The 46,533-nt window shown below is 73.7% G+C and carries 33 protein-coding genes and 4 pseudogenes; 18 read left to right on the top strand and 19 right to left on the bottom strand.

Annotation, left to right across the window (positions count from 1 at the left end; genetic code table 11):
• Window positions 1–139 precede the first annotated feature (139 nt).
• A complete protein-coding gene (locus tag E6R18_RS30175) occupies window positions 140–427 on the top strand; it encodes an SHOCT domain-containing protein (RefSeq protein WP_136320055.1) in 288 nt (95 codons plus the stop codon).
• Window positions 428–487: 60 nt separating this feature from the next.
• Here E6R18_RS30175 and E6R18_RS30170 read toward each other — a convergent pair whose 3' ends face one another.
• Both E6R18_RS30170 and E6R18_RS30165 read right to left on the bottom strand, forming a co-directional pair.
• The gene (locus tag E6R18_RS30170; protein WP_206308465.1) at window positions 488–1,006 is read right to left on the bottom strand and encodes an ATP-binding protein; all 519 of its coding nucleotides are present in this window, start codon (window positions 1,004–1,006) and stop codon (window positions 488–490) included.
• Between the two features lie 187 nt (window positions 1,007–1,193).
• Entirely contained in the window at window positions 1,194–1,511 is a 318-nt protein-coding gene (locus tag E6R18_RS30165; RefSeq protein WP_136320054.1) for a hypothetical protein, read from the bottom strand.
• Between the two features lie 227 nt (window positions 1,512–1,738).
• Between E6R18_RS30165 and E6R18_RS30160 the strand changes: the two genes are divergently transcribed.
• Window positions 1,739–2,875 (top strand): PLP-dependent cysteine synthase family protein, encoded by a 1,137-nt coding sequence (locus E6R18_RS30160; RefSeq protein WP_136320053.1) that lies wholly within the window; start codon window positions 1,739–1,741, stop codon window positions 2,873–2,875.
• A 9-nt stretch (window positions 2,876–2,884) separates the two neighbouring features.
• Here E6R18_RS30160 and E6R18_RS30155 read toward each other — a convergent pair whose 3' ends face one another.
• From E6R18_RS30155 to E6R18_RS30145, 3 genes are all read right to left on the bottom strand, one after another.
• Window positions 2,885–3,364, bottom strand: a complete 480-nt coding sequence (locus E6R18_RS30155) for an SRPBCC family protein (RefSeq protein WP_136320052.1) — start codon at window positions 3,362–3,364, stop codon at window positions 2,885–2,887.
• Window positions 3,365–3,469: 105 nt separating this feature from the next.
• Entirely contained in the window at window positions 3,470–3,922 is a 453-nt protein-coding gene (locus E6R18_RS30150; RefSeq protein WP_136320051.1) for an SRPBCC family protein, read from the bottom strand.
• 54 nt (window positions 3,923–3,976) lie between these two features.
• Window positions 3,977–4,819: a DeoR/GlpR family DNA-binding transcription regulator gene (locus E6R18_RS30145; protein ID WP_136320050.1), complete on the bottom strand. Its 843-nt coding sequence runs from the start codon at window positions 4,817–4,819 to the stop codon at window positions 3,977–3,979.
• A gap of 269 nt (window positions 4,820–5,088) precedes the next feature.
• Here E6R18_RS30145 and E6R18_RS30140 point away from each other — a divergent pair.
• A pseudogene (locus E6R18_RS30140) lies at window positions 5,089–7,355 on the top strand (hypothetical protein); the annotation flags it as partial.
• Here E6R18_RS30140 and E6R18_RS30135 read toward each other — a convergent pair.
• The 5 genes and pseudogenes from E6R18_RS30135 to E6R18_RS30120 all read right to left on the bottom strand — a co-directional run bounded on the left by E6R18_RS30135 (window position 7,328) and on the right by E6R18_RS30120 (window position 11,832).
• The gene (locus tag E6R18_RS30135) at window positions 7,328–9,745 is read right to left on the bottom strand and encodes a right-handed parallel beta-helix repeat-containing protein (RefSeq protein WP_136320049.1); all 2,418 of its coding nucleotides are present in this window, start codon (window positions 9,743–9,745) and stop codon (window positions 7,328–7,330) included. The pseudogene E6R18_RS30140 and the gene E6R18_RS30135 overlap by 28 nt on opposite strands.
• A gap of 190 nt (window positions 9,746–9,935) precedes the next feature.
• Entirely contained in the window at window positions 9,936–10,532 is a 597-nt protein-coding gene (locus tag E6R18_RS30130; RefSeq protein ID WP_136320048.1) for a hypothetical protein, read from the bottom strand.
• 166 nt (window positions 10,533–10,698) lie between these two features.
• A pseudogene (locus tag E6R18_RS35320) lies at window positions 10,699–11,046 on the bottom strand (MOSC domain-containing protein); the annotation flags it as partial.
• Window positions 11,047–11,070: 24 nt separating this feature from the next.
• On the bottom strand, window positions 11,071–11,277 hold the full coding sequence (locus E6R18_RS35315; protein ID WP_276607275.1) for an MOSC N-terminal beta barrel domain-containing protein: 207 nt from the start codon (window positions 11,275–11,277) through the stop codon (window positions 11,071–11,073).
• A gap of 75 nt (window positions 11,278–11,352) precedes the next feature.
• Window positions 11,353–11,832 carry a DUF6643 family protein gene (locus tag E6R18_RS30120; protein WP_136320047.1) on the bottom strand — a complete coding sequence of 160 codons (480 nt, stop codon included), beginning with the start codon at window positions 11,830–11,832 and terminating at the stop codon, window positions 11,353–11,355.
• 303 nt (window positions 11,833–12,135) lie between these two features.
• Here E6R18_RS30120 and E6R18_RS30115 point away from each other — a divergent pair, with 303 nt between their 5' ends.
• Together E6R18_RS30115 and E6R18_RS30110 are read left to right on the top strand one after the other, a co-directional pair.
• On the top strand, window positions 12,136–12,789 hold the full coding sequence (locus E6R18_RS30115; RefSeq protein WP_136320046.1) for a hypothetical protein: 654 nt from the start codon (window positions 12,136–12,138) through the stop codon (window positions 12,787–12,789).
• Window positions 12,790–13,158: 369 nt separating this feature from the next.
• On the top strand, window positions 13,159–14,511 hold the full coding sequence (locus tag E6R18_RS30110) for a TerD family protein (protein WP_136320045.1): 1,353 nt from the start codon (window positions 13,159–13,161) through the stop codon (window positions 14,509–14,511).
• A gap of 21 nt (window positions 14,512–14,532) precedes the next feature.
• Here the strand turns inward: E6R18_RS30110 and E6R18_RS30105 are convergent, their stop codons facing one another.
• Window positions 14,533–15,705, bottom strand: coding sequence for a glycosyltransferase (locus E6R18_RS30105; protein ID WP_136320044.1), 1,173 nt, complete (start codon window positions 15,703–15,705; stop codon window positions 14,533–14,535).
• Window positions 15,706–15,763: 58 nt separating this feature from the next.
• Here E6R18_RS30105 and E6R18_RS30100 point away from each other — a divergent pair, with 58 nt between their 5' ends.
• Both E6R18_RS30100 and E6R18_RS30095 read left to right on the top strand, forming a co-directional pair.
• A complete protein-coding gene (locus E6R18_RS30100) occupies window positions 15,764–16,546 on the top strand; it encodes an aspartate/glutamate racemase family protein (protein WP_136320043.1) in 783 nt (260 codons plus the stop codon).
• Between the two features lie 69 nt (window positions 16,547–16,615).
• Window positions 16,616–17,179 (top strand): hypothetical protein, encoded by a 564-nt coding sequence (locus tag E6R18_RS30095; RefSeq protein ID WP_136320042.1) that lies wholly within the window; start codon window positions 16,616–16,618, stop codon window positions 17,177–17,179.
• Here E6R18_RS30095 and E6R18_RS30090 read toward each other — a convergent pair.
• A complete protein-coding gene (locus E6R18_RS30090; RefSeq protein WP_136320041.1) occupies window positions 17,127–18,227 on the bottom strand; it encodes an O-antigen ligase family protein in 1,101 nt (366 codons plus the stop codon). The genes E6R18_RS30095 and E6R18_RS30090 overlap by 53 nt on opposite strands.
• Window positions 18,228–18,421: 194 nt before the next feature.
• On the opposite strand from E6R18_RS30090, the gene lnt reads away from it, so the two are divergent.
• Together lnt and E6R18_RS30080 are read left to right on the top strand one after the other, a co-directional pair.
• Window positions 18,422–20,017 (top strand): apolipoprotein N-acyltransferase, encoded by a 1,596-nt coding sequence (gene lnt, locus E6R18_RS30085; RefSeq protein ID WP_136320040.1) that lies wholly within the window; start codon window positions 18,422–18,424, stop codon window positions 20,015–20,017.
• Between the two features lie 29 nt (window positions 20,018–20,046).
• The gene (locus E6R18_RS30080; protein WP_136320039.1) at window positions 20,047–20,526 is read left to right on the top strand and encodes an NUDIX domain-containing protein; all 480 of its coding nucleotides are present in this window, start codon (window positions 20,047–20,049) and stop codon (window positions 20,524–20,526) included.
• A 57-nt stretch (window positions 20,527–20,583) separates the two neighbouring features.
• Here E6R18_RS30080 and E6R18_RS30075 read toward each other — a convergent pair whose 3' ends face one another.
• The gene (locus E6R18_RS30075; protein WP_136320038.1) at window positions 20,584–21,975 is read right to left on the bottom strand and encodes an MFS transporter; all 1,392 of its coding nucleotides are present in this window, start codon (window positions 21,973–21,975) and stop codon (window positions 20,584–20,586) included.
• A gap of 259 nt (window positions 21,976–22,234) precedes the next feature.
• On the opposite strand from E6R18_RS30075, the gene E6R18_RS30070 reads away from it, so the two are divergent.
• Together E6R18_RS30070 and E6R18_RS30065 are read left to right on the top strand one after the other, a co-directional pair.
• Window positions 22,235–23,779 carry an NAD(P)-binding domain-containing protein gene (locus E6R18_RS30070; RefSeq protein WP_136320037.1) on the top strand — a complete coding sequence of 515 codons (1,545 nt, stop codon included), beginning with the start codon at window positions 22,235–22,237 and terminating at the stop codon, window positions 23,777–23,779.
• Window positions 23,772–25,220 carry a fatty acid--CoA ligase family protein gene (locus E6R18_RS30065; protein WP_136320036.1) on the top strand — a complete coding sequence of 483 codons (1,449 nt, stop codon included), beginning with the start codon at window positions 23,772–23,774 and terminating at the stop codon, window positions 25,218–25,220. Before E6R18_RS30070 ends, E6R18_RS30065 begins: the two co-directional genes overlap by 8 nt.
• A 125-nt stretch (window positions 25,221–25,345) precedes the next feature.
• On the opposite strand, the gene E6R18_RS30060 is transcribed toward E6R18_RS30065, so the two are convergent.
• Genes E6R18_RS30060 through E6R18_RS30045 form a run of 4 tightly spaced genes read right to left on the bottom strand, consistent with a single transcriptional unit; the run spans window position 25,346 to window position 30,934 of the window.
• A complete protein-coding gene (locus E6R18_RS30060) occupies window positions 25,346–26,932 on the bottom strand; it encodes an MFS transporter (RefSeq protein WP_136320035.1) in 1,587 nt (528 codons plus the stop codon).
• Complete coding sequence (locus E6R18_RS30055) at window positions 26,929–28,299, bottom strand: cytochrome P450 (RefSeq protein WP_136320034.1); 1,371 nt, start codon at window positions 28,297–28,299, stop codon at window positions 26,929–26,931. Before E6R18_RS30055 ends, E6R18_RS30060 begins: the two co-directional genes overlap by 4 nt.
• Window positions 28,293–29,363: an alpha-hydroxy acid oxidase gene (locus E6R18_RS30050; protein ID WP_136320033.1), complete on the bottom strand. Its 1,071-nt coding sequence runs from the start codon at window positions 29,361–29,363 to the stop codon at window positions 28,293–28,295. Before E6R18_RS30050 ends, E6R18_RS30055 begins: the two co-directional genes overlap by 7 nt.
• Window positions 29,360–30,934 carry an NAD(P)-binding domain-containing protein gene (locus E6R18_RS30045; RefSeq protein WP_136320032.1) on the bottom strand — a complete coding sequence of 525 codons (1,575 nt, stop codon included), beginning with the start codon at window positions 30,932–30,934 and terminating at the stop codon, window positions 29,360–29,362. Before E6R18_RS30045 ends, E6R18_RS30050 begins: the two co-directional genes overlap by 4 nt.
• 62 nt (window positions 30,935–30,996) lie before the next feature.
• Here E6R18_RS30045 and E6R18_RS30040 point away from each other — a divergent pair, with 62 nt between their 5' ends.
• On the top strand, window positions 30,997–32,514 hold the full coding sequence (locus E6R18_RS30040) for an aromatic amino acid ammonia-lyase (RefSeq protein WP_136320031.1): 1,518 nt from the start codon (window positions 30,997–30,999) through the stop codon (window positions 32,512–32,514).
• On the opposite strand, the gene E6R18_RS30035 is transcribed toward E6R18_RS30040, so the two are convergent.
• Both E6R18_RS30035 and E6R18_RS30030 read right to left on the bottom strand, forming a co-directional pair.
• On the bottom strand, window positions 32,420–33,757 hold the full coding sequence (locus E6R18_RS30035) for a HAMP domain-containing sensor histidine kinase (protein WP_136320030.1): 1,338 nt from the start codon (window positions 33,755–33,757) through the stop codon (window positions 32,420–32,422). The genes E6R18_RS30040 and E6R18_RS30035 overlap by 95 nt on opposite strands.
• A complete protein-coding gene (locus tag E6R18_RS30030; protein WP_206308464.1) occupies window positions 33,754–34,434 on the bottom strand; it encodes a response regulator transcription factor in 681 nt (226 codons plus the stop codon). The genes E6R18_RS30035 and E6R18_RS30030 overlap by 4 nt, the downstream gene beginning before the upstream one ends.
• Before the next feature lie 248 nt (window positions 34,435–34,682).
• On the opposite strand from E6R18_RS30030, the pseudogene E6R18_RS30020 reads away from it, so the two are divergent.
• From E6R18_RS30020 to E6R18_RS29990, 6 genes and pseudogenes are all read left to right on the top strand, one after another.
• Window positions 34,683–34,784, top strand: a pseudogene (locus tag E6R18_RS30020) (TetR/AcrR family transcriptional regulator); the annotation flags it as partial.
• 148 nt (window positions 34,785–34,932) lie between these two features.
• Window positions 34,933–35,793 carry a DUF4132 domain-containing protein gene (locus E6R18_RS30015; protein ID WP_136320029.1) on the top strand — a complete coding sequence of 287 codons (861 nt, stop codon included), beginning with the start codon at window positions 34,933–34,935 and terminating at the stop codon, window positions 35,791–35,793.
• Window positions 35,790–40,979: a hypothetical protein gene (locus E6R18_RS30010; protein ID WP_136320028.1), complete on the top strand. Its 5,190-nt coding sequence runs from the start codon at window positions 35,790–35,792 to the stop codon at window positions 40,977–40,979. Before E6R18_RS30015 ends, E6R18_RS30010 begins: the two co-directional genes overlap by 4 nt.
• A complete protein-coding gene (locus tag E6R18_RS30005) occupies window positions 40,976–42,196 on the top strand; it encodes an AAA family ATPase (protein ID WP_136320027.1) in 1,221 nt (406 codons plus the stop codon). The genes E6R18_RS30010 and E6R18_RS30005 overlap by 4 nt, the downstream gene beginning before the upstream one ends.
• Before the next feature lie 3 nt (window positions 42,197–42,199).
• Complete coding sequence (locus E6R18_RS29995; protein WP_240799899.1) at window positions 42,200–46,078, top strand: DUF5682 family protein; 3,879 nt, start codon at window positions 42,200–42,202, stop codon at window positions 46,076–46,078.
• Window positions 46,075–46,533, top strand: a pseudogene (locus E6R18_RS29990) (hypothetical protein); the annotation flags it as partial. The gene E6R18_RS29995 and the pseudogene E6R18_RS29990, both read left to right, overlap by 4 nt.

Genomic DNA, 46,533 nt, shown 5'->3' with positions numbered 1-46,533 from the left:
GTACGGCTGGATGAGTTCCCACTGGTCGTCACTGAGCTGTCGGCGCGTCACACCGGCGTTCTACCGTGATCCGTCCCGGCACGGCAGCGGAACGCAGATATTGATCACGACCTCACACAGGCCCTAGGAGCTGACCGAGATGAACACCCTGGCTTTCGACGGCGGACCCGGGCCCTGGATCCTGTTCGCCCCCCTGGTGTGGGCGGCCGTCGTCATCACCGTCGTCACGGTCCTGCGCCGGGTCCTCCCGCGCGGCCGGCGCGGCCCCTGGCGGACGCGGGTCGTGCCGGGAGGCCCCGCCGGTCACTCCCCGATCGCCGTGCTCGGGCGGCGCTTCGCCGCCGGGGAGATCGACGAGGACGAGTACTGGCGGCGGCTGTCCGTGCTCGACGAGCAGTTCGGCCCCCGCGCGGGCGGCGCCGGGTGACCGGACGGCGTGACGGACAGGAGCGGGGCGCCCCCTCGGGGATGCCCCGCTCCTGTCGCGTCAGCCCATCACGGCCGACCGCGCCGTCGAGGGTGGCGCCCCCTCGGGCATCGCGAGGCCGCTCAGGTCGAACGGCCCGTCGGTCGTGGCCCCGTACAGCGCGTGCGGCGGCTGTACGAGCCGGGACGGTGTGGGAAGGGTGAACCAGACGACCTTCCCCGCCCCGGCCCGGGGGCGGACGCCCCAGCTCTCGCTGACCGCGGCGATCAGTGCGAGTCCGCGCCCCGACGTACTGGAGTCGTCGGCCTCGCGCACGGTGGGCATCCGTGGGTCGTGGTCATGGACGGACACCGTCAGCCGTTCGAGGAGCAACTCGATCTCGACGGTGCATGATTTGTCCGGCTGCGCATGCCGGTGGACGTTGGTCAGGAGTTCGGTGACGCCCAGCGCTGTCTGGTCGATCAGAGAATCGAGATGCCAGTAGCGCAGCTGCGCCGAGATGATTCTGCGGACCTGACCGATCCGCGACGGCAGGGCTTGGAGCTCCACCGTGCAGTGCCTGCTTGGCTCGCTGATCACGGCTGCGACTCCCCGAAATAGGTCCGGAAGAAGACGAAGGGACGGATCCAGCACATGGCTCGCTGCTGAGTCCGGGCCGGCGGCCTGGATCACAGTGTCACCGCCGGTACACCATGAGTGACGTGACTCCAATGTCGCTCAGGGCATACCGCCGCGCAACTCGCGGTTCGCGCACCGCGCCGCTCCGTCAGCCCCGGCGGCCCCCCGCGCTGTACAGCGCCTCCAGGAACCGGTGCGCAGGAGGCTCGTCACCTGGCTTGCCGTCGGGCCGCCGCATCGTCAGCCGGTACCGCGTCCCGTTGACCCGCGCCACCGTCGCGTCCGCCCCTGCGAACCACGGTCTGCCCGCGCTCACCGTCCCCACCGGCGCACTGTCGATCTCCCGCCCGTAACTCGTCAGAAGGGCCACCCGGCCGTCCTTGACGGTCACCTGTCCGGCCCTGCTGACCGAGCGCGCCCATCGGTCGATGCGTACGCCCGTCGCACTGAACTCCGTTTCGGACATGGCCCCTTCGCCCCCTTCGACATGCCTCTGAGACGAAGTGTGCCCATCCCGGGCCGTGTGCACCAGAGCGGGACGGTACGTAAACGGCGCATTCGGGCCGAGTGGCGCCACCGGTGCCCGCGCACGACACCAAGGCAGGGCTATGGACCATCAAAGTGAACGTTTGCGCAGGTAGGGGGCATATCGTGGGCCCCGCCGAGACCGGTCGTACGAGGAGAAGCGCGCAGATGGACACCAGTGAGCACGGGCACGGCGGCGCAGCCGCGGCGACCGTCGACATCGACCGTTCCGACCCGGCCTACCGCGCCTGGCTGAAGGAGGCCGTCCGCAAGGTCCAGGCCGACGCCAACCGCTCCGCCGACACCCACCTGCTCCGCTTCCCGCTGCCGGAGACCTGGGGCATCGACCTCTACCTCAAGGACGAGTCCACGCACCCCACGGGCAGCCTCAAGCACCGGCTGGCGCGTTCGCTCTTCCTCTACGGGCTCTGCAACGGCTGGATCCGGCCCGGCAAACCGGTCATCGAGGCGTCGAGCGGGTCCACCGCCGTCTCGGAGGCGTACTTCGCCAAACTGATCGGGGTGCCGTTCATCGCCGTGATGCCCCGGACCACCAGCCCGGAGAAGTGCCGGCTCATCGAATTCCACGGCGGGCGCTGCCACTTCGTGGACGACTCGCGCCGGATCTACGAGGAGTCCGCCCGGCTCGCCGCGGAGTCCGGCGGCCACTACATGGACCAGTTCACCTACGCCGAGCGGGCCACCGACTGGCGGGGCAACAACAACATCGCGGAATCGATCTACCAGCAGCTGCGGCTCGAACGGTATCCGGAGCCCACCTGGATCGTCGCCACCGCCGGCACCGGAGGCACATCGGCGACCATCGCCCGCTACGTGCACTACATGCAGCACGACACCAGGATCTGTGTGCCCGATCCGGAGAACTCCTGCTTCTTCGACGGCTGGACCCACCACGACCCGTTCGCCACCAGCGACAGCGGCTCGCGCATCGAGGGCATCGGCCGGCCCCGCATGGAACCCAGCTTCGTGCCCGGCGCCATCGACCGGATGATGAAGGTCCCGGACGCGGCGACCGTCGCGGCCGTACGCGCCCTGGAGCGGGCCATCGGGCGCAAGGCGGGCGGCTCCACCGGCACCGGGCTGTGGAGCGCGTTCAAACTGGTGGCCGAGATGGTCGCCCGGGGCGAGAGGGGCAGCGTCGTCACGCTGATCTGCGACCCCGGCGACCGCTACCTCGACAAGTACTACTCCGACTCCTGGCTGGCCGCGCAGGGCCTGGACATCGCCCCCTGCACCCGGACCATCGACCACTTCCTGGTCACCGGCGCCTGGCCGGCGGTCTGAGCCCGGAAGTCAGGCGGGCGCCGCCGACAGCCGCCGGTCCAGACTGCGCACCGCGTCCCTGAACGAGCGGCCCACCAACCCGCGGGCCCGCCGCAGGGTGAACCGGAACAGCGGCGAACCGTCGGCGGCGAACGTCCACCGCACCCGCGTGCCGCTACCGGCGGGGGTCAGCCGCCACTCCTCCACCAGGGCCCTCGGCCCGGGGGCGTTGGTGGAGTCGATCCGGTACGCGTACCGCTCACCGGGCTCCGTCGCGATGACCGTCTCGCGGAACACGATCCCGCCCCGCAGCCGCACCTCACGCCCCGCGCCCGCCGCCACCGGCACGGCGGCCGTCACGGCGGTGAACCAGCGCGGCCAGCCCTCGACGTCGTCGGCGAGCGCCCGGTACACGACGTCCGGGGGAGCGGACACCTCGGCGGCGAAGACCAGCCGCACCGGAGCCGTCCCGGCGAAGCCGAGGTTCTCGGAGCGAAGACGATGTGCCATGGATCGCACCTCCCGTACGGCCGGCGGCAAACGAGGCCGCGCACACCATAGCTGGCGGGCCGTCAGATGTCCGTACTCGCGACCGGACCCGCACCGGCCGTCGCCTCAGCCGTACCGCCGGGCCGGACGGTCCAGTACCGAGTCGAGCACCCGGCCGAAGACCCGGCGGCCCGCACCCGCGATCACCGGGTCCGCCCAGCGCGGCAGCAGCCGCACGCTCATCTCCTCCACCCACACCACATGGGAGCCGGCCCGGTTCGGATACACATCGATCGACGCCCGGCCCAGCACCACCCGGCCGCGCTTCTCCAGTCGGCACATGCCCGCCCGGCCCCCGGCCGGAGGCGACCAGCGGACCACTTCCATCGGATCGTCGAACGCCAGCGGACCCAGCCCGGTGCGCGCCACGAACACCGTCCCGATCCGGGTCGGCAGCCCCGCCGGCACCGTGATCGTCGTCAGCGGCACATGCGCGGCATGCCGTTCCCAGTCCGTCACCCGGCGCCAGGACTCGGCTGCGGGCAACGGAGTGAAACGCTCGATCCGGAAGACGGCCACACCACGATCCTAGGCCGTGACAGGCGCGTCGCGAGCGGAGCGGAACCAGGGCCCTCAGCCCTCGGCGGGCTCCTCGGTCCCCTCGCGGCCCGCGACCAGCAGACCGGGCAGGTGCTCCTCGATCTCCTCGCGGGCCCCCGCGGACAGGCCCGCGTCCGTGACCAGCGTGCTCACCTGGTCCAGCGTGGCGAAGGAGCTCAGCCCCACCGTCCCCCACTTCGTGTGGTCGGCGACCACCACCACCCGCCGCGCCGACTGCACGAACCGGCGGTTCGTCTCCGCCTCCGCGAGGTTCGGCGTGGACAGCCCCGCCTCCACCGAGATCCCGTGGACGCCGAGGAAGAGCACATCGAAGTGGAGCGAGGCGATCGCCCGGTCCGCGACCGGGCCGACCAGCGAGTCGGACGGCGTGCGCACCCCACCGGTGAGCACGACCGTCGCCGCCCCCGGCCGGCCGGCCGGCGCACCCGGCCGCTGCGCCGCATGGAACACATCGGCGACCCGCACCGAGTTCGTCACCACCGTCAGGTCCGGCACGTCCAGCAGATGCTGGGCCAGCGCGTACGTCGTGGTGCCGCCGGACAGGGCGATGGCGCTGCCGGGCACGGCCATCGCGGCCGCCGCCCGGGCGATGTCCTCCTTGGCGGTCAGCTCCAGCGTCGACTTCGCCTCGAAACCGGGCTCGTGCGTGCTCGCCTCGACCACCGGCACGGCACCGCCGTGCACCTTCTCGATCACACCCTGCCGGGCCAGCGCGTCCAGATCCCGGCGCACGGTCATGTCCGAGACGTTCAGCCTCCGGGTCAGCTCGTTGACCCGCACCCCGCCACGCCGGCGCACCTCGTCGAGGATCAGCGCACGCCGCTGCTCCGCGAGCAAATTCTGATTCTCGCTCAACGCCGGGTGCCACCCTTCCCTCTGGCCGTACAGGAGTCCGTATCGACGGAGTCATCCTGCCACGCGGTGTCGCGGGGCGTCGCACGGGGGAGATTCGGTGGGAAGGACCGCGGCCACCCGTGCCCGCCCGCGACAGCGCTGAACGGGCATCAGCCGCCTTTCCCCTGCGAGAGCGAGTCGCCGTGCCATCTCCCACCCCACCCCCGCGCGCCACCGGACCCGCGCTGGAATTACTGGTCCACGGGGTCGGCGGCACCACGCCCCAGGAGATGCTGGTCGACCCGCGCACGGTGAGGGTCACCGGGGACACCACCGCCGCCATCTACCGGCGCTCCGCCGACGTCGACGCCGAGCAGCACCCCGAGCGGTACCGCGAAGAGCCCATCGCCGAGGCATACTGCTGGTCCAACCTCACCTCCGGCAACGGCTCCCGCGCGCTGTGGCTGCTGCTGCTCCCCTTCATGGTGGTCAACCTCGCCCACTGGATGCGCCCCACCGCCCGCCGCCGCCCCCGCGCGATCCGGGTGTACGGGGTCCTCGTCCGGCTCATCGCCCTCAGCCTCACCGTCCTGCTGACCGCCGCAGCCTGCGAAGTCGCCCTCGATCTCACCGCCTGGCAGTGCGCAGGCGTGCCCGACTGCTCCGACCAGCGCTCGTGGCTGGGATTCCTCTCGGCCGCGCAGGGCGGCTGGTGGTCCCAGCCCGGCCGCCGCCTCGCCCTGGCCGCGCTGGTGCCCACCGCGCTGGTCGGGCTGCTCTGGTTCCTGTCCAACCGGACCTGGAGCGCCTACGAGTCCCAGCGGCCGCTGACCCAGCCGGACCCCGACGACGACCGGGCACCCGCCCCGGAACCCGTACGCCCCGCGCTGGGACGGCCCGGATTCTGGTACGGGCGCCGGCTCGTCGCACGGCTGCGCGCCGCCCACACCGCCGCCGGCTTCCTGACCGTCACCGCCTGCGTCACCGGCGCCGCCGCCCGTCACGACCGCGCGGTCACCGGACCCGTGCCCGCGGTGCTGGGACGGCTGATCGAGGCGGCGCTCGTCCTCGGCGCGATCACCGTGCTCTGGGTGGTCTGCCGCCGGGGCCGCAGCGAACGGCGCCTCGACAACCGGCTCGACCGGGCCCTCATCACCTGCCTCCCCGGCGCCGCGCTCGCCCTCCTCGTCCTCGCCGCGGTGCACGCCGCCTGGTCGCGCCCCGGCTGGACATCCTCGGGCACGCTCCCCGGCGACGTCACGTTCCCGGCGGTCACCCTCGCCCAGGGCGTACTGGTCGTCCTCCTCGCCGGGGTCTCCCTCGACCTGTACCGGCGCTGCCCCGAGCCGCGCACCGTGATGCGCGGCCTCGGCGGACCGGCCGTCGCGATGCTCGCGTGCGCGCTCGGCGGTGTGATGACCGGCGGGGTGGCCCAGCGCGTCGCCGACTGGCTCGACGGGCCCGGCAGCCCCGGCATGGGGCGCAGCGCCCTCATAGAGGGTCCGCCCGTCCTGCTCAGCTGGCAGGCATCCGTCATCCCCGTCCTCATCGCGCTGCTCCTGGCGCCGGGTATCGCGCTCGGCGTACGGACCTGGCGGACCGCCCGCCGGCTGGAACCGGTGATCGATGAGGAGTACGGGGAGACGTGCCCCGATCCGTCTCGGACCGCGCGGATCGCCCGTATCCGGGCCACCGCCGCGCTCACCGACTCGGCGCCCGGCGTGGTCGGCCTGGTCTCCGGCGCCACCCTGCTGCTGGGGGCGGGCGCCGTGGCCGGGGCCTGGGCCACCGGAGAGGTGCCGGGGCTCGCCCTGGACGGCAGCGGCCCGTTCCTGGCATCGGTGGCCGAAGCGGCCCAGTCCACCGGCTCCTGGCTCGTCGGCTTCGGCTTCCTCGTCTTCGTCGCCTGCGGCCGGCGCGCCTACCGCGACGCCTCGGCCCGGCGCACGATCGGCATCCTGTGGGACGTCGGCACGTTCTGGCCGCGCGCCGCCCACCCCTTCGCCCCGCCCTGCTACGCCGAACGCGCCGTGCCCGACCTGGCGTCCCGCATGTCCGGCTGGACCGCCCGCACCCGTGGCCGCCTCGTCATCTCCGGCCACTCCCAGGGCAGCGTCCTCGCGGCATCCGCGGTCTGGCAGCTCCCCGCCAGGACCCGCGCCCAAGTCGCCCTGCTCACCTACGGTTCACCGATCGAGCGCCTCTACGGGCGATGGTTCCCCGCCTACTTCGGGCCCGGACAGCTCCACGGGCTGCACCGCTCGGTGCACTGCTGGCGCAACCTGTGGCGGGCCACCGACCCGATCGGCGGCGAGATCAGGCTCGGCCGGGAGTCCGGCCCCGAGGTGGACCGCGGCCCGCTCAAGGACCCGCTGGTCTACGCACGAACCCCCGAGCACCCGCTGCCCGAGCCGGTGCTCGGCCACGGCGACTACCAGGCCGACCCCGTCTTCGCCGAGGAACGCGCCGCGCTCCTGGAACGGCTCGACCCGGTCCTGCCCCACCAGGCGGACCAGCCACGCGAAGACGTCAGGGCAGCTCCGGGAGGTCCTCCGGATACAGCAGAGTGAGATCGTCCGTGCTCGGATCGGCGAGCTGGGCGACCCGGCCGGCGTGCCGCTCGACCATCGACTCGAAGGTCTGGCGGGCGGTGCGCCCATTGCCGAAGGCCGGTCCTTTCGGCAGCTCCGTGAAGTACTTCAGCAGTGCCTCACCGGTGCCGGACGCCAGGCTGTACTCCTGCTCCCGGGACTGCTGCTCCACGATCCGCAGCAGCTCGGCCGGTTCGTAGTCGCTGAACGTGATGGTCCGCGAGAAGCGGGATGCCACCCCGGGGTTGACGGTGAGGAACCGCTCCATCTCGTGGGTGTACCCGGCGACGATGACGACCACCGCGTCCCGGTGGTCCTCCATCAGCTTCACCAGCGTGTCGATCGCCTCCCGGCCGAAGTCCCGGCCGGAGTCCTCGGGGGAGAGGGCGTACGCCTCGTCGACGAACAGCACCCCGCCGCGCGCCCGGTCGAACGCCTCCTGGGTGCGGATGGCGGTCGAGCCGATGTGCTCACCGACCAGGTCCACCCGGGACACCTCGACCAGATGCCCGCGCTCCAGCACCCCGAGCGCGGCCAGGATCTCGCCGTACAGCCGGGCCACCGTGGTCTTGCCGGTGCCGGGGGAGCCGGTGAAGACGAGGTGGCGGCGGACCGAGGCCGCCTTCAGGCCCGCCTGGAGGCGCCTGCGGCCCACCTCGATCATGTCCGTGAGCGCCCGCACCTCGCGCTTGACGCTGTCGAGGCCGACCAGCGCGTCCAGCTCGCCCAGCACCTCCCCGGAGGTGCGCGCGGGTTCGGCCGCCGCCACCGCCGGCGGTTCGACGGGGCGCGGCGCGGGGACCGACCCGAGCAGCCCGGGGGCCTGCTGTGTCGCCGTCAGGACGGTGGCCGGCGGGGGAGTGGAGGTCCGCAGACCGCTCTCGTCACTCGTGCAGTCCTCCACGACCGGCCCGCCCCCCTGCCCCGTACTCTCGGGGAACTCGTAGCCGCCGCGGGCGCAGCGCTCGGTGCGGCAGCGGGTCAGCGTCGTGCGGCAGCCCTCCATCACATGGAAGCCGTACCCCTCGCTGCCGGTGACCCGGCAGCCGTTGAACGTCCCCCGGCCCTCGGCCGAGACGTAGAACCCGGCCTCGGCGGGTGAGGTCACCGTGCAGCGCTCGATTACCGGGTCGGCGCCCTTGGTGACGATCACGCCGGTCTGCGCCGCGTCGATGGTGCAGTTGTTCAGCGTGCCGCCGCTTCCGTGGTCGCGGAACCAGGCGCCGGTCGACGCCTCGCGGATGCGGCAGTCGTCGAGCTGGGCGGTCGCCCCGTCGCTGACCGACACCGCCGTGTTGCGGACCTGGGAGAGGTCACTGTCCACGACGTCGGCGCGCGAGCCCCGGTCGAGGACGAACAGGGCGTCCGGCACGTCGTGGACCCGGCAGGAATCCAGTATCACCGTCGCCCCGTCGCTGACCCAGACCGCCGGGTAGTCGCCCGTACTGTCGTGGATCTCGCACTGGTTGGCGTCGACCCGGGTGCCCGGGTCCCAGACGGATAGCCCGTTGCGGCCGAAGCGGCGCACCGTCGAGCGGGTCAGCGTGAGCACCGCACGGGAGCGCAGGTCCACCGCGTTCTCCGGGATGTCGTGGATGTCGCAGTCGGCCAGCGTGAGCACCGCGTCGGTGTCCAGGGTGACGCCGTCCGCCGATGTGCGGTGCACCGTGCAGTCGGTGAGGTGGGCGGAGGCGCGGGCGGTCACCTGTATTCCGCTGCCCTTGATTTCGTACATCTCGCAGCCCACGGCCTCAAGTCCGCTGCCCTCGCCGGTGACGGAAAGCCCCGCGCCCGAGGCGTGGTGGACCCGGCAGCGCTCCAGCCGGGGGTGGCCGCCGTCGCGCACGGCGACCCCCGACTGGCCGGCCGAGACGATCTCGCACTCCTCGAACACCCCGCCGGCGCCGTCGAGCACGGCGATGCCGACGCCCGCCGGATTGTCGACCGTGCACCGGCGCACGGAGGGCCGGGCGGCGCCCCGCACCTCGATGCCGGCGGCCGAGCGGGTCACGATCCGCACGTCCGCTATCTCGGGGGAGCCTTCCTCGATCAGCAGCGCGGGGGCCGCCGAGTCCTGCCCCTCCACGTGGAGGTCCTGGACGACGGCGGAGGCGCGCAGCGTCAGTGGCACCCCGTCGACGGGGGCGATGCGCACGGAACCGACGGAGCCCTCGGGACCGCGCAACGTCACGGCGCGGGCGATGACCAGGTTCTCCCGGTACGTGCCGGGCGCGACGGTGAGCACGTCACCGTCCGCCGCCGCTTCCAGCGCAGCCGTGAGGGAGGCGTATTCGCCCGTGCGGCGCCGCCACCGCGATGTGCCGGTGTGCGTCACCTGGACTGTGCCCTGTGCCATGGCGCTGTCGTGCCCCCGCCTCGTGCGTGTGTGGTGCCCGGGTCGCCGGCCTCGCGGCAGCGACCAGCCGGGGTCCGCCTGCCGGAGAGCGACGGGCGGGCCGGTCCACCGTAGCGCGCGCGGAGGGCGGGAGTTGACCCGATCCGCGGGTCCCCGGCACCCGGCCCGACGGATCGGCGCAGGACGGGCCCTAGCTGCCGGTGCCCGTCCTGCCCCAGTCCGGGCCGACCGATGCCCAGGCCCGGTCGAGCTGTTCGTACCGGTGCCGTGTCATGCGCCGGAGGGTCAGGCGCCGGCTGCACTCGATCAGGAGGGCGGCCAGCATCGCGGCGCCGAACCCGGCCAGTGCGGCATGGGTGCGCGCGGTCCTCGCGTCCATCGGCCGGGGCGCGGCGCTTCCTCTTCGGTCGGTCCAGACGCGGACCTTCGCGCCCGGCTTGGCATTGCGCGAGGCGGTCGAGACGACGGCGCTGCGCGCGGACCCGTCCGGCGCGTGCCAACGGGCGACCACGGCGGTCCGGGTGACGCGGCCGGTGGATATCTCGGGGTCGGTGGCGAAGTGGGCGGCGGTCACCCGGCGCACCACCACGGCGGTGGTGAGGTGACGCTCCGTCCGCTGGGCGCGCACCGATGCCTGCAGCGCGGCGTCGGTCCGTGAACCGCAGAACCAGCCGATCACCGGCGCCGCCACCACCAGCAGCAGGAACGCGGTCAGCGCCAGCCATGCCTCGCGCCGGTCCGTGGCGCGGCGCAGCGGATTGTGCCGCCAGCGCCAGACTCCGGCCATCGCTCGCACGGTCCTGCACCCCCTTCCGTGTCCGTCCTGCCCGGTACGGTGCGGTCCACGCGCTGAGGCCGGGAGGATCGGGCGGCCTCACTGCGCCCAACGCGTCGCCCGCCGCCGTGGGTTCCCGGCACCGAGGACGTACCCAGCCGAGTATGCGGACCGGGTCGCCGATGCGGATGACGTCCCGGGCGCCGGGGATCAGATTCCGGCCGAACAGGATGTGCCCGCCCGGGCGCCGGGGGCGGGCCGGTGTGCGCAGCGGCTCCTTGCCGCGCTCGGCGTTGTGCTGGTCGGTCGTGGTGATGGCACAGCGGCCACAGGGTTCGACGAAACGGAACGGCACGTCACCGGTGGAGATCCGGCTCCAGCCGCCCTCCGCCCGGACGTCCGTGCCGCCCACCACCACATTGGGCCGGAAACGGTCTCTCTCCGGGGGCGCCGAGCCAGGCGTGAGACTCCGGCGCCGCCTCCACGACCTCGGCCCCGGCGCCGTGCGGCAGCGCGCCGACCGAATCCCCCGGTTCCGGGACCTCCACGGTCAGCGTCGTTCTGCCCGGCGCGGACAGGGCGATGCCGCCGTCCGGCAGGGGACGGCGGACACCAGGGCAGTGCGGGGCTGTTGGCGTTGCGTGACGGCCGTGCCCCCGGCGTCGACCAGCATCCGGCGGCGGCCCCCGTCGAGTCCCCATGGCTCGACGGCGGCCTCGCCGGGCGTGTACGCGGCCGGCGATGTGACCGGGTGGATGCGGGCGGCGCTCAGCTCGGGGCGGAGCGAGCGCCCGTTTCGCCAGGCGCCGTGCCCCGATGTGCCGGGCCCGCCCTAGTAGCCCCGGCCGCCCTGGTACGGGCGGCCGTACGGGTCCTCGTACGGCGACTGCGCGGGGGTGGGCCGCGGAGCTGCCGGACGCATCGACTCGTAGCCGGTGCTCGGCGCCGGACGCTGCTGCTGCGGCGGGGGCGCCTGGTACATCCCGCGGCCGCCGGCCGGCTGCTGCGGAATGTAGGGCGCCGGTGCGTGCTGCAGCTGCGCGGGCTGCATCGGGCTGTAGCTCTGCTGAGCCGCCGGCTGCGGGTAGCCGTACGACTGCTGCTGGGGCTGGGACGGCGCCGCGGGCAGCGCCGGCAGGGCCGAGGGGAGCGCCGGCAGGTAGCTGTTGCCGGTGTCGTACGCGGCAGGCACTCGGATCGGTGCGATCTGAGGGGTGCCCCGCTCCGCGACCAAGGAGTCGTAGATCGGAGTGTCGGGGAACGACGGCGCGGCGTAGTATCCGCCGCCGTAGGTGGAGCGGGGGGAGGTCATGCCTCCTAAGTTAAGCCCACGATGTGCCAATTGGGGAGTCCCAATTTCCCGGTTATCGGATTTACCGAGTTTCTGGCCGTCTGAGCTGCTGAAACACCGGCAAGGACCCCTTCGGGAGAGGGCTTTCCGCAGCAGTGTCCGCCGGCTTTTGATCCCGGCGTGTCGCTCTGCGGAGCGCGCCGCGTACCGCCAGGTAGCTTCCCGCTCATTCGGGCCACCGGGCGCGCGGGGCGGACGGGCGGACGGCACAGTGGTGGCACCACCGCCCCAGTGCCTCCCCCGAGGCGTCCACCAGGAGGTTCCGTGCACGACAAGCCGCTCCTCAAGAGCGCCGGTGAACTGCTGCGCCGGCGGCACGGCTCCTCGCACGCACCCGTGGCGGAGCCGGACCGGTTCGGGCTGGACAGTCCGCTGGTGGGCGGTTTCCTCTCCGGCACCCTCACACCGGACGAGGAGGCGCGGCTCGCCGACGAGGTCGCCCAGCTGCTGCCGCACCACTGGGACCTGCCCAACAAGTCCGTGGAGCGGCTGACCCCGCTCATCGACCACCTGGGCGGCCAGAAGGAGTTGATGGTCTGGCTCGACCGCCACCCGGGCCGGCCCCGGCGCGTGGCGCGGATCTACGTCCTCATGGGCAACCTGGACCGGTACAGCGACGACGCCGCGGTCCTCGACGCGCTGCGCCGGGCCCGGGCGCGGACTCCGTTCCCGGAGGGCCTGCGTGGCCATCTGACGCCGGCGACCACGGACGCGACGCTGGCCGGACTGTCCTCCGGGATCGAGGGCCTGCTCAGCGAGGGGCGCGAGGGCGACGCCACCGCCCTGGCCCTGACGACCGCCGACTGGGTGCGCGGTGCGGTGCGGGACGTCGGGAACCCGGATGCGGAGTTGCACGAGGTGGGCGAACTCATGGATCACCTGTACCAGGACATCAGCGAGCCCGACGCCCGCCCCTGACCAGGGCGGGCGCTCGAACGCCTGGGCGATCCCGGCCGCGCAGAAGCAGGCGGAGCCCGTCGCGCTCGCCCAGTTGGCCACTCCCGCATCGATGACCCTGTCCGTCGCGTGGCGGACGTAGACGCCTGCGGCGGACACCGCGAACAGCGTCAGCAGCGCGATGACGCCGAGCCGTTCGCCCCCGGTGGCGCCGATCGCGATGCCGGCGAGCACCGACCGGGTCATGGAGCAGAGGGAGGGCAGCGCCGCGACGTACAACCTGCGGATGAGGCTGCGCCCGCACGGCTCCGCGCTGTCCGGGCACCTCTTTGGGGCAGGGAGCGCGCGGGCATTAGGTTGGCCCGGACAGGTCTCGGCAGCGGACTCGCGATGGGGGCGAGCATGACCATGCAAAAGGGAACCAATGTCCCAGTGGCGGCCCAGGCCGTGCGCGTCGAACTGGGGTGGCACACCGCCCCGGGGACGCCGGACGTGGACGCCTCCGCGCTCCTCCTCCTCAGCTCGGGAAAGGTGCGCGACGACGCGGACTTCGTCTTCTACAACCAGCCCGCCCACGCCTCCGGCGCGGTGCGCCACGAGGGCAAGCGCACCGACGGCGGCGCGGCGACCGACACCCTGGCCGTCGACCTCGCCCGGGTGGAGCCCGCCGTCGACCGGGTGGTGCTGGCCGCATCGGCGGACGGCGGCACGTTCGGCCGGGTGAGCGGACTGTACGTACGGCTCCTGGACGCGGCGAACGGTGCCGAACTGGCGCGCTTCGACAGCTCCGACGCCACCGTGGAGACCGCCTTCATCCTCGGCGAGCTCTACCGCCGCCAGGGCGCCTGGAAGTTCCGGGCAGTCGGCCAGGGCTACGACTCCGGACTCGAGGGACTCGCCACGGACTTCGGGATTTCCGTCGACGAACCCCAGCAGCCCCAAGCGCCCCAGGCCCCTCAGCAGCCGCAGCCGCCCCACCCGGGCACACGCGTAGCTGCCGCGCCGCCGCCCCCGCAGTACCCCCAGCAGTCTCAGCCGACGCTCGCCGCGCCGATGGCCCCACCCATCCCGCCCGCACCCCCGGCGCCCCCCGCCCCGCAACCCGTCCGGCTCACCAAGGTGACGCTCACGAAGGAGGCGCCGACCGTCTCACTCGCCAAGCAGGGCGGCACCTCGGGAGCGATGCGCGTCAACCTCAACTGGGAAGTGCGCAAGCAGTTCAAGGGATGGGGCAGCAAGCTCGGCCGGGCCGTCGCGAACCACTCCGACCTCGACCTCGACCTCTGCGCGCTCTACGAACTGACCGACGGCCGCAAGGGAGTCGTGCAGGCGCTCGGCAACGCCTTCGGCTCCCTGCACCAGCCGCCCTTCATCCATCTCGACGGCGACGACCGCACCGGCGCCGTCGACACCGGCGAGAACCTGACGATCAACCTCGACCAGAAGGCCAGCCTCCGCAGGATCCTGATCTTCGTCACCATCTACGAGGGCGCCCGGAGCTTCGCCGATCTGCACGCGACCGTCACCCTCCAGCCCCAGAACGGCGCGCCCATCGACTTCTCGCTGGACGAGTGCACGGTCCCCTCCACCGTCTGCGCCCTCGCGCTCCTCACCAACACCGGCGGCGATCTCACCGTGCAGCGCGAGGCCCGCTACCTGGTGCCGCAGCGCGGAGTGAGCCCGCAGCGCACCATCGACCAGGCATACGGCTGGGGCATGAACTGGACCCCCGGCCGCAAGTGAGCCCGCACGGGCGCCGGTGACTCACTGATCCGGTGCGGCCTCGGGACGGGCGTACGTACGCCCCTTCCAGGCCGCACCGCGCCCCCGGTAGTGCTGCACCGCCGAGTCGACCGTCATCAGCAGGTACAGCAGTGCCGTGAACGGCAGCAGCGGGGCGAGCCACAGCGACTGCCGGTAGTACCCCAGCACCGGCATGTACGTCCCGGCCATCACCGCCCACGCCACGCCCCCGGCCCACGCCGCCACCGGACCCGCGCCCAGTACCCCGGCGACCAGCGCCACGGGCGGCGCGAGATAGACGAGCGCGAGCCCGAGCACCGTACCGAGCAGCACCAGCGGGTTGTGCCGCAGCTGGGCGTAGGCGCTGCGCGAGACCATCCGCCACAGATCGGCCAGGCGCGGATAGGGCCGCACACTGTCCACCCGGTCCGCGAGCCCCAGCCAGATCCGGCCCCCCGAGCGCCGCACCGCCCGGGCCAGCGACACGTCGTCGATCACCGCCTGCCGGATCACCTCGGGCACCCCGGCCCGTACCGCGGTCTCCGTGCGCAGCAGCACACAGCCGCCCGCCGCGGCCGCCGTCCGCCCCCCGGCCCGGTTCACCCACCGGAACGGGTAGAGCTGCGAGAAGAAGTAGACGAAGGCCGGCACCACGAGCCGCTCCCAGACGCTCGCCACCCGCAGCCGCGCCATCTGCGAGACCAGGTCGAAACCGCCCGTCTCCGCGGCGGCCACCAGCTCCCGCAGGCTGTCCGGCTCGTGCGCGATGTCCGCGTCGGTCAGCAGCAGGTACTCCGGGTCCCGGGCGCGCGCCAGCGCCATCCCGTGCCGCAGGGCCCAGAGCTTGCCCGTCCAGCCCGGCTCGGGCTCCCCGGGCGAGACCACCGTGACCGGCAGCCCCCCGTTCCGCACGGACAGCGCGCGGGCGATGTCCCCGGTGCCGTCCTTGCTGCAGTCGTCGACCAGGAAGATCTCGGCGGTCCCCGGATAGTCCTGCGCCAGCAGCGACGGCAGGCTCACCGGCAGCATGGCCGCCTCGTCGCGGGCGGGCACGACGACGGCGACCGACGGCCATCGGTCCGGGGCCGCGCGGCTCGGCAGCCGCTGGTCGGTGCGCCAGAAGAAGCCCTGGCCCAGCAGCAGCCAGCCCCATGCGACAAGCGAACCCACGGCGATCCAGGCAACGGCGCTCATTGGCCGAAGTCTGCACCACTGAGCGGGGACCGCAAGGGTGGTCGACTATGGTGACCGGGTGAAGATCGCGCTCATGGACTCCGGAATCGGCCTGCTGGCCGCCGCCGCCGCAGTACGCCGGCTGAGGCCGGACGCCGATCTGGTGCTCTCCTGCGACCCCGACCACATGCCCTGGGGCCGCGCGCCCGAGGGCGTGACGGCCCACGCGCTCGCGGTCGCCCGCGCCGCCGCGGCCCACCGGCCCGACGCGCTGATCGTCGCCTGCAACACGGCCTCCGTGCACGCGCTGGAGACGCTGCGGGCCGAGTTGGAGCCGGAGCTGCCGGTCATCGGCACCGTCCCCGCGATCAAGCCGGCCGCCGCGGCCGGCGGGTCCGTCGCGATCTGGGCCACCCCGGCCACCACCGGCAGCCCGTACCAGCGCGGACTGATCCGGGAGTTCGCCGGGTCCGCCGCCGTCACCGAGGTGCCCTGCCCGGGCCTCGCCGACGCCGTGGAGCACGCCGACGAGGCCGGGATCGAGAAGGCGCTCGCCGCCGCGGCCGCGCTCACCCCGCCCGATGTGCGCGCCGTCGTCCTCGGCTGCACCCACTACGAGCTGGTCGCCGAACGCATCCGCGACGCCGTCCGCCGGCCCGGCCGCCCCCCGGTCGCCCTGCACGGCTCCGCCGGGGCCGTCGCCGCCCAGGCACTGCGCCGGATCGGGGCCGACCCCGCTCCGTCGGCCGAACCCTCCACCTCCATCGCGGTACTCCTCAGCGGACGTGTCGCGCAGCTGCCGCAGGCCGCCCTGACCTACCCGGAAGGGCGCCGGCTGGCCGCCGTCGGCTCCGTCCGCTGACCCTCCGGCGACCCGGCCGGGGCCTTCGGACCCCTCCCCGCGCGCACATTGTTCAGTACGCTGCTCGGCATGAGGGAGCACGCCGGAGAACCGAAGCGCACCGGAACCGGAACCCACTCGGCGGTCTGGGTCGGCCGGGCCACCAACCACACCCAGTGGGTCCTGGCGGTCCTCGGTGCCGCCTGCCTGGCCCTGGGCATCCAGCTCGCCGTCAGCTCCACCTGGACCTCCGGCATCGCCCCGCTGCTGATGTCGGTGATCGGCTGTGTGGCCGCGGGCCTGCTGATGCTGTTCGGCACCCTCGCCTTCGTGAACGTGGCCGTCCGCATCGACGGCGACGCGCTGGAGGTGCGCTGCGGCCACATGGGGCTGCCGCGCCGCCGCATCCTGCTCACCCATGTGGTGGCCGCCGACTTCGCGCCCCAGGTGACCCCCAGGCAGTGGGGCGGCTGGGGCTACCGCTGGCGGCCCGAGAAGGGCACGGCCGTGGTCGTGCGCCGGGGCGAGGGGCTGGTACTGCGGCTCGGCGACGGCCGCACCTTCACCATCACGGTGGACGACGCCGAGGCGGGCGTCCGGTTCATCCGCGACCGCCTGCATCTGCCGTCCTCCGGTTTCCCGGCCGGGGCCTGACCTCCGGGTCCGTGTCAGGTCCGCACGGCTCGCCCGCCCCGATCGGCCGCCTGGCCGACGCCAGCCCGGCCAGCAGCCCCGCCCCCGCCGTCACCGGCGTGAAGCTCAGCGCGTTGCCCACGCTCGCCAGCGCGGCCAGAGCCGTGAGCGCCGCGCCCGCCGTCAGGGCCACCGACGTGGTGCGCGGCGAGCGCCACAGCACGTACAGCAGCCAGCCGAACGCGACGCCCAGCAGTACCACCCCCACCACGCCCTGCTCGGCGGCCTGCTGCCACGGGGCCGAGTGCGGCTTTCCGTCCGAACCGAGGCTCTGCTGCGCGGTCGGGCTCAGCTCGGCGAAGCGGCCGGGCCCGATGCCCAGCACGGGATGCTGCCCGGCCAGCCGCGCGGCGTCCTGCCAGAGGTCGATCCGGTTGCGGGTGAGCTGGCCCTCCAGGGAAACCGTGAGCCCTTCGGGCAGCGCCCCCTCGGCCACCGCCCAGGACGTCCCGACGATCAGCCCGGTGGCCAGCGCCAGGCCGGCCAGGCCGAGCAGCCGGCGGCGCGTCCTGGCGGCGGCCAGGGAGCACAGCAGCACCCCGAGCGCCGCCGCGAACCCGGCGACCGAGCCCAGCCACAGCGCGGTTCCGGCCGTCCCGAGGGCCAGCAGCCGAAGGACGGTGCGCAGCGGACCCCGCCGGGACGCGGCGGCCCCGCAACAGGCGGCCCCCGTGGCGAGGACCAGCAGCGCCGCCGCCGCCCCGGTCTGCCCCGGAGCGGTGTCCGCGGTGGCCGTCGCACCCGGCATGCCGTGCCGCCAGACGAGGGCCATGAGCACGGCGGCCAGCGCCGCGCCCGCCGCGGTGGCCACCGGCAGCAGCGTGCCGCAGATGCGCCCGCAGGCGAAGCCCGCCGCGACCGCGAGCAGGGCCAGCAGCACCCCTTCGGGCCTGGTCTCACGCCCCGCCGCGCTGATCAGCGACCAGATCGCACAGGCGGCGAGGATCAGGGCTCCGGCGGCATCGGAAGCCGTGCCGCCCTCGGGCCCCCGCCCCGCTGATTCAGTCATCACGTCCGTCCCCCGGCCTGTGACCGTCCCGTACGCGAGGGCCGGAACCGGCCCGTCGGCGGGGGACTGGCGCACAGGCTAACGGCCACGGCGGGCATATGGGCGGAAGATGCGGAGATGCGATCCGGCAGTCATGATTCCGCCACCGGGACAGGACTCCTCGGTGGCCCGCCCGTCACCGTAGACTCCGCCGGGTGAGCACCACCATCGCCCAGGTCGGCGAACCGCAGACCCCCGCCCCGGCGCCCCGAACAGGCCGCTTGCCGGCGCGCCTCGCACGGCCCGGGGCCGCCGTGCTCTCCGGCGTGATGCTGTACGCGAGCTTCCCGCCCCGGCCCCTGTGGTGGCTGGTTCTGCCCGGCTTCGCGCTGCTCGGCTGGGTCCTGTTCGAGCGCAGGGCGCGCGCCGCGTTCGGGCTCGGTCTGCTCGCCGGGCTCGGCTTCATGCTGCCGCTGCTGCACTGGACCGGCGAAGAGGTCGGCCCGGTGCCGTGGCTGGCCCTCGCCACGGCCGAGGCGCTGTTCGTCGCGGTCGGCTGCCTCGGCGTCTGCGCCGTCTCCCGGCTCCCCGGCGGACCGCTGTGGGCGGCCGCGGTCTGGACCCTGGACGAGGCGGTCCGCGCCCGGGTGCCGTTCGGCGGCTTTCCCTGGGGCAAGATCGCCTTCGGCCAGGCGGACAGCGTGTTCCTGCCGCTCGCCGCGCTCGGCGGCACCCCGCTGCTCTCCTTCGCCGTGGTGCTCTGCGGCTTCGGACTCTTCGAGGCGGTCCGCCGCTTCGCCCGCTACCGGGCCACCGGCGAGCTGCCCCGGCTCGCCGCCGTCGCGGCGGCCGCGACCGTCCTCGTACCGCTGGCCGGCGCCTTCGCGGCGCTGCCGCTGGTGGACGACTCGGCCGAGGACGGCACCGCGACCGTCGCCGCGATCCAGGGCAACGTGCCCCGGCTCGGCCTCGACTTCAACTCCCAGCGCCGCGCCGTGCTCGACAACCACGCCAACCGTACGGAGCAGCTCGCCCGGGACGTGAAGGCCGGCAAGGTGCCGCAGCCGGACTTCGTCCTGTGGCCGGAGAACTCCTCCGACCTCGACCCCTACCGCAGCGCGGACGCGCGGATCGTCATCGACGACGCGGTGAAGGCGATCGGGGTGCCGACGGTGGTCGGCGCGGTCGTCGAACCCGACACGGGCAGCCTGCGCAACACCCTCATCCAGTGGGACCCGGACAAGGGCCCGGTCGACACCTACGTCAAGCGGCACATCCAGCCGTTCGGCGAGTACATGCCGATGCGTTCCTTCGCACGCCTCTTCAGCTCGGACGTCGACCGGGTGCAGCGCGACTTCGGACCGGGCAAGAAGGTGGGCGTCTTCGACCTGGCGGGCACCTACACCGGGCTCGTCACCTGCTACGAGGCCGCGTTCGACGACGCCGTACGCGACACCGTCGAGCACGGCGCCCAGCTGATCGCCGTCCCCAGCAACAACGCCACCTTCGGCCGCAGCGAGATGACCTACCAGCAGCTGGCGATGTCCCGGGTGCGCGCCGTCGAGCACAGCCGGTCCGTCGTCGTCCCGGTCACCAGCGGGGTCAGCGCCGTGATCCGCCCGGACGGCACGGTCGTGGAGCAGACGAAGGTCTTCACCCCTGACGCCCTGGTGGACGAGGTGCCGCTGCGCTCCTCGCTGACCCCCGCGACCCGGATGGGCCCGCTGCCCGAAGGCGTGCTGGTGCTCCTCGCGCTCGGCGCACTCGGCTGGGCGGGCGCGCGGGCGGTGCGCGCCCGGCGTGTGCGCTGAGCGGCCCGCGCGCCGCGTAGGGTCGGAATATGGCAATTCCTGACTTCATCCGCGAGATCCGTGCCACCGCCGGGCAGCAGCTGCTCCTGCTGCCCGGCGTCACCGCCGTCGTCTTCGACGACGAGGGCCGAGTGCTGCTGGGACGGCGCGCCGACACCGGCAAGTGGTCCGTGATCGGAGGCATCTCCGAGCCGGGCGAACAACCCGCGCAGACGGCCGAGCGCGAGGTGTACGAGGAGACCGCCGTGCGCTGCGTCGCGGAGCGGGTCGTCCTCACCCAGGCGCTGCCGCCCCTCCAGTACGCGAACGGCGACCGCTGCCAGTTCCTGGACATCACCTTCCGCTGTCGCGCCACCGGCGGCACGGCCCGGGTCAACGACGACGAGTCGCTGGAGGTGGGCTGGTTCCACGTGGACGCGCTGCCGGAGCTGGCCGAGTTCTCGCAGCTGCGGATCAAGCAGGCACTGACCGACGGACCCACCTGGTTCGAGTCCACCGTCCCGCAGTGAACACGAGGAGCCGGGCGGGCCGCGTACGGCCCGCCCGGCTCCGGGCTCCCTGGCCGGTCAAACGCTGCGGGCGGTGTCCGCGACCACGTCCCGCGCCGCCCGCGTCCCCGTCGCGGACCCGGGTCCGACGTCGGCGAGGTCCCGGTGCCGGGTCTCCTTGGCGCAGACGAGGGCCAGCACGGTGAGCAGCGCGGCGGCGATCACGTACAGGGCGATGGGCGTCGAGCTGTCGAAGTCCGCGAGCAGCGCCGTGGCGATGAGCGGTGCGGGGGCGCCGGCCGCGACCGACGAGAACTGCGCGCCGATCGACGCGCCCGAGTACCGCATCCCGGTCGCGAACAGCTCCGAGAAGAACGCCGCCTGCGGTGCGTACATCGCCCCGTGGAAGAACAGCCCGACCGTGACGGCCAGCAGCAGGTTCCCGAAGCTGCGGGTGTCGATCAGCGCGAAGAACGGGAACATCCACAGCCCCACGCCGACCGCCCCCAGCAGATAGACGGGCTTGCGCCCCACCCGGTCGGAGAGCGCGCCCCACAGCGGGATCACGGCGAAGTGGAAGGCCGAGGCGATCAGGACGGCGTTGAGCGCCGTCTGCTTGCTCAGACCGGCCGCGGTCGTCGCGTAGACGAGGATGAACGCCGTGATGACGTAGTAGCTGATGTTCTCCGCCATCCTGGCCCCCATGGCGACCAGCACATCGCGCCAGTGGTGCCGCAGCACGGCCACGACCGGCATCTTCTCCGCGGCCCCCGAGGCGGCCCTGCGCTCGTCGGCACGGGACAGGGCGGCCTTGAACAAGGGCGATTCGTCGACAGAGAGACGAATCCACAGACCGATGACCACCAGGACCCCGGAGAGCAGGAAGGGGATGCGCCAGCCCCACGCCTCGAAGGCCGAGTCGGAGGTCAGCGCGGTGAGCGCCGACAGCACCCCGGTGGCCAGCAGTTGCCCGGCCGGCGCACCGGTCTGCGGCCACGACGCCCAGAACCCGCGCCGCTCCGCGTCCCCGTGCTCCGAGACCAGCAGCACGGCCCCGCCCCACTCACCGCCCAGCGCGAACCCCTGCACCAGCCGGAGCAGGGTCAGCAGCACCGGGGCGGCCACGCCGACGGTGGCGTGCGTCGGCAGCAGCCCGATCGCGAAGGTGGCCCCGCCCATCATCAGCAGGCTCAGCACCAGCAGCTTCTTGCGCCCGAGCCGATCACCGTAATGCCCGAACACCAGCGCGCCGATGGGCCTCGCGGCGAAGCCGACCGCGTAGGTGAGGAAGGACAGGAGCGTCCCGACGAGCGGCTCGGAGTCCGGGAAGAACAGCTTGTTGAAGACCAGCGCGGCCGCTGACCCGTAGAGGAAGAAGTCGTACCACTCGATGGTCGTGCCGATGAGGCTGGCGGCGACGATGCGGCGGAGGTTGGAGGCGGGTGGGGGAGCGGATGCTGGGGCGGCCATGGCTACCACTTCCGGGCGGTCGGCGGGGACGGGGACGTGTCGCCACACCGTAGGAAGGGGCAGGTCAGGGGCGTATGTGGTGGGACACCACAGTTCGGGGCGGGGGTGTGCGCGGGGGCACCATGGAGGCGGTGAGGAGGAGAGAGCCGATGCGTGCAGCCCTTGCCTTCCGTCGAGCGTGCCGCGCATGCCGTCCAGGCGGGAGGACGGGGTGCCGAATCTCAGAGCTCTCTGATTTCACGTCACTAACGTCCGGCCCATGGTGCGCGAATATCTCATCATCGGGGCCGGGCCGGCCGGACTGCAACTTGCCGCGCTGCTGGAACGCGAGGGGCGCGACTACGTCGTCCTGGAGCGGGGGAGTGGGCCGGGGACGTCCTTCACCCGGTATCCCCGCCATCGGCAGCTGATATCGACGAACAAGGTGAACACGGGTTTCACGGACCCGGAACTCAACCTGCGCATGGACTGGAACTCGCTGCTCAGCGACGACCCGGAGCTGCTCTTCACCCGGTACAGCGAGCGCTACTTCCCACCGGCGGACGACCTGGTGCGTTACCTGGCGGACTTCGCGGCCCGCACCGGCGCACGCGTCGAGTACGGGACAGAGGTCGTCCGGGTCTCCCGTGCGGACGGCGTCTTCACCGTCCGCGACGGCGACGGGCGGTCCTGGCAGGCCAAGCGGATCGTCATGGCGACGGGCATCTCCCGGCTCTACGAGCCACCCGTCCCGGGCCTCGAACTCGCCGAGCGGTACGACACCTTCGATACCGACCCGGCGTCCTTCACCAACCAGCGTGTGCTGGTCATCGGGAAGGGGAACTCCGCGTTCGAAACCGCCGACGGCCTCGTGGAGAAGGCCGCGGTGATCCACGTCGTCGGCCCGCGCTCGGTCAAGCTCGCCTGGAAGACCCACTACCTCGGGCATCTTCGCGCGGTGAACAACAACTTCCTGGACACCTACCAGCTCAAGTCGCAGAACGCGGTGCTCGACGGCACCGTGGAGAGCATCGAGAAGTCGGGGAGCGGCGGCTTCCGGGTGATGCTCCGCTACGCGCGGACCACGGAACCGCTGCGCGAACTGCACTACGACCGGATCATCGTCTGCACCGGCTTCCGCTTCGACGCATCCGTATTCGACGAGACCTGCCGCCCCGCGCTCGCCATCAACGACCGGTTTCCCGAGCAGACCTCGTCGTTCGAGTCGGTCAACGTACCGGACCTCTACTTCGCCGGCACGCTGATGCAGCAGCGGGACTTCAAGAAGTCCACCAACGGCTTCATCCACGGTTTCCGATACGCGGTGCGTGCCCTGCACCGCATCCTGAGCGCCCGCCATCACGACACCCCCTGGCCGGCCCGGGCGCTCACCGCCACGCCGGAGGCGATAGCCGACGCCGTCATCGCCCGCGTCAACCGCTCGTCGGGCCTGTGGCAGCAGTTCGGGTTCCTCGGCGACGTGGTCGGTGTGGACGGCGACCGGGCCGTGTACCAGGAGGAGGTCCCGCTGGACTACGTCACCGACGGCGGTCTGGGGCCGGCCCGGCACCGGTTCGTCGTCGACCTGGAGTACGGAACCGAACACGACCAGGTCGACCCCTTCGACGTGGGCGTCCCGCGCGTCGTCGAGAACGACGTGGACCACGCCATGGACTCCACGTATCTCCATCCCGTGGTCCGCCACTACCGCGACGGCGCGCTCGCCGGCACCCACCACCTGGCGGAGAACCTGGAGAACGAGTGGCACCTGCCGGCGATCCACCGGCAGCCGCTCACCGCCTTCGTGAAGGAGTGCCTTGACTGAGCAGTTCCCCGGCGCCGTACTGGACCTCCTCGACGCGGCGGGAGATCGTCCGGTGTTCGAGCACGCCGGCCGGGAGGTCTCGGGTGCCCGGCTCCTCGGCATGGTGCGGCGCGCGGCGAACGGCCTGCGGCAGTACGGTGTCGGGCCCGGCGACGGCGTCGCCGTGCTGATGGGGGTCGGCCCCGGGGCGTTCGCCGCGATCATCGCCGCGCACGTGGCCGGGGCCCGCGTCGTCGGCGTGCGCCCCGGCCTGACCGGCCGTCAGCAGGAGCATGTTCTGCGGGGCGTCGACGTCACGGTCACCGACCGGCCCGAAGACCCCGGCGCCCGGGCGGGCGGGCTCGTCGTCGCGCTCAACGACCTGCTGACGACGGCGGACGACGGCGCCCGGCCAAGGGTCCTGGCCCGGCCCGAGGACATCGCCCGGCTCCTGCACACCAGCGGCAGCACCGGCGTCCCCAAGGCGTGCGCCCAGACCTACGCGGCGATGACCGCGGGCTGGGCGCACCGGCCGGACGCCTGGCCGCCCGCAGTCCGCGAACTCGCCGGGCGCCTCGACCGGTTCCTGGTGTTCGGCACCCTGGCCAGCCAGGTGATGATGGAGTACGGGCTGCTCGCACTCGCCGCCGGGGGCACCCTCGTCACCGCCGACCCGCCGGACTTTCCCGATGCCCTCGTGCGGCACCGGGCGACCGCGAGTGTCATCACGGTCGCACGGCTGACGAAACTCGTGGCGGCTCAGCGCGAATCGCCGGTGGACCTCGGCCCTCTGCGTGCGCTGATGGTGTCGGGATCGCCGCTGGAGCCGGGACGGCTGCGGGAGGCCGCCGAGGTGCTCGGCCCGGTCGTCTTCCACGGCTACGGACAGACGGAGACCGGCATGATCTCCATGGCCACCCCGGGAGAGCCGGCGGGCTCTCTCGGAGTGCCGCCCGTGGAACTGGAGATCCGTGATGCCTCCGGCCGCCCGGTCAGGCACGGCACCGACGGTGAACTCTTCGCCCGTACCCCGTCCCAGAGCTCCGGCTACTGGCAGGAGCCCGCCCTCACGGCCGAGGTGTTCTCCGACGGGTGGGTGCGCACCCGCGACCTCGGACGTCTCGATGCGTCGGGCCGGCTGTGGCTCACGGGACGGATCCGCGACGTGATCATCGTCAACGCCAACGTGTACTACGCCGGGCCCGTCGAGCGGCTGCTCGCCGGCCATCCCTCGGTGGCCGAAGCCTACGTCGTCGCCGTGCCCGACGACAGTACGGGCGAGGCCGTCCACGCCTTCGTCGTCCCCGCGGCCGGTCACGCCCCGGGCCTCGGCGAACTGCGCGCGCTGGTGGCAGCGGACCTGGGTGACGCCTGCGCTCCGACCCGGCTCACCCTCATCGGCGAGGTACCGCTCACGGCCGCCGGGAAACCCGACAAGCGACGTCTCCTGGGCGGGAGTTAACGGTCGCCCCCCTTCCGGCCCGTGCCCCGTCCTCGTGCGAAACACGAGGGCGAGGCACGGGCCGTTCGGGGGCGCCGACCGGGGCGGAGCACGGCGGGTGCGAGGTACGTCGTGGACGACACCGCTCATGGCGCCGCAGTTCCGTCCTTGCCCCGGGCCGGCGTCGCCGTCCGGGTCCGCTCGGCGAGAACCGTTTCGCCGCGCACCAGATGGTCGACTCCGGCGTTCAGTTGGGCGGCGCCCTCGGAGTGCCGGGCAGCCGCGCGCGGATTGCTTCCGCGGAGGGCGACGGCGCCTCCCGCCATGGCCATCGGGAGAGCGACGAGCAGCGCGGCGGTGCGCGTGCTTCCCGGCGCGGAGAGGACCAGTGCGATGAGCGGAGGCCCGAAGGCTCCGCCGGACTTGCCGACTGCCGCGGCCCAGCCGCCGGCGGTTCCCCGGATGGCCATGGGGTAGATCTCGGCCGTGTAGGGGCCGATGAGTGCGATGACCCCGGCGGTTCCGGCGAACAGCAGGATCACGGCGGCGAGGAGGACCGGCCGGCTGCCGTCCATCCCGACGGCGGCCAGAACGAGCAGCGCCGCGACGGTGAGGGCCGCGTAGACGACCATGGTGCCCTTCGCCGACCAGCGCATGTAGAGCCATGCCGCCACGACGCAGGTGGGGATGGACAGCAGTGAGGAGAGGAACAGCAGCGTGGCGGCGGACATGCCCTTCTCGCCGGAGGCATCCAGCTGGCTGGGCAGGAAGGTGATGAAACCCCAGTAGACGAGGCCCCAGGCGAGTGCGTAGCCGCTGACGACCAGCGTTTTGGCCGTCTGGGGGTGCTTGAACAGGGTGGAGGCGGGGACGCGCCCGGACTGTGACCGCTGGGCGGTGAAGGCGGCTGATTCCGGAATCCACCGGTTCAGCGCGATGAGGACCAGGACCAGCGGCAACTGGGCGAACCACAGGACGCGCCAGCCGGTCAGCGGGATGAGCACCGCGGCCAGTCCGGCGGCCGCCATGTAGCCGCCGGTGGTGGTGAGCCCCGCCTGCAGCACCATGACGGCCGCGCGTCGGCCGGGCGGCAGACTCTCGGTCATCAGGGCGTAGACGACGGGCAGCATGCCTCCGGCCGCCATCCCCATCAGAGCGCACATGACCAGGATGCCGCTGAAGCTGGGCATGGCGCCGCACACCGTCGTACCCAGGAAGAGCAGGGACGCGATGAGGATCGTGGCCCTGCGCCCGATACGGTCCGCGGCGCGGCCCCCCACGAGTGACCCCACCACCGTCCCGCTCAGTGCCACAGTGGGCAACCAGGCGATCTCAGCGGCGCCGAGGTGGAACTCGGCACGCATGCCGGGCTGGATGAACGCCAATGTGGCGGGTTTCATCTGGTCCACCAGCAGCGCGAAGCTCAGTACGCCGATGAGACGGTGCCGGCTCGCGCGGGCCGTCCGGGCCGGAGCGGGGGCGGCCGCGGGACCTGCGCCCGAAGGCTGCACGACCGCGAACCCGGAGATCACCACGCCCCCGACGATGGCGACCATGGCGGCCCACATCGCCCCGGACATCCCCATCATCGCCATGTGGAATTCCATGGAAGCGGAATCGATGAACATCCACACGTGCTGGCCGACGCCCGCACAGGTGAGGGCGACACCGGTCCAGAACATCAACGGCCGGGCCAGCAGAGGCGGTTGCGTGGGCGAGGTCGCGGAAGTCATCCGTTCCCTCTCTTCAGGTGGGGGACCGGACAGCCTCCGGCCCGCTGCCCATCGAAGTACCGGGTCGCCGGACGCTGCCTGCGGGCATGCAGGACCATGGCCGTGCCGAGGACCAACTGGCGTACGCCCCGGGTCACGTCCTCCACCCCGTCCCGCAGCCGGACGAAGCTCCGCAACACGCTCAGGCGGCGGGGTTCGGGAGGCAGGCCGCGCGGAATCAGCAGACAGGGCGCCCGGTGCGGGATGGAGCGGGTGTGCGAGGCCGTCGAGTCCAGCCGGAACCGGCCCAGCACCTCGCGGACCGCGGCGCGCAGCACCAGCGGCGACAGCCGCCAGGCCGGGCAGGGCCGGTTGGCCGCCACGCCGTAAGGGATGTGGTGGACATCCTTGGCGGCCAGCCCCGCCCAGCGGTCCGGGTCGAACGCGTCGGGCCGTTCGTATCCGGTGGCGTGGTAGTCGGGGTAGCTGAAGCACACCACGGAACCGGCCGGCAGTACCGTCGCTTCGTCCAGCGGTATCTCACCCGTGGTGATGCGGTGGGCGATGCCGAACAGCGGATACAGCCGCATCGTCTCGTCGAGCACCTGCGTGAGGTACCGGTCGTCCTCCGGATCCGCGGCCAGGCGCCGCTGCACGTGCGGGTGGCGGGCGAGGGCGAGCAGGACGTGCGCGGTCGCCTCGGACAACTGCACGACCGCGGTGTTGAAGAAGGTCCCTTGCAGGTAGTGCACCTGTTCCGGTGGCGACAGGGAGGCCGGCAGCCGGTGCGGCACGTGGCCGGCCGCGACCCGGTCCCGCAGGTAGGCGGTCAGGCGGGCCCGGCGCCGCGGATGGCGCAGGCCGGTGCACTTCAGGGCGGTGATCACGTCATCGGCGTGTGCGGTGATCAGTTTCCGGGCCGGCGGCGGGCACGGCTCCCGGAAGACCAGCTCGTAGCAGAACGCGGCCCACGCGGGCATCACCAGGTCCCGCAGCCGTACGAGGCTGATCCGCGTGTCCGGCAGCGTGTCCAGCACACCGGCGACGGCGCGGGAGGCCGCCGCGGTGAGATCGGTCGAGTTCCCGGCGACGATGCGCCGCGTCGTCGCGGCCACGTCCTGGTAGCGCTCGCCGGGCTCCAGATGTTCCTGGTGCACCTCGGGCCCCGGCGCCAGCCAGTACCAGAACAGATCGGACAGACCCGCCCCCTCGCTCCGCCCGTTCGCGGCCGGGTGGGCGTAGACCTGCTCGAACACCTCCGGCCCGTGAGCGGCGTTGGGCAGGGTCACCGCCCGGTCCCCGTTGACCTTTTCGAAGATGCGCACGCGCAGCGCCACCACGGCGCGCGGCAGCCACCACGCGTCCGTACCCGTCCGGGTCCTCACCATGTCCCACCCTTCCGTACGACCATGCCGGCCGTCAGATCGGCGTTCCGGCGCCCACCGCACAGGGCGAGCGTGTGGTCGTACTCGTCGCGCAGCGTCGCCAGCACCTGCCGCACCCCCGCCTCCCCGTCGACGGCCAGGCCCCACACCACGGGGCGTCCGACGCCCACGGCGCTCGCGCCCAGCGCGAGGGCCACCGCGACATCGCTGCCCCGGCGTACCCCGCCGTCGAGCAGGACCGGCACCCGGCCCGCGACCGCTTCGGTGATCGCGGGCAGGCAGTCCACGGCCGCCGGGGCCGCGTCGCACTGGCGGCCCCCGTGGTTGGAGACGATCACCCCGGCCGCGCCGTGCCCGACGGCCAGGCGTGCGTCGTCCGGATGCAGAACCCCCTTGACCAGCACGGGAAGTGAGGTGCCGTCCAGGACCGCGGCGAAGTCGGCCCAGCACGCCGCCGGGGACATGGGAATGGCGGTGAGCGCGCCCGGCTCGGCACCGGGCAGGTCACGCATGTTCTCCGCGGCGTATCCGGGCGGCAGATCGGCGAACCCGTTGCGCAGGTCTCTGGTGTGCCGGCCGAACACCGGCGAGTCGACGGTGACCACCAGCGCCGTGCAGCCCGCCTCCTCGGCGCGCCGGACGAGTGCCCCGGTGACCTCCCCGCGGGGGTGCAGATACAGCTGGAACCACACGGCCGGATCCGGGGCGGCCTCGCGCGCCGCGGCGACGACGTCGAGGACCGCGGTGGTCGCGGCCGTCCCCGTCACCAGGACAGCGCCCTCAGCCGCGGCGGCACGGGCCGTGGCCCGCTCGCCGCCCCGGTGCACCAGCCGGTGGAAGGCGGTCGGCGCGACGATCACCGGGGCAGCCTGGCGGGCGCCCGGCAGATCGACGGCGGTCTCCCGCGCCTGGCCGCCGCTCAGCACCCTCGGCAGCAGCGCGTACCGGTCGAACGCCCGCTCGTTGTCGGCGAGGGCACGTTCCTCGCCCGCGCCTCCCGCCACGTAGTCGTAGACGACCGGATCCAGGATCTTCCGTGCGTTGTCGTGGAGTTCGCGGAGCGTCACGGTGCCACCGGGGCGGCCGGGGTGCGCTGCGCGGTGAGGAAGGCGTCCAGCGGGGCGCGGTGGACCTCCTCGCTGTCCCACTCGTTCTCCAGGTTCTCGGTGAGGTGGTGGTCGGCCACGAACTCGCCGTCCCGGTACCAGCGGACGACCGGATGCAGATAGCGGCCGTCCAGGCCCGACACGTCCTGCTGGGACTTGCGGCCCGCGGAGACGTCGAAGGGGTCCACCCGGTCGTGGTCCTCCCCGTACTCCAGGGTGATCACCGCGTACGCCTCCACCTCACCGAAGTCCCCGGCGCGCACGGCACCCGGTACGTGGGCGACGGGCACCTCCTCGGCGTAGCGCAGCGTGCCGTCCGGGGCGAGCAGCAGCAGGTCACCGAGGACGGCGAACTGCTGCCACAGCGCGGATGACCGGTTGACGCGGCTGATCACCGCCTCGACGGCCCGCTCCGTGGCGTCGCCGAGTTCCGTCGTCGGCCAGGGCACGCCGTCGTGGCGTTGCCGCAGTCCACGGTGCAGCGCGCGCACCGTGTAGCGGAAACCATGGATGAAGCCGGTCGTGGCCTTCCCGAAGTCACGGCCCTGCATCAGCGTCCCCGCGAAGTACAGGCCGGGTACGTTGACCGACTCACCGAGCGGCGTCAACGCCGGGAATCGGCCGTCGACGATCAGGCCGGGTGCGCAGGTGTCGTCGAAGATCGAGGCGTCGAACCGGAAGCCGGTCGCGACGATCACCCGGTCGTAACGGATCTCCTTGACCACTTCGTCGACCCGCTCGAAGGCGACCGGAACGTGAAAGCCGTCCGGTTCACGTCTGACGGCGAGGACCCGGCCGTCGAGGAGCGCGTTCTGCGACTTCAGCTGGTAGCTGTCCAGGAAGTTGTTGTAGACCGCGCGCAGGTGTCCCACATAGTGCGTTCGCCAGGCCATCTTCAGCGAGCCCGAGCCGACGACGTGGATGACCGCCGCGGTCTCCATCAGGTTCTCGGCCGTCTCGAAGGCGGAGTTGCCCCGGCCGATGATGAGCACCCGCTGATCGGTGAAGGACTCCGGATCGGTGTCGATCGTGTCGTAGCGCTCGGCCAGTTCGACGCCCGGGATGGACGGCAGGTTCGGTACGGGCATCCCGGTGGCGACCACCAGACGCCGTGCCCGCCACGCCTTACCGGTGTGGTCGGTGACGGTGAAGCCCTCGGCGTCGCGGGAGACCTTCTCGACGGCGGTGTCGTACCGCACGCACACCCCGGTCCGGGAGGCGAAGTCCGACAGGTAGCGCACCAGGTCGTCGGCCGGCGGGAAGTAACGGGGACTGTACCGGGTGAACAACAGCTCCGGGTCGTCGCTCAGCAGGGAGTTCCAGTCCATCCGCAGCCGCAGTTCCGGATCGTCGTAACCCGTGTGCACTTTGTTGTTCGAGATGAGGTAGCGGTGCCGGGGGAACCGCTTGAAGAACGTGCCCGGACCGCTGCCGCGCTCCAGAACGACGTAGTCCGCGCCGTCCCGCTCCAGAAGGGCGGCAAGTTGCAGTCCGGCGGGCCCCGCACCGATGATCAGGTAGTCATGCGTCATGTTCCGGAAGCTAGTCACCGGATTTCAGAGCGCTCTGAGATTTCCCGCCTACGTTTCCGGACGTGCTCACCACCACGGACGCCCTCTCACTCACCGGCCCCCCGGACTCCGCCGCCCTGCGCCGCGCGGCGACGCCGCTCACCGTCACCGTCGACGCCGAGGCCCGGGCGCGTCTGGACCGCGGTCGCCGGTTCTTCCACGGCCTACGGCACGACGACAGTGGCGGCGCGGCCCGCCCGATCTACGGCGCCACCACCGGATTCGGCGCACTCGTGGGGTACGCCGGCCGCCCCGACGCGGTGGACCAGTGCGACAACACCCTGGCCCACCTCGGGGCCGGCCAAGGACCGGACCTGCCGCACGAGATCTGCCGTGCCGCCCTCCTGCTGCGCACCTGGTCCCTCGCCCATGGCATTTCCGGCGTGTCCGCCGAGGTCGTCGACCGGCTCGCCGCGATGTTCGCCACGACATTCTCGCCCGCCGTTCCCCGTTACGGCTCCGTCGGGGCGAGCGGTGACCTCATTCCGCTCGCCTACGCGGCGCAGGCGCTGCGCGGCCGGGGGCACGCCTACGTGGACGGCCGCCGCATGGCGGCCGACGAGGCACTGACCGCCGCCGGGCTGCGCCCGCTCGTCCTGGACGGCCGCGACGCGCTCGCCCTCGTCAACGGAACCTCCGTCACCACCGCGGCCCTGGCGCTGGCCCGCGACAGCGTCCGCGACGCGCACCGCTCGCTCACGGCCCTCACGTGCCTCCTGGCCGACCTGCTGGGCTGTGACCCCGGCTTCCTGGACGACGACCTGCTGCGGGCGTACGGCCACGCCGGGGCGGTAGACGTCGGCGCGCGCATGCGGCGGAACCTCACCGGCGCCAGGCCCTCGGGAACCCGGCCGCTCCAGGAGCCGTACAGCATCCGCTGCACCCCGCAGTTGCTCGGTGCCGCCGAGGACGCGCTGCGTTACGTCGACGGCGTGGTCGCCGCGGACCTCGGCGGTGTCAGCGACAACCCGCTGTTCTTTCCCGACGACGACGCGCAGGAGGGAAAGGTGGTGCACGGCGGGAACTTCTTCGGGCAGCCCGCCGCGTTCGCGGCCGACCTGCTCGCGTCCGTGACCGCCCAGCTGGGCAACCTCGCCGAACGCCAGCTCGACCTGCTGACGGATCCGGCACGCAACGGAGGGCTGCCGCCGATGCTCGCCACCGCACCGGGCCTGCAGCACGGTCTGCAGGGCGTACAGCTGGCCGGCACCGCGTTCGTCGCGGAGATCCGCCGCAACGCGACACCGGCGGGCATGCAGAGCCTGCCGACGAACCTGCACAACCAGGACGTCGTACCGTTCGGCACCCAGGCCGCCCTGCGCTCCTACGACATGGCGGAGCTGCTCGGCCTGCTGTCCGGCTCGCTCGCGCTCGGTCTGCGCCAGGCGGTCCACGTCGGCGCCCGCCGCCCCACCGCGCCCCGGTGCGCGGATCTCCTCGACGCTCTCATCGAGGTGATCCCCCCGGTCGAGCCGGACCGTCCGCTGGACGCGGACGTCCGCGCCGCGGCACGTCTGCTGGCCGCGCGGGAGCTGCCGTGACCGGACGCGCCACGGCGGGGACCACGGGCGGGGGCGCGCACTCCGGGAGCCGGATGGTGAACCGGGCGCCGTGCCCCGGGCGGCCGGTGGCGGCGACCGTGCCCCCGTGGCGCGTGACGACCTCCCGCAGCAGGGCGAGCCCCAGCCCGTACCGTCCGCCGTCGCCGCTGCCGCGGTGGAACCTCAGGAACAGCTGTTCCACCGCGGCCGGGTCGAACCCGGGCCCGGTGTCCGTGACGGCCAGCACGACCAGGCCGCCGGAGCGCGACAGGGTCATCCCGATCCGCCCCTCGGCCGGGGTGTGGCGGATCGCGTTGGACAGCAGCTCACCGACGGCGCGACGCAGCGCGGACTGGATGCCGTCGACGAAGAGGGGATGCGACGGGCCGTCCACGACGACGGTGAGGCGACGGGCCCGCGCCCGGTCCGACTCCTCGGCCACCACCGCCCGGGCCAGCGCGACCAGATCGACCGGACGGCGTTCCGACGGCCGTGCCGGACCCGCCGCGAGACTCGCGGACAGCAGCAGGTCGTCGAGTACTTCGCCGAGCCGGCCGGTCGAAGCGACCAGCCGTGACAGTCCGTCGCGATGCGGGACCGGCAGATCCTGGTCGGCCGCTTGCCGGGCCAGCACCTGCGCCCGCGTGTGCACCTGGGTGATCGGGGTGCGCAGCTCGTGACTGGCGTCCGTGACGAAGCGGTGCTGCCGGGTGAGGGCCTCCGCCAGGGGAGCCACGGCCCGACGTCCCAGGAACGCCCCGGTGACGGCCGCGGCGAGCAGCCCCACCACTTCGGCCACGCCCAGCGCGAACCACAGATGGCTGCGGTCGGCCAGTTGGAAGCGCATGTCGAACACCGCCTGCACCACATCCCCGTCCGCCCGGACCTGTGTGCGCACCAGGTAGACCGTGTGGTCACGTTCCACGGTGCGCTCCACGGCCTCGTGGGTGACGCGCACCCGGTGCACGTCGGCGCGCAACGGGAATCCGGCCGGGGCGTTGGGCAGGGGGGCCACGCCGGGCGCGTACAGCCAGGTGCACACCGGAGGGCTGGTCAGATCGCCGTACCCCGCGCCGTAGCGCAACTCACGCCACACCTGGTCGTTCTGCGCGTCCACCATCACCGTGTGCGCGACGCCGCCGACGACCGTGACCAGCAGCGTGATGATCGCCCCGGTGATCACGGCGATCCGCAGGCGCGCCCGCCGCACCGCCGTCCACTCGGCCGACGCCGACTGACTCACAGCACCCCCAGGCGGTAGCCGAGACCGCGGACCGTGCGCACGACCTGCCGGCCGAGCTTACGGCGCAGGTAGTAGACGTACGTGTCGACGATGGACGACGCGGGCGCCTCCTGGAACACCAGCCGGCGCAGCTCCGCCCGCGAGTGGACGGTCTCGGGGCGCGAGGCGAGCGCCCACAGCAGCGCGAACTCCCGGGCCGCGAGGGCGACCCGCTCGCCGCCGGCCAGCTCGACCTCCCGGCGGCCGACGTGCAGGTGTCCCGAGCCGATCCTGAGAACATCGGTGGCGTCGAGGGCCCGCCGGCACAACGCCCTCAAGCGCGCACTCAGTTCGTCGAGCTCGAACGGCTTGACGAGGTAGTCGTCGGCACCGGCGTCCAGCCCGTCGACCCGGTCGTGCACCGTACCCATCGCGGTCAGCAGCAACACCGGCGTACGGACGGCGCGGGACCGTAACCGGCTCAAGAGGTCGAGGCCGTCGAGCGCCGGCAGGCGTCGGTCGACGACGAGCACGTCGTACTGCCGGGAGAGGCCGAGATGCAGACCCCGCTGGCCGTCGGTCGCGATGTCCACCGCGTATCCCTCGTCCCGCAGTATGCCGGAGAGCATGTCGACCAGCTCCCGGTCGTCCTCGACCAGCAGCAGCCGCCAAGGATTCCGCGCGTGTCTCTGCGCCACAGTCCAACTCCCCTCGCCCCTCCCCGCAACCCCTGTCAACGCCCCTGCGGGGGACGGGGTTCCCGGGCATCGAGGCCCCGCGGGCGTCGGGCAGGACGATCACCGCGTGCTTCGTACCACCGGGCGTTCCGAAGCCCCGGCACGACGGGCCGGTCGGCTGAGCCGTGGGCCGAGTCGCCCCGTAGCGGAAGGGGCGGCAGTAGCCATGGCGTCGGGCCGCCCCCCCCAGCCCTCAGCGGCGTAACGAGGTGCTCTCCCGGGAGCAGATCATCGAGACGGCCGTCGAGCTGCTCGACGCGGGCGGCGAGGACGCACTGACCACCCGGGCGCTCACCCAGCGCCTGTCCACCGCCGTACGACGGGGTGGAGGGCCCGGGCTCGTTGTCAGTGGCGGCGCTTAGAGTCTCTTCCACTCGTCACGGTGCGTGGCCGCTGACGGGTTTCATCAGCGTGCCGCCGGTTCGGCGGCCGCCCGGGCACAACGGGGGAGAACAGCGCATGGGGTGGGTTCCGGCGGGCGACTACGAAGTCGCCCTGGAGGCGGGCAAGGTGGTCTGCCGCAACGGGAAGGGCCGGCGGCTGAAGTCCGTCCCGGCCAAGCTGAAGGACGACCCGGCGGTCGCCGGGCTGCGGCAGTTGACGGAGTGGCTGGAGCGGCACGAGCGCGGGTGCATGACGGACGTCGAGCAGTGGATGGTGCGTTCGCTGCCCGTTCCCACGGCCGTGCTCGCCAGGGTCTGGCCCGATCCGGCGTGGCAGGCGGCCCTGCGGGACGTCGTGGTCACCGGCGCGGACGGCGGGGTCGCCGGGTTCCTGCGCGATGTCGACCCCGACCGTGGTCTCGGCCTGGTCGATCTGGACGGTGACACGGTCCGCATCGCCCCGGACGTCATCAGCGTGCCGCACCCCGTCCTCCTCGACGACCTGGACGAGCTGCGCGAGTTCGCGGTCGAACTGGGGGTACGGCAGAACGTGGAGCAGTTGTTCCGAGAGGTGTGGCAGCGCCCGCCGGGCCTCGCCCCGGACACCACCTCCGTCGACACCTACGCCGGCGGCGCGTTCAAGGAACTGCGCTTCCTCCACGGCCGCGTCACCCAACTCGGATACCGCTCGCGCGGTGGATACGCGGTCTGCCCGGTCGTGGAGGGCGGCACCACCACCGAAGCCCGCATCTGGATCGGCGAGCACGACGGATACGACGAGTACGGCACCGAGACGGGCCCCCTGGGCTGGACCGACCCCGCGGGGCGCGCGCTGACGGCCGCCGAGGTCGGCCCCGTCGCGTGGTCCGAGGGCATGCGCATGGCGGCGGCGCTCTACGCCGGCCGCGACGTGGCGGACGAGGAGCGGGCGGCATGAGCACCACGACGACGAACACCGAAGCGAACACGACGGCGGCAGACCAGGCGTTCCTCCCCGCCCAGGCCCGGGGCGACAGCGCCTCCACCCACGCCGCGCAGGCCCGCGCGGCGGCCCTGCTGGACGCGGGCGCGATCCTCCGGGCCGGCACCACCGACCGGGACGACGCCGACGCGCTGACCGCCCGCACCTACACGCACACCGCCCTCGGTGACCGCCCCGTGGTCCGGCTGGTGCCCGGCACCCTGGGCGAGGCCGAGGACCTGGCCCTGGAGTTCCTCGGGCTGGCCCGGGCCGCCGAGGCCCCCGTCGTGGGCCAGGTGCGCCGCGAGACGCTGGGCTTCCCGGCCTGGGCGCTGGTCAACGACCCGGCCAACGGGCACCACGCCCTGGCCCTGGTCAAGGACATCGAGCGGCTGGGACGGCAGGCCAGAACGCGCGCCGGAGCGGCCAAGGAGGGCTTCGACGCGCTCGGCACCCGCCTCGGCCGGGCCGTGCCCCACTTCCTGCCCACCTACTACGAGCAGGTGGCACGCCTCTTCCTCCAGGCCGAGAACACCACCTACGCCGCCTCCTTCTTCGGCAAGGCCCGCGAGGCCGAGCGGGTGCACGGGCTGGTCGTGGACGAGGACCGGCAGCGGGCCGTCTTCCTGGAGTTCGCCTTCGCCGGCGCGCTGACCGTCAAGGCGCTGCGGCAGTACGTGCGCGACCTGGTGGCCCGGCTCGAACCGGCGTACGCCTGGGCGCAGTTCCGCCGTCTGCTGGTCGAGCGCTGCGCGGCCGGCATGCCGCCGTACGCGGCGCTTGCGCAGGACGTGCGCGCACTGGTCAAGGCCGCGGGGCTGGACCGCGAGGCCGCCGAACGCGAGCTGGTGGCCGATCTGATCGGCTCCCCGGGGGTGGTCCGCGCCCCCGCCTCGTTCTGGTCGGCCTACCGCTCCGCGCTCGTCGCCCTCGCGCGGCGGGACGCGGCCGTGCGGGCCCGGCTCCTCGGCTTCTTCCCGGAGACCTTCAGCGAGAGCCGCCGGGACACCGAGGGCGAACGCGACTGGCTCACGCTGCTGGCCGAGTCCGGCGCCGAGGACCTGCTGACCACTCTCCCGGACGTCTCCGGCAACGCTCCCGGCGCCCAATCCGCCGACCCGTCCGTCTCCCCGGCGGACTGGCTCACCCGCTGGGAGGCACACCGCCGGCGCAACCGGGCCACCGCGGGCCGCAGCCCCCAGACCCTCGACCTGGCCGCCCGGATGGCGGACCGGCTGCGCGCCGACGGGCGCCCCGTCGAGCTGTTCCAGGGCCGCTGGCAGCGCACCGCCGACCTGGACCTCCTCGACCTCTGCCTGGCCTCGGACATCCCCGTGGCCGAGCCGGACGACCAGGGCGCCGGCAGGGGAGAGGGCCCCGGCATCCGGCTCGGCTCCTGGTTCATCGACACCGCGCCCGGCGCGCGGGACCTCACCGCCGTCGCCGAACGGCCGGTCTTCCGCGCCCTTCTGCGCCGGACCGTCGGCGGCCTCGGCGAGGGACGAGGTCAGCGGCTGAGCGACGCCGGCCTGACGAAGCTGGCGGAGCACCCCGTGCTCTCCACGGTCCTGCGGGAGTGGCTGACCGCCTGCGCCGAGGAGTACGCGGCCGCGCGAGGGCTCCCCGGACTGCACGCCGCCTTCAACAAGCTCTCGGCGTTCCGCGCCGTGGCCGCGGACGTCGCCCCGGAGGCCGTGCGGCTCCTCGCGGACCACGATGTCGTCCCGCTGCTCGCTTCCACCTTGCGTACCGGCGTCCTCGACGAACTGGGCTGGCCCGCGCTCGACGCGACCTACACCGAACTGGCCGCCGAGGCCGCCGCCGTGCGTCAGCGGCGTCACGGGTCGGAGCGGGTCGGGGTCACCGGCGCCTGGCCCGCGCTGATCCTGAACACGTCCGAACGGGCCGTCGTCGTCGGCCCGGAAGGCGTTCTGCTGCGGCACACCCTGCGGCTGCCCGCCACCGTCGACCAGTGGCGGCAGCCCGCCTTCCGTTACGTCGACGGCGAGTTGCTGGTCATCTGGTGGGAGGACGGCGAGCAGCGCGGCTACTGGTCCCACCGCCCCGCCGAGCTGTTCACGGTCGGCGGCGAGCAGGTCCCCCGCTGGGGCGGCTCCGGCCCCTCGGACGAGGTCTGCCTGCCACTGCCCGGCGGCGGCCGCGCCACCGGCGGCAAGGCCCTGCACGCGGGCGACACCTCCCTCCCGCCCCAGCGCGCCGTCATCTCCGACGGCACCGGTCACTGGCGGGAAGGCCGCCAGGGCACGCAGCAGGTGTGGCTGGAGTACGACCCGGCCGGCGGCACGCACGGCCGCGCATCCCTCCCCGCCTTCCTCCGCTCCGGAGTGCAGGACGGCACCCGGCTGCTCCCCGAGCACTGCCAGGTGCTGCCCCTCCAGCCCGGTCTGGAGGCCACCCCGTTCGGCACGGACGGCACGGTCCTCGGCCGCTGGGTCCGCCGCACGGTCACCGAGCCCGGCACGGCCGTTCCGGCCGACGGGCACCGGACCGTCGCCGGCACCCCCGACGGCCATACGGTCAGCCTGCCGTACCCGCTGTCCGGGAACGGGTCCCCGGTGCCGCTCGGCGCCCTCAACCTGCCCGGCGGGTCACGCCCGGTCGTGGCCCTGCGCCACCGCTCAGTCGAGGCGCACCCGGCGGACACGGACGGCACCGGCGGCCGCTTGTGGTCCGTCACCGCCGACTCTGCCGGCGGCAACGACGCGGCGGGCACCCCCTACGTGCCTCCCGTCGCCTACTGGCACGCCCTGCGGCCGAGGGACGAGCGGGGCTCCGCCACCCTGCGGGATCTGACGGACTCCCGGGCGCAGGAGCTGTTCAACGAGGTCGCCGCCGCGATCGCCCGGCACCTGGAGGCGTTCGAGGCCGTCAAGGAGTACACCGGACCCTCGTCGCGTGAGCTGAGCCAGGAGGCCGTCGCCCGGGTACTGCCCGAGGTGACCGACGCACGGCTCCTCGCGGGCATCACCGCCCTCGTCCGCAACGCGGTGGACCGGGCTGTCGCAGCCGCCCGGTACCTGGAACCGCCCCAGCCCGCGCAGCCGGCCACGCCTCGGAACACCGCGCGCACCCAGGGCATGTTCTTCGACCACGAGCCCGAGCACGGCGACGACACGACCCTGCAGACCGCCTCCGCCTGGAGCTGTGAGCGGATGCGCGGCGGCTGGTGGGGAGCCGGCAGGCGGTGGACCGTGATCCGGCAGATCCTCGCGGTCAACCACGTCCTCGGCGGCGAGCCGGCGTTCGGGCCGCCCATCACGTCCAAGGTCCCGTTCACCCCCGTGGACGGCTGGCAGCGGGACGAGTGCACCGTGCCCGGTGACTCCCTGACCTGGACCTCCCTCCTCGACAACCTGCCGGAACTGGCCTACCGGGCCGCCTCGCCGGCCACCTCCCCCGAACACCGCGCAGGGCTCCTCGTGTTCCTGGAGGCGCTCGCGGCGGGCCCGCTGGCCGACCCGGCGGGCACGGTCCGGCAAGTGGTGCTGGTCGAACCGCTCCAAGGAGCGACCACGGGACCGGGGCGGCCCGAGGCCGTGCACCGCATCGGCCAGGTGCTGCGCAAGGGCTCGCGTACCGTCGTGGTCATCGCCGACCGCGGCCGCAGCTCCTGGGACGACGCGGCGCGCTGGCTCGCCCTGGACCACGACCCGACCGGCGCCTTCGGCGCCGTCCCCGGCTTCGTCCTGGACCACGAGCGCGTCCACCGGCACGGCATCACCCGCGACCGGCTCACCCGCCTCACCGCCCTGGTACGGGAACAGGGCCCGGCCCCCTGGCGCCCGGAGGCCGCCGAGGCGTTCCACGCGGCCACCGCGATCGGCCCCCTCCAGTCCACCGCCCTGCTGTCGGCGGCCGTCCAGGAGCCCGGCGCGGACGCGCTCGCGCTGCTCGGGGCGAAGGCACGTGCCTTCGAGGCGGCCCAGGCCAGGCTGGACGCCCTGCCCCACGACGACCGGCACGCCCTGCTCCGGGCACTGCTGCCCGCGGACCCGGCCGAGCTGTGGTCCACGGGCCCCGACGTCCGGGCCGCCGCCGAGGTCTGGAAGGAGCGCCTGGCCTCCCTCGTTCGCGTCCCCGAGGAAATGGACCTCGACCTGTCGGGCACCACCCCGGAAGCCGTCGACCTGATCCTCAACGCGGACTCCCGGCCCTGGCTCGCCCACGGCACCGATGTCCAGGACGGCACCGGCCGCCCGGGCCTGCGCCGGGTGAGCGCGCGCGGTTCGGTCTCCTCGGCCCTCACCGCCCTGCGCACACTCGCCTACGCACTGCCGTACGGACACGCTCTGCGGGCCCACCTGCCCGCGGGGCTCAAGGCCCTGCGCGGCCGCCTCGCCGACCCGGACCTGGTGCTGGACCTCGGCCTGGAGCGGACCGAGTCGGGGGGCTCGATCGGCTCCGTGGTCCGCGCCGCCCACGGGCTCCCCGAGTCGGGCGGCGCCGGCCCCGACGGCCTCGTCCGGGTCGGCACGGCGCTGCTCCTCGGCCCCGGCTACGGCAACAACGAGAAGCTGTTCATCCGGCCGGCCGGCCTGGCAGGCCCCGACGACCCGGCGTTCGGCCTCGTCGAGGGCACGGTCGGCCCGCACAGCACCGGTGATCTCCTCGCCCTGAGCGCACTGCTGAGCGATGAGTCCGACACCTTGGTCTGCGCGGGCGCCCCCGACGGCTCCCCGCACCACCCGGCCCAGGACCCGACGCGTGCGGTGCCGGACCTGGTGGCCGAGGCCGGCGACGTCCTCGGCCTGGGTCCGGACGCCGCCGCCCTCTATCTGATGCTGCTCGCCCTGCCCGACCCGACGGACCGCAACTGCGTCCGCTGGACCGGATGGAAGCCGGCCCGGGTCAAGAAGACCCGGGCGGAACTCGCCGCCACGGACCTGGTCGTGGAGGCCAAGCGCTCCCGCGCCGGCCGCACCCTGTTCCTCCCCTGCGGCTGGCTCGAACGCGGAGCCCCCGGACTGCCGCTGGAGACCTGGAAGGAACAGCTGTACCCCGTGGCAGGGTCCGCCCGGGCCCTGCCCCACCTCCCCGTGCCCGCGCTGTACGCAGCCGCCTGGGCGCGGCTCCGCGGCGGCGACGCCCCGGGCTTCGAGGAACTGGACACCCGCGCACCCAGGAAGGGCCGCCGCCGATGACGAACGACACCACCACCGTGAAGGGCACCACCACGGGCGGCGTCCCGGACCAGGACAACGCGCCCGACCGGGAACACCGCCAGGTCACACCGCCCGAGGACCGGTACGCCACCGAGCTGGCCTTCCTCGCGGCCCATGACTCGGGGTCCCGCCCGCCCGGCTGGCTGCTCACCCCGCGTGCCGTCGTCACCTTCGTGATGGGCAGCGCGGGCCAGGCACTGAGCCTGCCGAAGGGCGTCCGGCCGGGAGCCGGGGTGCCGTCCCGCCTGGTGATCGAGCAGAAGTTCGTCGGCGAGCGCGCCCTGGTCGAACGGTGCGTGGTCACCCTCGCCGGAGAGCGCGGGCTCCTCCTCGTGGGCGAACCCGGCACCGCCAAGTCCATGCTCTCCGAGCTGCTGTCGGCGGCCGTCTGCGGGACCAGCGCGCTCACCGTGCAGGGCACCGCGGGCACCACCGAGGACCAGCTCAAGTACGGCTGGAACTACGCGCTGCTGCTCGCCCAGGGCCCCACCGAGCAGGCCCTGGTGCCCTCACCGGTGCTCGCCGCCATGAACCGGGGGGCCGTCGCCCGCGTCGAGGAGATCACCCGCTGCCTGCCGGAGGTCCAGGACGCCCTCGTGTCCCTGCTCTCCGAGCGGCGGATCGCTGTGCCCGAACTCGCGGGCGGCGCGGGCGCCCAGGTGCACGCGGCCCCCGGATTCACCCTCATCGCCACCGCCAACCTGCGGGACAAGGGCGTCTCGGAGATGTCCGCCGCGCTGAAGCGGCGCTTCAACTTCGAGACCGTGGGCCCGATCGGGGACGTGGACGCCGAGACCGCGCTCGTCCGGCGCCAGTCACGGGCGGCCGTCGAACGCGCGGGCGCCGCCTACCAGGTGGACGACGCGGTCCTCGAGGCCCTGGTCACCGCATTCCGGGACCTGCGCGAGGGCCGCTCCGTGGAGGGCTGGGAGGTCGAGCGCCCCTCCACGGTGATGAGCACGGCGGAGGCGGTCTCGGTGGCGGGCTCCCTGGGCCTGGCCGCCGCCTACTTCCCCGGCGACCGGGACGTGCTCTCGCTCCTGCCCGGCCATCTGCTCGGCGTGGTCCGCAAGGACGACCCCGCCGACGCGGCACGGCTGCTGGGGTACTGGGACGGGCCGGTGCGCAGACGCGCCGAGCAGGGAGCGGCCACCTGGCGTGCCCTGTGGGACCTGCGCGCGGTACTGGAGAACTGACGGATGAGCGAGTCGACCACTCCCGGGGCGCCGCCCATCGCCGTCGCGCCGGCCGCCTACCCGCCGCACGGCGCGGCGGCCGGGCCTGTCACCCCGGTGGTCGGGCCTGTCACCTCGGAAGCCGGGCCTGTCACCCCGGCGGTCGGGCCTGTCACCCCGGAAGCCGCGGTGGCGGCCCTCGCGGCGACCGGTCCCGGGTCGCCGTTCCTGATCGGGGTGCGCCACCACGCGCCCTCGCTGGCGGCCGCCCTCCCGGCCCTGCTGGACGCGGCGGCCCCCGACGTCCTCCTCGTCGAACTGCCCGCCGAGTTCCAGCCCTGGCTGGGCTGGCTCGCCCACGAGGAGACCGAGGCCCCGGTGGCGCTGGCCGCCGTGCCCGGTGGCGGGCCCGGCGCCGGCTCGGCGGGCGAACGAGGCCCGGCCTTCTACCCGTTCGCGGACTTCTCGCCCGAACTGGTCGCTCTGCGCTGGGCGGCCAGAAACGGAGTCCCGGCCGTGGCCTGCGACCTTGCGCTGGCCGACCGGGCGTGGGCCGGGGGAGGTCCGGTCAGCCCCGCACCCGTCCCGGGCGCCGACTCCGTGCCCACGCCCGGGGAGGCGCACGGCCTTTCCGACGCGCTCCGGTCCGGGCTCACCGGCCGGGACGGCGACGACCTGTGGGACCGACTGGTGGAGGCCCGAGCGCCGGGCTCGACGCCCGAGGCGCTGCGCCGCGCCGCCCTGCTCACCGGCTGGGCGCTGCGCCACGAGGCCGTGGCCCGGGGCGGCGTGGCCCGCACGGACCTGATCCGCGAGGCATGCATGCGCGGACACATCGCCGAGGCCCTGGCGAGCGGGCGGCGGCCCGCCGTGGTGGTGGGAGCCTTCCACACCGCGGCGCTGCTGCCACCCGGCGCCGGGGGACCCGCGCCGGAAGCGCGGCACGCGCCGACCGCCGCGCCCGAGCCGGCCGCGGACGGCCTCGCGAACGGCTCCGCCGGGACGGCGGCGTCCACGGTCTCCCTCGTCCCGTACACGTATCCGTTGCTCGACTCGCGCTCCGGCTACCCGGCCGGGATCCGGGACCCCGAGTGGCAGCACATCGTTCTGGACGCCGCCGGGGACCCGGCAGCGCTGCACGAGGCGCTGATCCGCACCGCCGTCCGTGTCTGCGTGGCCCTGCGCGAACAGGGCCACCCCTACGGCCCGGCGGACGGCCGGGAGGTCGTCCGGGTGGCCGGTGACCTGGCCCGCCTGCGCGACCTGCCCGCCCCCGGCCGCGGCGAACTCCTGGAAGCCGTGCAGACGGTGCTGGGACGCGGCGAGACCTACGGCACCGGCCGCGCCGTCGCTCGTGCCCTCGAACGCGTACTCGTCGGAGACCGCACCGGACGGCCCACGCCCGCCGCTCCCCGCAGCGGACTGGGCCCCGCCGTCGAGGCCGAGACCGCGGCGCTCTCCCTCCCCGGCCCGGACGCGCACGAGAAGACGCCGCGCGACCTCCGGCTCGATCCGGCGCGCTCCACCCTGGACCGGCGCCGCGAACTGCTGCTGCGCCGGCTGACGGTGTGCGGCATCCCGTACGCACAGGAGCAGGAGGTGACCGGCGCGGCGGGCACGGAAGGACTCACGACGCGCTGGCAGGTGCGCTGGACCCCGGCGACGGCCGCGATGCTCACCGCGGCCGGCACCCGAGGCGTCACCCCGGCACAGGCGGCCGAGGGCGTGCTGCGGCAGAGGCATGCGGCCGAGCGCGCGGAGGGCGGCCCGGCAGCCGCCCAGGTCGTCCGCGGCCTCACGGAGGCCGCCGAGTGCGGACTCCCCGCCCTGGCCGACGAACGGCTGACGGAACTGGCGGCCGTGCTCCCCGCGAGCGGCACCCTTCCCGAACTCCTCGCCGGACTCGACCTGCTGGACCGCATCGACGCCGGCCACCTGCCCGGCCTGGCCGCGCCCGACGCTTCCTCGGCGCCTGACGCCTCGTTGGCCCCCGACGCCTCCTCGATCCCCAACGCCTCCTCGGCCCCCGCCCCCTCTTCGGCCCCCGACGCCACCGCCACCGCCCGGGCCGCCCGCACCGCGCACGCGGCCGAACTCCTGACCTCGGCAGCGGTCCGCCAGGTCGACGGCCTGACCGGCTCCGAGGACGCCGAGGACGCCCGGGCCCTGCTCGAACTGGCCCAGCGGGCCGACAGGGTGGGCGGCATCCGGCTCACCGCCGCCCTCGCCCGGCTCGCCGCCGGCGGCGCCCCGTTGATCGCGGCGGCGGCCGGAGCGGTCAGAGTGCTCACGGGCCACGAAGAGGCCGGGAGCTACGGGGCGCGCGTCGCCTCCTGGGTGGACGGAGCCGTCGACAGCGCCTCCCGGGCCGCGCTCACCGCCCGTCTCACCGGGCTCCTGACGGTGGCGGGCCCGCTCCTGGCCGTCGGAGTGGACGCCCTGGACCCGTTGCTGCACCGGGTCACCGAGCTGGACGACACCGCGTTCCTGGCCCGGCTGCCGGCCCTGCGCGGCGGCTTCGACACCCTGAGCCCGGCCGCCCGGGACCGGCTGCTCGACACCGTCGAGGAGCGTCTTGGCGAACGGGTGGACAGCCTCGACGCGGACGACCCGGCCGAGCTGGCCCGCCGTACGGCCGCCGACCTCGCGGCCCGTGCGCTCCTGACCGGCCTCGGCCTGCCCGTCCCGCCACCCCCGCACGACGACCGGCTCCCACAGCTGTCCGGCCACCCCGCCGCACCGCGCCCCGCCACCGCACCCTCCACCGGGGCCGCCCCCGGGCGGACCCTCGCGCCCGCCGACCGGTGGCGCCTCGTGCTCGGCCGGCGCCCCGACCGGCTGCCGTCCGGCGCCGCCCGCCTGGCGACCGCCCTGGACGAGCTCTACGGCGCGGGACACGGCGAGGGATCCCGCGGCGGCCTGCCCGGCCCCGGCAGCGGCGTCGGATCGCGCGGCGGCCGGGAACCCTCGTTTCCCGGTGTCCGCGAGTGGTCCGAGGAACTGGCCGCGCTGTTCGGCCCCGGCATCCGCGAGGAGGTCCTCGCCGCCGCGGCCGCCACGGGCCGACAGGACGTGCTCGCCGAAATCGACCCGGCGGCCGTCACCCCCTCCGTGGAACTGCTCCGGACGGTCCTGCGGTACGCCGGCGGCCTCCCCGAGGCCCGCCTCGCGGCGCTCCGGCCCCTGGTCCGCCACCTGGTCGACGAACTGACCCGGCAACTCGCCACCCGGCTGCGCCCCGCCCTCACCGGCACGATGGCGGCCCGGCCCACCCGCCGCCCCGGCGGGCGGCTGGACCTCGCGCGCACGCTGCGCGCCAACCTGGCCACCGCCCGGCGGACGGCCGACGGCACGGTCCAGGTGATCCCCGAGAAGCCGGTGTTCCGCAGTCGCGCCCGCCGGTCGGCCGACTGGCGCCTGATCCTGGTCACCGACGTCTCCGGATCCATGGAGGCGTCCACGATCTGGTCCGCGCTGACCGCGTCCGTGCTCGCCGGTGTGCCGACCCTGAGCACCCACTTCCTGGCCTTCTCCACGGAGGTCGTCGACCTCACCGGCCATGTCAACGATCCCCTCTCCCTCCTGCTGGAGGTGAGCGTGGGCGGGGGCACGCACATCGCCGCCGGGCTGCGGCACGCCCGAAGCCTCATCACGGTGCCGACCCGCACCCTCGTCGTCGTCATCAGCGACTTCGAGGAGGGCGCACCGCTCGGTGGACTGCTGGCCGAAGTACGGGCCCTGGCGGCCACCGGCTGCCACGTCCTCGGATGCGCGAGTCTCGACGACGCCGGGCGGCCACGCTATTCGACGGGCGTCGCCGGGCAACTCGTGGCCGCCGGCATGCCCGTGGCGGCCCTCAGCCCGCTCGAACTGGCCCGCTGGATAGGGGAGAAGACCGCATGACCGCCGCTCAGCTGCCACCCGTCGCGCCGGAGGTCACGGCCACGCTCGTGGAGGACCTCTCGCCCCGGCTGCGCAAGCGGCTGGACGCGATGGTCGCCAAGCTCGGCGCCCGCCCGACCCACCGCGACGGGGACACGGTGACGATCGAGGTCGACGACGAGACCGAGTTGCGCCTGCACGCCCCGGGCGGCGTGGTGGCGACGACGGACGCCATCACCTGCGGCTGCCTCCTCGCCCCGGCCTGCGTCCACCGCACGGCCGCCGCCTGCGCCGCCCCCACGGCGGACCCGGTGCCGGAGCCCGCCGAGCAGCCCGCCCGGGCCGCCCCGGAACCCGTTCCCGCAACGGACCCCGGCCCCACCCCCGACCCAGCCCTCAGCCCCGGCCCGGCCCCCGACCCAGCCCTCAGCCCCGGCCCGGCCCCCGGCCCAGCCCCCGGCCCCGGCGCGGCCCTC

It is taken from the genome of Streptomyces sp. A1277 (assembly GCF_004795015.1).
Classification (GTDB): domain Bacteria; phylum Actinomycetota; class Actinomycetes; order Streptomycetales; family Streptomycetaceae; genus Streptomyces.
This window is presented reverse-complemented; position numbering and strand designations above follow the sequence as displayed.

Coding starts and splice junctions, on each gene's coding strand:
- E6R18_RS30015 (WP_136320029.1), top strand. CDS start 34,933: ATGGGGTGGGTTCCGGCGGGCGACTACGAAGTCGCCCTGGAGGCGGGC.
- E6R18_RS30070 (WP_136320037.1), top strand. CDS start 22,235: ATGGTGCGCGAATATCTCATCATCGGGGCCGGGCCGGCCGGACTGCAA.
- E6R18_RS30080 (WP_136320039.1), top strand. CDS start 20,047: ATGGCAATTCCTGACTTCATCCGCGAGATCCGTGCCACCGCCGGGCAG.
- E6R18_RS30075 (WP_136320038.1), bottom strand. CDS start 21,975: ATGGCCGCCCCAGCATCCGCTCCCCCACCCGCCTCCAACCTCCGCCGC.
- E6R18_RS30005 (WP_136320027.1), top strand. CDS start 40,976: ATGACGAACGACACCACCACCGTGAAGGGCACCACCACGGGCGGCGTC.
- E6R18_RS30055 (WP_136320034.1), bottom strand. CDS start 28,299: ATGGTGAGGACCCGGACGGGTACGGACGCGTGGTGGCTGCCGCGCGCC.
- E6R18_RS30110 (WP_136320045.1), top strand. CDS start 13,159: ATGGGGGCGAGCATGACCATGCAAAAGGGAACCAATGTCCCAGTGGCG.
- E6R18_RS29995 (WP_240799899.1), top strand. CDS start 42,200: ATGAGCGAGTCGACCACTCCCGGGGCGCCGCCCATCGCCGTCGCGCCG.
- E6R18_RS30105 (WP_136320044.1), bottom strand. CDS start 15,705: ATGAGCGCCGTTGCCTGGATCGCCGTGGGTTCGCTTGTCGCATGGGGC.
- E6R18_RS30095 (WP_136320042.1), top strand. CDS start 16,616: ATGAGGGAGCACGCCGGAGAACCGAAGCGCACCGGAACCGGAACCCAC.
- E6R18_RS30120 (WP_136320047.1), bottom strand. CDS start 11,832: ATGACCTCCCCCCGCTCCACCTACGGCGGCGGATACTACGCCGCGCCG.
- E6R18_RS30090 (WP_136320041.1), bottom strand. CDS start 18,227: ATGACTGAATCAGCGGGGCGGGGGCCCGAGGGCGGCACGGCTTCCGAT.
- E6R18_RS30155 (WP_136320052.1), bottom strand. CDS start 3,364: ATGGCACATCGTCTTCGCTCCGAGAACCTCGGCTTCGCCGGGACGGCT.
- E6R18_RS30130 (WP_136320048.1), bottom strand. CDS start 10,532: ATGGCCGGAGTCTGGCGCTGGCGGCACAATCCGCTGCGCCGCGCCACG.
- E6R18_RS30175 (WP_136320055.1), top strand. CDS start 140: ATGAACACCCTGGCTTTCGACGGCGGACCCGGGCCCTGGATCCTGTTC.
- E6R18_RS30060 (WP_136320035.1), bottom strand. CDS start 26,932: ATGACTTCCGCGACCTCGCCCACGCAACCGCCTCTGCTGGCCCGGCCG.
- E6R18_RS30135 (WP_136320049.1), bottom strand. CDS start 9,745: ATGGCACAGGGCACAGTCCAGGTGACGCACACCGGCACATCGCGGTGG.
- E6R18_RS30165 (WP_136320054.1), bottom strand. CDS start 1,511: ATGTCCGAAACGGAGTTCAGTGCGACGGGCGTACGCATCGACCGATGG.
- E6R18_RS30160 (WP_136320053.1), top strand. CDS start 1,739: ATGGACACCAGTGAGCACGGGCACGGCGGCGCAGCCGCGGCGACCGTC.
- E6R18_RS30045 (WP_136320032.1), bottom strand. CDS start 30,934: ATGACGCATGACTACCTGATCATCGGTGCGGGGCCCGCCGGACTGCAA.
- E6R18_RS30010 (WP_136320028.1), top strand. CDS start 35,790: ATGAGCACCACGACGACGAACACCGAAGCGAACACGACGGCGGCAGAC.